Consider the following 54,143-nt stretch of genomic DNA (forward strand, 5'->3'; position numbering starts at 1 on the left):
AGGTGATGCAGGAGACCGGCGGCAGCGCCGACCCCGGCGAGGTGAACGGGCTGCTCCGCGAGGAGCTGGACGGGTAACCGCCGTGAGCGCCCGCAGCGAGGCTCCGGACCGATGAACGTCACCGTCGAGGTCGTCGGCGAGGGGACGGACGAGTACGACCTCCCCGACGACGCCACCTACGCCGACCTCATCCGCGAGGCGGGCTACCACCCGCAGGAGGCGTCGGCGCTCGTCGACGGCTCGCCGGTCCCTGGTGACCGCGTCGTCGACGCCGGATCGGTGAAGCTGCTTCGGCTTATAAAAGGCGGGTCGACGGACGACGGCGCGTGAGCGGGGAGCGCGACGCCGGCGACTCGACCGAGCTCGACCGCGACCCGCCCGACGGAGTCGCGATCGAGCCCGCGACGCCCGACGACCGGCTCGACGCGCTCCGCGTGCTCGACGCCGCGATGCTGGAGACGGACCCCGAAGTCGTCGACGCCGCGATCGACGCCGGCGACGCCCTCGTCGCCCGGTTTACACGGACGGGCGCGGTCGTCGGCGCGCTGGTCGCGACGCGGCCCGAGCCGGACCGACTCCACGTCGACGCCCTCGCCGTCCGGCGGTCGCGTCGCGGTCGCGGGATCGGCTCCGCGCTCGTCGCCGCGGCGGTGCGACGCGCCGAGCGCGACGCCGAGTCCACGGCCGTCACCGCGGGGTTCGACGCCGACCTGCGAGCCCTCTACGCGGGCCTCGGGTTCTCGGTCCGACCGGCCCGATACGAGGACGCTCTCGACCCCGGCGCCACCGACGCCGGCGCTCCCGACCCCGGCGCCTCCGACTCCGGTGCCTCCGACTCCGGCGCTGACCGCGTCGCGGAGGGCGACGCAGACCGTCTGTGGGGGCGGAGAGCGGCGGACAGAGCGACGGGAGGGGAGTCGCCGTGACCCCGACGCAAGCGGCGCGTCCGACTCGCGGCTGACTGAGCTTTTTCCATGTGGTACGCGTACACATACTTCCCTGTCGATGTCCTCTACAACCGGCTCTCACGACACTCTCGATGGTACCGACGGCGGGGCGGTAGACTCGGTCGACGGTCCCTGGCTTCGGTCGACCGCGTCCGCGGGCACCCGGCCGAAGAGCGAGCGCTATCCCGGCTGTCACCACCGCGTCCGCGTCGCCGCGCTCACGGCCGAGGTGGAAGCGCTCGAGGCGGAGGTCGAGGCGCTCGAACAGATCGTCGAGTCGAAGGAGCGACAGCGGCAGCAGCTGATCGACAACTACGAGACGATCGTCGCGGCCCGGTCTGAGGCCGACGACGCGGCCGACGCCGAGTCCGACGCGTCCGACGAGACCGAGAGGTGGCGACTGCGCGCCGCGGTCGCGTCGCGTCTCGAACGGGCGGCGGCGTGGGTGCGACGGTCGGACGAGTAGCCGGAGCAGTCGTCCGTCGGCGGGCCGCTCACCGATGTCCATTTCCGGAGCGACCCCGTCAGTCCGGGTATGAACGCCGATTCGCTCGCGATTTCGACAGACATTCACCCCCGAGCCGCGGTGAGAGACACATGAGTGGAAAAGACGACTACTACAACCGGTCGAAACAGCAGGGGTACCGGAGCCGCGCCTCCTACAAGCTGAAACAGCTCGACGAGGAGGCGGACCTCTTCGAGCGCGGCGACACCGTCGTCGACCTCGGCGCCGCGCCCGGCGGCTGGCTGCAGGTCGCCGCCGAGGAGGTGGGCGAGTCGGGGACCGTCATCGGCGTCGACCTCCAGCGTATCGACGACCTCGAGGAGCACGACGTGCAGACGCTCCGCGGCGACATGACCGAGGAGCGCACCCGCCACTACCTGCGCGAGGCGGTCGGCGAGCGCGGCGCGGACGTGGTTATCTCCGACATGGCGCCGAACATGACCGGCGAGTACGCGCTCGACCACGCCCGGTCGGTCCACCTCGCGCGGCAGGCGTTCGACGTGGCCGAGGAGCTGCTCGCGCCCGGCGGCGACTTCGTCGTGAAGGTGTTCCAGGGCGAGGACCTCGACGCCTTCCGCGAGGACGTTCGCGCGGAGTTCGAGTACCTCCGGACCGTCTCGCCGCCGGCCTCCCGCGACTCCTCCTCGGAGGTGTACCTCGTCGCCAAGGGACTGAACACCGCCCCCGTCGCGGCCGGTGACCGGATCGAGGTGACCGTCGAGGAGCGCGGCGACGAGGGCGACGGGATCGCGTACGTCGAGGGGTACTCGATCTTCGTCTCCGACGCCGACGTGGGCGAGACGGTGACCGTCGAGGTCGACGACGCCAAGCCGCGGTTCGGGTTCGCGACGCGCGTCGGCGGCGGCGAGAGCGACCGCGGCGACGAGTAGACAGCGGCGACGAGTAGACAGCGGCCGCGGCGACGAATTGACCGCGAGTGGAGGGCGACTTCCGGAGCCGTTATTACACGAGATAATTCGCGTCGAGCGGTTATATACCCCCGCCCGAAACGGGCGGCAAATGGATCGCAACGGCACGGGAGACCGATCGGACGAAGCGGAGACGTACCGAGAGAACGGAGCGCGGTCGAACGGTCGCGGATCGGACGGTCACGGATCGAACGGCCGTGGATCGAACCCGGAGGCGGCGCGGGCCGCGAACGGGGAGGCGGCGCGGGCCGCGAACGGGCAATCGACGCGAACCCCGAGCGACGACGCGCCGATCGAGGCGTTCAGCGAGGTCGCGGCGCGCCTCGCCGACGGCGACCTCGGAGCGCGCTTCCCGGAGGCGGCGGCGAGCGGGGACGCCGCCGCGCTCGCGAGGGATCTCAACGCGTTCGTCGAGGGGGTCGCCGAGACGCTGTCCGCGACGGAGGGGTTCGGCGACGAGGTCGCGGGGGCCTCCGAGCACGTGCGGTCGAACGTGGCGCGAGCGAAGGCGCAGAGCGACGACGTGTACGAGGCGGTCGACGGGATCGAGACGGCCGCGACCCGCCAGCGCGACGACATCGCGGAGGCGACCCGAGAGCTCCAGAGCGTCTCGGCCGCGACGGAGGAGGTCGCGGCGTCGGCGGAGGAGGTGGCGACGACCGCCGGGAACGTCGCCGAGCGCGCCGACGAGGGGAACGACGCCGCCGCGTCGGCGATCGAGGAGCTCCAGGTGGTCGACGAGCGGACCGAGACGGCGCTCGACCGCGTCGAGGAGCTGGAGGCTGAGGTCGCGGCGATCGAGGACGTCACCGACCTCATCCGCGACATCGCCGACGAGACGAACATCCTCGCGCTGAACGCCTCCATCGAGGCCGCGCGGGCGGGCGAGGCCGGCGCCGGGTTCGAGGTCGTCGCCGAGGAGGTCAAGAGCCTCGCCGAGGAGTCCCGCGACGCGACCGCCGAGATCGAGTCGTCGATCGGCTCGGTGCGCGACGAGACCGACGCGACCGTCGCGGAGATTACGGACATGCGCGATCGGGTCGGCGAGGGGATAGACACCGCCGAGAACGCCCTCGAGGCGTTCACTGACCTGACCGACGACATCGAGGAGACCACGAGCGGCGTCGAAGAGATTAGCGACGCGACCGACGACCAGGCGGCCGCGATCGAGGAGGCGGTCGACATGGTCGAGTCGGTCGGGGGCCTCGCGGACGACACCGCCGAGGACGCGGCCGAGGTGACGACGATCGCCCACACGCAGAAGACGTCGCTGACGGAGGTGGCCGCCGGCGCGTCGACGCTGAACGACCGAACCGGGGCGCTCGACGACCGGCTCGACGCCTACGACCTCGCCGGGAGCGCCGCGGGCGGCGACGACACGGTCGTCGAGTTCTGGCACGCGCTCGGGGGGCGCAAGGCGCGGCTGCTCGACGAGTTCGTCGACGAGTTCGAGGCGGCGACCGAGGGCGTCTCGATTCGGCCCTCCTCGAAGGGGAGCTACCGGGGCGTGTTCGACGCCACCCTCGCGGCGGCCGAGCGGGGCGAGCCCCCGGCGATCGCGCACCTCTACGAGATCGGCACCGAGCGCGCGCTCGACAGCGGGGCGTTCGCCCCGGTGGAGGACCTGCTCGCGGAGACGCAGCTCTCCCCCGACGACCTCCTCGACCCGGTCGCGAACTACTACCGGACCGACGGGCGGCTCCACTCGCTCCCCTTCAACGCCTCGACGCCGGTGCTCTACTACGACCGGGCGGCCTTCGAGCGCGCCGGGCTGAACCCGGACGACCCGCCGGCGACGTTCGCCGAGGTGCGGCACTGCGCCGAGCGGCTGGTCGAGCGCGGCGGCGTCGAGACCGGGATCACGTTCGCGAACTACTCGTGGTTCGTCGAGCAGTGGTTCGCCGAGGCGGGCCAGCCGCTCGTCGACGCCGAGAACGGGCGGGCGGGAGCGCCGACCGAGGCGTACTTCGACGCCGAGGCCGGCGAGCGGGTGTACGAGTGGATCGCCGACATGGCGGCCGACGGCCTCTATCACGACCCCGGTATCGAGGCCCGCGGGCAGGCGCGGGAGGCGTTCCACGAGGGGCGCGCCGGAATGCTGATCGGGTCGACCTCGGCGATGGTGGGCGTTCGCGAGGGCGCGTCGTTCCCGGTCGGAACGGGGTACTTCCCGGTGGCCGACGAGCGTCACGGGGTCGTCGTGGGGGGCGGCTCGCTGTGGGTCGCCGACCGGGCGTCGACCGCGCAGCAGCGGGCGGCCGCCGCGTTCCTCGGGTGGCTCGCCGCGCCGGAACAGCAGGCGCGGTGGCACCGGGAGACGGGATACTTTCCGGTCCACGAGGGGGCCGTCGACCGACTGGCGCGAGACGGCTGGTTCGACGAGAACCCCGGCTACCGGACGGCGATGGACCAGCTGCTGGACGCCGAGGAGTCGCCGGCCACGACCGGTGCCCGGATCGGTCCGTTCGACACCGTCCGGACGCTGGTCGCCGAGGCCTCCGTCGAGGCGCGGGAGTACGGGGTCGCGGAGGCGCTCGACAGGCTGACGGAAAGCGCGGAGCTCCAGCTCCGGTCGTACGCCGAGGGGACGGAAGCGGGATCTGACGCCCGGTAGACGGGAGCGAACCGAACGCGTTCAGGCCGCGCTGCCCCGCCGGACCCACTCGCGGAGCGTGAACCGGTCGAACGCGGTCTCGGCGGCAACGGTCCACTCGTTCGTGTCCCACGCCGGGTAGAACGTGTCGCCGTCGTAGCTCCCCGCCACGTGACTGAGCACCATCCGATCGAGGTGCGGCTGGAACAGCTCGTAGATCGTTCCGCCGCCGAGGACGTAGACGAGGTCGCCGTCGCTGCCGGCGGTATTGCCTCCGCCGGCGATCTCCTCGGCGCGTGCGATCGCCGACTCGACGCCGTCGGCGACGACCGCGGTCGGAACGTCGACCGAGTCGGCGCTCCGGCTCACCACGATCTGGCGGGAGCCGGGGAGGTCGTCGCGCATCGAGTCGAAAGTACGGCGGCCCAGGATGACGGGCGAGCCCGCGACGCGCTCCCGGTACTGTCGGACGTCGGCCTCGATATGGGGCCACGGCACCTCGCCGTCCCTGCCGATCGCTCGGTTCTCCGCGACCGCCGCGACGCTGACGAGTTGCACGGGGATCGTACGAGCGCGGGCGACAAAAAGCGGTCGGGCGTGAGGCGGGGACGACGAGAGGCGGAGCGACGAGAACAGCCGCGCTACTCCCCGAGCCCGAGGAGGTCGAACGGGTAGCCGTTGTCGTTGTCGTCGGCCTGCTCGTAGACGACGCGGGCGGTCGCCACGTCCTGGATCGCGAGGCCGGTGGAGTCGAAGACGGTGACGCCGTCGACGCCGGCGTCGTCGGCCCCTCCTGCACCGCTCCCGAATCCGGCACCGGTGCGTCCCGGGCGGTTACCGACGACGATCTCGCCGATCTCGCCGTAGATGTCCTCGTCGGTCAGCGTGCCCGCGGCGTAGGGGACGTTGATCTCGCCGGAGTGGGTGCACTGCTCGCGGTCGTCGATGACGATCGTCGCGTCCAAGAGGAGGTCGTCGGCGAGCTCGTGTTTCCCCTCGGCGTCCGCGCCCATCGCGTTGATGTGGGTGTGATCGCCCACGTCGTCGAGGCCGACGATCGGCTCCTCGACGGGGGTCACCGTCGAGAGCACGTCGCAGTGGCCGGCCTCCGATATCGAGCCCGCCCGCACGTCGAACCGGTCCTCGAACGCCGCGACGAAGTCGGCGACGCGCTCCTCGTCGAGGTCGCTGACCACGACCTCCTCGATATCGCGGACCTCAGCGATCGCCTCGAGTTGGGTGTACGACTGGACGCCGGCACCGACGATCCCGAGCGAGGTCGCGTCCGGGACCGCCAGCTCGTCAGTGGCGACCGCGGCGGCCGCGCCGGTGCGTTTCATCGTGAGCGTCGTGCCGTCGAGGACCGCCAGCGGGAACGCCGTCTCGGGGTCGGAGTAGATCATCGTCCCCATCACGGTCGGGAGGTCGTGGTCGGCGGGGTTGTCGGTGTGGACGTTCACCCACTTGATCCCGGCGGCGTCCCACCCGGCGTCCTCGGCGGTGTCCTCCGTGCGCACGTCGAGGTAGGCGGGCATCGAGCGGAAGTCGCCGTTGTACTCCGGGAGGTCGATGTACGATTTCGCGGGCATCTTGGCGTTCCCGCGCTCGTAGGCGGTGAAGGCGCCCCGAACCGCGTCGATGACGCGGTCCATGCGGGCGTTCTCGTCGACGTCGTCGGCGTTCAAAAGCAGCGTCTGCATGTCGCAAGCTTTGCCGGTGGGGTACTTCAAGCCTGTTGAATCGACGGCGGGCGTCGGGGAGACCGTGGAGTCGACTTCGGGTGCACGAGCGACGTGAGTTATCACGGTTCAAGGAGGACACCCGCGGTGTGGCCCGCGGGGCGGATCCGACGACGGAGAGACGCTCCGCGTTCACGCAGAGGATTCAACGACGCCACACCGTTCATCCGGGTCCCACACGCCGGCCCTCACGCTCGGAATCAGTCCTCGGCCCAGTAGTACAACTCCTCGCGCGGCGCGTCGCAGTTCGGACAGTTCGCCGGGAGCTCTTTGCCGATCTCGCCCATCTCGCCGCACTCCCAGCAACGCCACATCACGTAGGCGGTGCCGAACACGTCGCGGGCGTCCGTGAGCGTCAGCGGCTCCGTCCCAGACGGCGACGAGACGTAGAAGCCGTCGTCGTCGACCCCGCGGACCGTCCCGATCTGGTCACCGTCCTCGTCGTACACCGGTTGTCCGATGCTCACATCGGCGAATACGGGTTCTTCGGAGGCCATGCGCGATTGTACGACCCGATCCCTCATAAGTGTGGTAGGAGATAGCACGACGCGTCGTCGCGGACGTCGTGTCGGCGAGACACACCGGTAGCACCGATACTCGACGAAACTGGAAAACCCAATTTAAACGGGATGAAACGCGGACTCAGGCCACCGGCGTGCGCTCGACGACCGTGCCGTTCACGGTCGGGTACTGCTCGACGATTTCGCCCTCCGCCAAATCGCCGTCCTCGACCATCTCCTCGAGGAGCCACCACGCGACCTCGACGTGGTCCGACTTGACGGTGTAGAACTCCTCGGGCACGCCGAGCGCCTCGAAGCGGTCGGCGTCGGCGAACGCCTTCCCGTAGACGAGCGTGCCGTCGTCGGTCACCTCGTCGAACTCGCGCCGGATGTTCCTCGCCATCCGCTTGAGGCGGTTCCGGTGTTGGGCGGCGTCCTTGAACACGGACGTACAGAAGTACACCTTCTCGTGGCTCGCCATCTCGGAGACGATCGCGTCGTCCTTCGACCCCTCGACGGCGGACATGTGGCCCTCCTGCAGCTCGAAGCCCTCCTCCTGCATCCGCCGGTAGTTGCCGTCGGACATCTCGAACTCGTTGATGTTACAGAACTCGGCGGCGCCCTCGTCCAAAAAGTCCAGGAACTCCGGCTCCGCGCGGATGCCGGGAATCTCGAAGGCGGGCGTGAGCCCCTCCTCGCGGGCGATGTGGAGGATCTCCTCCCACTCGGTGCCGTGCATGTCGCCCCACATCTCGAGCGGCGGGTGGAAGCGGATCTCGTCGAGGCCGGCCTCCGACAGGCGGCGCATGTTCTCGCGACCGCCCGTGATCCCGGTGTAGAGGTGCGTGTGGTGGTCCTCGCCGAACTCGTCTTTCAGCAGCTCGAGGTACCGGCACGTCTTCGCCATCGCCTCCTGCGGCTCGCCGCCGGTGATCGAGGTGCCGAGCGCGCTCATGCGCTTGGCCTCCGCGATCACGTCCTCGTCGGACTCGACCTTCCGCTCGTTGGCGTACACGTCGGTGACGTTCTTCCGGTTCTCTCCGAGAGGGCAGTAGAAGCAGTCTCGCTGGTCGCAGTAGCCGTAGACGAACAGCACCATCTTCCCGCCCTTGGCGCACTGTTCACAGCCCTTGGAGATCATCTGTCCCCCTCTACCGGCTGCGGCCTCAAAAAGCGTCCGAACCACGCGTTTCCGGGGGATTCGTTGACACGGCGGTGTTCCACGGAGTTCCATATCGTTTCTATTTCCCGAAATAAACACAAAGTATGTACCTCCGCCCGTGTGACGACGGGTATGACCAGAGAGCCGACTGTCGACGAGACGGCCGACACCGACGCGTTCACCCGCCGCCGCGCGCTCGCCGCCGGCGGCGGGGTCGCGCTCGCCGGGCTCGCCGGCTGTACCGCGCTCGACGTCGCTACGGGGGGCCCCGCGGAGTTCGCCGCCGGCACCGCGACGGTCGCGGACGCGGCGCTCGACGAAAGCGGGTACGAACTCAACGAGCTCACCGAGAACACGCAGACTCGCGAGTTCGACGTCGCCGGTTCGACCCGCGAAGTGCGGGTGACGAGCACGATCGCCGAGTACGACAAGGCCGTCGAACTCTTCGGCGAGCGGTATCAGGCAGCGGTGTTCGCCGTGTTGACGACCCCGCGCGTCGAGGTGCTCGGGCAGGCGCTCAATCCCGTCGGGGAGCTCGACGACGAGGAACGCGCGCAGCTGATCGTGGACCGTTACGAGGGAGTCAGCGACCTCGAACGCAGCTCGGAGTACACGACCGATGTCCTCGGCACCGACGCATCGGTGACGGTGTATACGGCCGAAGGGGAGATCGGTGGCACCGGTGTGAGCGTCGCTCTCGAGTTCCACGTCTCCGAGGCGGTCGAGGCCGGCGACGACTACGTCATCCCGCTGGCCGCGTATCCGGAGGCGTTCGGGGACGGGGAGAACGTCCGCCGGATGTTGAACGGGATCGAACACGAACAGAACGACGAGGACTAACGGACAACGACGCTGCGGTCCGCGAATTCGTGGCCCGCTGCACAGAGCCGAAAACATATGCCGGCCCCTCGCGTAGCCCCGCACGATGCTGCTCGTCCTCTGCGTCGACCTCGACGACGACCTCGGCCGGAAGACGGGGATTCCCACGCCCGTCATCGGCGCCGACGAGGTCACCGAGGCCGCGGTCGCGCTCGCGACCGCCGACCCGGAGGACTCCGACGTGAACGTGCTCTTTCAGGGCGTCAACGTCTACGACGAACTGGCCGCCGGCGGCGAGTCGGTCGAGGTGGCGGCGGTCACCGGCGTCGACGGCTCCGACGTGCGGGCGAACCGCGCGGTGGGTCAAGAGGTCGACCGCGTGCTCGCCGAGCTGTCGACCGGCGAGGAGGTCTCGGCCGTCGTCATCACCGACGGCGCACAGGACGAGTCGGTCCTCCCGGTGATCCGCTCGCGGATGCCGATCGACGGGATGCGCCGCGTCGTCGTCCGACAGGCGCAGGACCTCGAATCGCTCTACTACACGATCAAGCAGGTGCTCGCGGACCCCGAGACCCGCGGCACGATCCTGGTGCCGCTCGGCGTGCTCCTCCTGATCTACCCGCTCGTCGTCGTCGCCAACCTGTTCAATATCGCCGGCGCGGCCGTCCTCGGGATCCTCTCCGGGATCCTCGGGCTCTACTCGCTGTTCCGCGGGCTCGGCCTCGAAGACACGGTCGACGGCGCGGCCGCGTCGGTTCGCAACGTGCTCTACACCGGGCGGGTGACGCTCGTCACCTACGTCGTCGCGCTCGCGCTGATCGTCGTGGGCGGGGTCCAGGGGATGGAAACCGTCGAGGTCGTCCGCGGCGTCCGCGGGGCGGGCATCACCGCCGGCGTCGCGCTCGCGGCGTTCGTCCACGGGTTCGTCCAGTGGCTCGCGGTCGCCGGGGTCACCTCCAGCCTCGGCCAGATCACCGACGAGTACCTCGCGGGTCGGTTCCGATGGCGGTACCTCAACGCGCCGTTTTACGTGCTCTCGATCGCCGTCGTGTTGTACGCGGTCTCCGGGTTCTTCCTCCCGGCCGCGCCGGGTGTGACCTCCCTCGAGCTCTCCGACCTCGCGATGGCGCTCGCGGCCGGGACGCTCACGGCGGTGTTGAGCACGCTCGCGTTCGCGGTCGCGGAGTCGCAGCTCCCGTCTGCGGATCCGACGTGAAAAGACGACAACGACGCTCGTCCCCCGTCGATCGCCTCCCGACCCGCTACCGCGGCGTCCACTCCTCGCAGGCGTCCATGTCGTCCATCAGCTCGTCGTGATGGGCGCAGTACGGCTCCATCCCCTGCTCAGTCCGGACGTAATCGAACTGCGCGCAGTTCCCGCAGTAGGTGTCCCCCGGGCCGTCGCGCGCGGCGGGCGAGACGCCGGGAGTGACCGGGCCGCCCGGTCCGGCCGGGGCGTCGGAGCCGTCCCCGTCGCCCGTCCCGTCGAGCGGGGACCGGATGTCGGTCGCGGTCGCCCCGCCGTCGCTCACGCCCGTGGCGCCCGTGGTGCCCGTTCGGGGGGCCTCCATGCCGCCGCCGGAGCCCGTCGCGTTCGACGATCCGGTCGACTGCGACCCGGAGCCGCTCCCCCGCTGTCTGTTCGTCTGCGTCTCGACCTCGCCGTCGGGGGTGCCTCCGAGGAGCCCGACGCCGCCGCCCCGGTTGAGCTCGGCGCGGTCGACCTCGATCACCTTCGTCTCCCCCTTGTGAGTCACCTCCATCGTGACGGTGCCGCCGGGGTCGTTCCGGGTCTTGAAGTTGGCGACCGCAACGAACACGCTCCACAGCGTCGTCGCCGCGCCGACGAAGTACAGCCCCGCGGTCGGCAGCGTGAGGTCAGTGAGCTCCGGGCGCGGGCCGCCGACCCAGTGGTACGGGTAGGCGTACGCGAACAGCGCGACGCCGAGACACATCACGGCGGCCCCGACGATCGCGGCGACGCGGGTGTTGCGGTCCGCCGGGAGCACGGTCATCACGCCGAGAAACACCAGGGGGACGCCCACGCCGCCGAGCACGCCGCCGAGCCGCCGCGCCTCGGCGGAGCTGTAGCCGCTCGGGAGGACGACCTCCGCGGCGACGAAGAGCCCGGCGACGAGCAGCAGCGTTCCGGCGACGAACGAGCCCACGCCGAGGTACAGCCGACGCGGGTCGACCTCGGAGCGTCCCCGCCCGCCGTACGCCTCCGAGAGACTGGTCATACGCGCCCTACGTCGTCCTCCCTGAAAACAGTATGTCAGACGTTCGCCCGCGGTGGGGGAGGGGACGAAGACGGGCCCGACCGGTCGCCCGGCTTCCCCTCTCAGATCAGCGCGTCGACATCGACGTGGGCGCCGAGCAGCTCCGCCATCCGCTCGACGGTGCGCGCGTCGCGGGTGCGCCCCCCGCGGACGACGCCCTCGGCCCGGTCGATCGTGGTGACTGTGTCGGTGTTCACCGCGAGGACGGGCTTGCCGGCGTCGGCCGCCTTGCCGAGCACGGCGCCGGAGGGGCGGTGGCCGCCGGTGAGGACGAGGCAGGCGACGCCGGAGGCCTCGAGCGCCGCGGTCTGGACGTCGGCGCGGTCGCCGCCGGTGATGACGGCGGCGTCGCGGGCCCGCCGGAAGTAGCGGAGCGCCTCGTCGCCCCCCATCGCGCCGACGAGGAAGCGCTCGACGAAGCCGTCGGTCGGGGCGTCGGTGAGCAGCTCCGCGCCGATCTCGTCGGCGAGCTCGCCGACGGTGACGCCGGCCAGCTCCTTCTCGGTGGGGATGGCGCCGAACACCGTGATCCCCTTCGACTCGAGGAACGGGATCCCGTCCTGGTCGAGCGACTCGAACGCGTCGTCGGAGACCTTGTTGAACACGACCCCAGCGAGCCGGTCGCCGAACGCGTCGGCGGCCGCGAGCACGTCGTCGAGGTCGTTCGGCGACTCGTACCCCGCGACGAGCACCACCCGCGCGCCGAGCAACTCGGCCACGTCCACGTCGGTCAGGTCGACGACGCCGCCCGTCGTCCAGCTGCCGCCGCCCTCGATGAACATCTGGTCGCGGTCGGCCGCGAGCTCCTCGTACTCCTCGCGGATCCGATCGCTCAGCGCGCCGGCGTCCTCGGTGCCGCGGATCGCGCCCTCGACGAACGTCGGCGAGTAGACGACGGGCTCCATCTGGTGCATCTCCGCGTCGAGACCGAGTACCTCGCGGGCGAGCATGGGGTCCTGATCGAGCGTCTTGCCGACGTTCGACTGGAGCCGCGTCCCCTTCGGCTTCATGTAGCCGACGCTGCGGTCGCGGTCGGCGGCGAGTCGCGCGAGCGCGACGGTGATCGCTGTCTTTCCGGCGCCTTCTCCGGTCGCGGTGACGAGTGTCGTGGGTGTGTCTGTCATGAGTCGAGTTTCTCCGGGTCAACCGTAAGTCTCACGTCGACGGCGGCGGCGTTCGTGCCGCCGTCGGCGTCGGGCAGTGCGACGAGCGGGTTGATGTCGAGCTCGAGGATGGCCGGGAAGTCGGTGACCAGCTGCGAGAGTCGGCCGATCGTCTCGATCACGGCGTCGACGTCGACCGGGTCGCGGCCGCGGGCGCCGCGCAGCAGCGGCGCCGACTGGATCTCCTCGGTCATCTCGCGGGCCTCCGGCTCGGAGACGGGCGCGACGCGGAAGGTGGTGTCCTCCATCACCTCCACGAAGATCCCGCCGAGCCCGAACATCAGGAGCGGGCCGAACTGCGGGTCGCGGTTCATGCCGACGATCGTCTCGACGCCGTCGTCCAGATCGACCATCTCCTGCACCTGCACGCCGAGCACGGTCGCGTCCGGCTGGTAGTTGCGCGCGCGGGTGATGAGGTCCTCGTAGGTGTCGACCACGTCCGCGTCCGAGACGCCGACGGCGACGCCGCCGATGTCGGACTTGTGGAGGATGTCCGGCGAGACGATCTTCATGACCACGTCGCCGTCGATCCCGGCGGCCACCTCGCTCGCGTCTCCGGGGCTGTCGACGATCTCGCCGGCGGGCGTGGGAATGCCGTACGCCTCGAGCAGCTCCATCGCCTCGACGCCGAGGCGGTTGTCGTCGCGGTCGCGCACCGTGCCGAGTATCTCGGCGGCGCGCTCGCGGTCGACGTCGAACGACATCGGGTCGGCGTACTCGCGAGCCTTGATGTCGCGGTACCGCGCGAGCGTCGCGAGGCTGTCGATCCCGCGGGCGGGGTCGAAGTAGCAGGGGATCCCCTTCGCCTGCAGCTGCTGTTTCGGCTCGCGGGTCCGGTCGCCGCCCATCAGGCAGGCGGCGACGGGCGCGTCCATCTCCTCGCTGACCGCCTCGATGGCGTCCGCGAGGTCCGCGAAGTCGATCGTCGCCGTCGGCGCGGCCAGCACGAGGGCGGCCCCGACGTTGTCGTCGGCGACGGTGATCTCCAGCGCCTCGCGGAACCGCTCCACGTCGGCGTCGCCGATCACGTCGACCGGGTTGTGGATGTTCGCCTCGTCGGGCATCGACTCGCGGAGCGCGTCGCTCGTCTCCGCGGTGAACGACGCCATGTCGAGGTCGGCGTCGCCGACCGCGTCGGTCGCCATCACGCCGGGGCCGCCGGCGTTGGTGACGATCGCGACGCTATCCGTGTCGGGGAGCGGCTGGCTGCCGAGGATGCCCGCCGAGTCGAACAGTTCGTCGACCGACTCAGCGCGGATGACGCCCGCCTGATCGAGGCCGGCCTCGTACGCCTTGTCGGAGCCGGCGAGGGTGCCGGTATGCGAGGAGGCGGCCTGCGCGCCGGCGCTGGTTCGCCCCGACTTCACGGCGACGATCGGGGTGTCCTGCGTCGTCTCGCGGGCGGCCTCGATGAACTCGCGGCCGTCCTCGATCCCCTCGAGGTAGCCGATGATCACGTCGGTCTCCTCGTCTGCGCCCCAGTGGTCGACGAAGTCGGTCTCGTCGAGGACGGCCTTGTTCCCCAGCGAGACCACGTCCTTGAAGCCGATCCCGTTGTCGTTGGCCCAGTCGAGGACCGCGGTGACGAACGCGCCGGACTGGCTCATGAAGGAGAGCCCGCCCGGGAGCGCGTTCTCCGGACCGAACGTCGCGTTCATGCCCGAGGGCGTCGACATGATCCCCAGGCTGTTGGGGCCGACGAGGTTGAGGTCGTACTCGTCGGCTATCTCCGCGAGGCGCCGCTCCCTCGCAGCCCCGTCCTCTCCCGTCTCGCCGAACCCGGCGGTGATCACGACGACGTTCCGGACGCCGGCCTCGCCGCACGCCTCGATCGCGTCCAGCACGATCGACGGCGGCACGACGACCACGGCGACGTCGGCGTCCGCGTCGGACACCTCGTCGACGCAGGGCGTCCCGAGCACCTCGTCGTAGTTCGGGTTGACGGGAACGGTGTCGCCGTCGAAGTCGTCGAGCAGATTCGACGTGACGGCGCGACCGACAGCTCCCTCTCGGGAGGTCGCGCCGACGACGGCGACCCGGTCCGGGTCGAACATCTCGTTGAGCGTACCCATCGGTACGTAACTATACGCACCGACGGTTTAAGATCGACGGGAGCGTTCTCATACCCTGAATATTAATGAACAACCGATCGGATCGACACCCCACTCGCTCGAGGACCGGCAGGGCGATCCCCCGATCGGTCCCGAATTCCGCCGCTTCGGCCGATCGCCCGATCGTCGCTCGGTCGCTCCCTCGTCTTTCCCCTCGCGCGCTTCGTCTTTGGTCGACTCGCCCTCGCGCGCCTCGTCGCTAATCCGTTCCCTCCGTCTCGTCTCCGTCCTCGCGCCGCTCCGGTTCCGCGGGAGCGGCGCCGTCCGTTCGCATCCGCGCGTCGGCTCCCCCGACTCCGCCCGTCTTCGGCCGGTTCGAGAGACTCGCCTCCCGGGAGCCGTCATCGCTCGGGTCGGTCTTCGCGTTCGGGACCGTGAGCGTCACGACGTTCCCGTCGGCGTGGGTGTCGAAGGTGAGGTCGCCGCCCGACCGGTTCGCGACCCAGTAGACGAGCCACAGGCCCATCCCCCCGGTGTGGCGGAGGTCGTCCATCTCCCACCGGTCGGTGATGACGTACCGCTCCTCGACCGGGATCGGCGGGCAGTTGTCGCGGATCGACACCTCGATCGCCTCGTCTGTCGCGCGCACGTCGATCCGAACTCGCGGCGTCGATTCCGCGTGTTCGAGGGCGTTCTCGACCAGCTCGGCGATCGCGTAGTCGAGCTCCGGATGCGTGAACGCCCTCGCGTTCGGCGGGTACGCGACCGACACCCGCGGGGGCGGCGATCCGCCGCCGTTCGCATTCTCGTCGGTCGTCTCTCCGCCCGCCGCCCACTCCGCGCTCTCCGTCTCGCCCGCCGGTTCGGCTGTCTTCGTACTCCGGTCGTCGACCGGCTCGCGGTAGCTGACGTCGAGCGGCTCGTCGCAGTCGTCGACGACCATCCCGAGCGCCTCTTCGACCACCGGCGCGACCTCGACCGCTCGGGGCGACCCGCGCTGTCGCAGCAGGTCGATCACGCCGCGCTGCTTCTCCGCTGTCGTCAGCAGGTCGGAGGCGATCCGGCGGATCGTCTCCGCGTGCTCCCGTACGTCCGCGCCGAGTTCGGCGAGCGCGAGGGGGTCGATCTGATCGCCTCCGGGAGCCGCGTCATCCCCCCGCGCTTCCGGATCGAACGCGTCCGCCGCGTCGACGGCGTCGGCGATACGCTCCGCGGTCCCGTCGACGATATTCATGTCGTTGCGGATCGTGTGTCGCAGGAGGTTGTCCATCACGGCGAGCTGCCGCTCGCGGCGGTACTCCTCGGTGACATCGCGAGCGAACCCGGCGACCGCGACGACCTCGCCGTTCTCTATCACGGGCTCACCGGGCACGCGGACCCACTTCGTGACGCCGTCGGCGGACCCCAGCCGGTAGTCGATCAGCGTCGACTCGCCGTTCGAGAGCCGGTTCATCGCCCGCTCGACGTACGAGCGGTCGTCGGGGTGGATCGCGTCGAGAAAGACCTCGGGTCGCCGTTCGAGCGCGTCAGCCGACACGCCGAAGACCGCTTCGACGGCGTCGTTGACGAACAGCAGCTCGTCCCACTCGGAAGAGAACATCCAGAACACGTCGGCGGACACCGACGCGATCGTCTCCAGTCGGCGCCGGGACTCGACCTCGGCCGTGATGTCCCGCGAAGTCAACACGTATCCGTCGATCCCCGTCTTCGCGGGCGGGTGCAGCGTCGTTCGGAGCCACACCCAGCCGCCGTCTGCCGTGCGGTACCGATACTCGAGCGATTCGTCGGGCACCGGCTCGCCGGAGGCGATCCGCGCGAAGGTCTCTCGGAGCCGCGCCTCGTCCTCGGGGTGAAGGAGCGCGAAGGCGTCCGTCCCGACGAGCTCGTCCGATCGAAACCCGAGCAGGTCGGTGACGGCCGCGTTGAGGTGCCGGAAGATCCCGTCGTCGTCGAGGACCGCGATCTTGTCTCCCGCGAGATCCAGAAGGACTTCGGGATCCGGCGACTCGGCCATACGGAACCGCTTCGCGAGCCGATTGATAAGACTGACCGCCCGATTATCACGCGAGAAATCTCTCGGAGTCGCGATCGGGCGGTCGCCGCAGTCAGGTGGTTATCGCAATTAGGCGGTCACCGCGGTCAGTCGACCGAGACGCGCGCTCAGTCGGCCGAGACGCTGGTGGTGTCGAACGCGGCGCTCACCGGGTCGCTCGCCGAGTCGTCGACGGTCAGCGTGACGCCGTCGTCGCCGAGCTCGATGGCGGCGTCGGTCGCGCCACGCGTGTACTCCGCCGCGTGGTCGCCGTCGGGGTCGAAGCGGACTCCCTCGACCAGCAAGGGAGTCTCGCTGAGCCGTTCGACCTTTCGGTAGGCGGTCGAGAGCGCGATGTCGCACGCGTCGGCCAGCTCGCTCGTCGTCATCGCCGTGTCGGCCGCCCCGAGGATCGCGCGGCAGTCGGGGTCCGCGAGTGCGTCGAACGTGTCGTCGAGCGTCTCGTCGCCTTCCGTCACGGTCGTCGGTCCGGTCGCCTGCAGCGCGTTTCGCTTCATGGATGTAGGTACCGCCTCCGCCCTCCCCAACACCGTCCCTGCATATGCGGGGTGTTTTATAAGCGCGAGCGGATCGGCGGGGGACGGCGGGGGACGGCAGGGGACGACGGGGGCGGCGGGGGACGGCGGGGGACGGCGGGAGGCGGCGGGAGGCGGCGGGGGCGGCGGGTGATTGACGTGCGAGGGCGAGGGCCGGCGTGCGAGGGAGGGCCGACGTGCGAGATTGACGAGCGACGACGCCGGCGAGCGGACGGCGTCAACGTTTTGCCCGGCGGCGGACACGAACGGACGCAGATGGGATCCGGAATCAGAGCGGAGGTCTCGCTCCCGACGGCGGCGCCCTCCCCGTTCGACGGCGTGGTCGACGGGTCGACGCCGATCTACAGCGTCGCGCGCAGCGCGTCGAACGACGACCCGGAGACGGTCGTCCTCGAGTTCATCGCCGACGCGGACCTCCCGGTCCCGAAGGGAGTCGAGGTCGTGTTCGACTACGGCGCCAAGGCCGCCTACCGGTTCGAGGCGCCCTGCGTCGAGGCGTCGCCGTTCTCGGTGCTCGACCGCCACGGCGTCCCCATCTCGGAGACCACGATCCGCGACGGGCGGCTGGTCGTCACCTTCCACGCGACCGACCTGCCGACGCTCCGTTCCGTGCTCGACGAGTTCCGGGAGTCCTGTCCCGACATGCAGGTGCTGCGACTGCTCCAGTCGTCGTCGACGCCCGAGGAGTCGGACCTGGTCACCGTCGACCGGAGCGAGCTGACGGAGCGCCAGCGCGAGGTGCTCACCGCCGCCTACGACGCCGGGTACTTCGACCACCCGAAGGGGGCAAACGCCGGCGAGGTCGCCGAGTCGCTCGGCATCGACCGGTCGACGTTCTCGGAGCACATGGCGGCCGCACAGCGGAAGCTGCTCTCGACGCTGCTCGACTGATCGGACGGGCCTCGTCGCTCGTCCCGTCGGAGCTCGGACTCCCGACCTGTCGGATTCCTGTCGATCAGGAATCCGATCCATTCTTCATGTGGGTTGGTGTCGTACTCGGAGCCATGACGAGTTCACAGACGCACACCTTCGTCTGTCAGGAGTGTCGCCGGTCGATCGAGGTGGACGGCGCGATGCGGGCGACGCTGCTCGAGACGGGCTGTGTCGTCTGCGGCGCGCCCGTCACCGAGAGCGATATCGCGGACCTGCAGACCGCGTAGCGGTCGGCGTCTCGTTCGCCCTTTCGCGCTCACGCGTCCAGTCCTCGGCGGCGTCCCCCGATACTGACGGCGCCCCTCGGTACCGACGGCGTCGCCGCCCCCTCACCCGGTCTCGTGTCCTTTATCCCCTCGTACGCAGAGAGGGATCGTATGGCGACGAGAAGCGAGGTCGAGATGTCCGACGCGGAGGTCGACGCGCTCCTGTCTCGACACGAGACCGGCGTGTTGTCCCTCGCGCGAGACGAGACCCCGTACGCGATTCCGATCTCGTACGGGTTCGACGAGGAGTCGCGGAACGCCTTCCTCCGGCTCGTGTCGACGCCCGACAGCGAGAAGCGGGAGTTCCTCGCGTCCGACCCGCAGGCCCGGATCGTGGTGTACGAGGAGGGCGGCGAGGGGGACCGCGAGGAGTACGCGAGCGTCGTCGGCGTCGGCACCCTCTACCGGGTCGACCTCGACGAGCTCACGCCCGAGACGATCGCGCAGTACGGCGAGACCCAACGGCCCCTGTTCGAGATCTGGGCCGACGGGAAAGCGGAGCTCGACATCGAGCTGTACCGGTTCGAGCCCGAGCGACTCACCGGCCGGACGGTCGTCGTCGACCGCGACGAGGAGTAGGGGTCACCGCTCTCTCGACCCGTCTTCCAGCTTCTCACGTCGGGTTTCGAACTCTTCGTCAGTGAGATCGCCGCGGGCGTACGCCAGCCGGAGCTCCTCCATCGCGGGATTGTGAGGCGTCTGCGTCTCGCTCGCGCGCCGGACGAGCAGATAGCCACCGCCGATGAGCACGAGGAGGGAGACGAGCGGAACGAGCATCCCGACGAGCGGCCACCACCCACCCGTAGTGCCGTACTGACCCATCATCCCTCCGTATCCCGTCGCTCCCCCGTATCCCATCATCCCGCCGAATCCCATACCCATCGTGAGCAAGGGGAGGAGGATGACCGCCCCGAGGATCAGGAGCAGTACCGTCGTCGTGTCTAGTCGATCCGACGAAGACATCGTAGATCAGGCCTCCGACGCGGGATCGAACTCGTCCGTAACGGCCGCCAACACCCGATCGAACCGCTCGGAGACCTCGGTCGCGATGGGGTCCAGCGCGTCGTTGTCGGCGATGCCAAGCAACTGATCCGGGTCGACCGCACTCACCACGATATCGCCGTCATCACTCTCGTAAACGATGACGTTGCACGGTAAGAGCGCGCCCAGTTCGATCTCCTCGGTCAACCCGTCGAACGCCAGCGGCGGGTTACACGCACCGAGGATCCGGTACTGACGGAACTCCTCGCCGAGTTTCTCTCTGAGCGTCGCCCGGATATCGATGTCGCTGAGGACACCGAACCCCTCGTCTTTGAGTGCGGCGGTCGTCGCGTCGACGACGTCGTCGAATCCACCGGTTACGGCAGTCTGTCTTGTATACTCCATGAACTACTATACCCCATCAACGGGGTTAACGGTTGGGTGCCTCACCGCCGGGCGTCGGGGGTGCGCATCGGCTGGAACCGCGACTGATCCGATCATTCGGACCGTTCGAACCGCTTTCGCCGCCGATCGAATTCGTCGTCCGAGAGCTCGCCGCGGGCATAGCGCTCGCGGAGAACCGACAGGGGCTGTTCATCGCTCCTGGCGGACCCGCGGTTGAGGAGCGCATCGAGGAGGTAGATCGGAACCGCGATGAGGAGCCCCATCCAGAGGAGTCCCCAGAGGCCCATCGCCCCACCGAAGAGTCCCCAGCCATCCATCATGCCGCCACCGTAGCTCCCGCCACCGTGGGCGGCGGCCGTTCCGGTCGTCGCGACCAGCAGCGGAACTGCGAATGCGGCGAGTCGACGGGCAGTGCGTCCGGCGTGTGCGGTGAGTCGTGTCATTGTCTCGCGTTGGGAAGTCGTGGTGTTCGTTCGGAACGATTCGACTCGGTCAGCGCGGTCAGCAGTGGCCTTGCCCGTACCCCCCGCCGTGTCCGTACGTACCACTCTGTCCGTACCCCCCGCCGTGTCCGTACGTACCACTCTGTCCGTACCCCCCGCCGTGTCCGTACGTACCACTCTGTCCGTACCCCTCGCCGTGTCCGTACGTACTACTCTGCCCACGCGTCCCGCTGCGGTCGTCGTCGTCAGCCATGTTGCGGGCCATCTCGTCGACGGTCACGCCCGCGTTCGACTCCATCCACTCGACGCCGTCGGGACCCATGTGCTCGGTCATCTGCGCTTCCATCCAGACCGCCCAGTCGTCGGCGGTCGCGTCAGACGGCGGGACGCCGTCAGCGGCCGAGACGCTGTCGCCGCTCGTCACATTACCGTGTGCGCTGACCGCGGGGGCGGCGAACGCGAGTCCGGCGAGCGCGAGCGCCACGAGCAGCCAGCCGCCGAGTTTGAAGTTTGTCATCGTGTTTCTCCTCGGTTGCTCGTACGACCCTCCCGGGGTTATCTTGATGGGTGTGAATCCAAACAGGAGAGCGTCCGAGACCGTTTATAGATTGATTTAAGCGTTTCTCAGGACGAAGATCGTTCATCCGGCCCGAATTCGCCGGATTCGGATGCGATGGGTCTCCCGAGAGGTAGCCGATACCGCGCGAACGACGGTGTGAACCGTCCGAAACGCTCGAACGCCCGTTTCACTCGACGTATCTCACGACGCGAGCCATCCCCGCGTCGAGATGGTACAGGTTGTGACAGTGGAACAACCACCGACCGGGGTTGTCGGCGTGGAAGTCGATCGTCACCTGCCCCCGGTGTCCGGGGACGAGAACCGTGTCCTTGATCGCGTCGCCGACTCGGAAGAAGTGGCCGTGAAGGTGCATCGGGTGAACGACCGGGCTCTGGTTGGTCATCCGGATCCGGACGTGTTCCCCGGATCGAATCTGGAGCGGGTCCGCGTTCGGGTAGGCCTGCCCGTCGATCGTCCACGTGTAGGACTGGCCTCTCCCGGGGGAGAGCGTCAGATCGAACGTTCGATCCGGATCGCCACTCGTCCCGTCGAGCGAGGAGACCGATCGCAACTCCCCGTACTGCAGTCGGGTACCGGCCGCCGCCGGGCGCTGCGGGGCTCCCCCGCCCGCTGCCTCGTACTCGATGACGGCCCTGGCCGGTGGTTCGTTCCCGTCGAGCGCGTCGGCCTGCACGGCCCACGTGCCCGGGTTCGTCGCCTCGACCACGACGTCGTAGCGCTCGCCGGCACCGAAGACGAAGGATTCCACGTCGACGGGGTCGACGGGGCGCCCGTCGGCGTGGGTCACCGTCATCTCGTGGCCGGCGATCCGGACACCGAAAAGCGTCGCGCTGGCGGCGTTCACGAACCGGAAGCGAATCCGCTCGCCCTCCGTTACGTCGAACCGCCGGGGGCTCTCAGGGAGTCGGCCGTTGATTAGGAGCCCCGCGTACGGCGGCCGAACGTCACTCATCATCCCGCCTCGTCCGCCCATGCCGCCACCGCCCCTCATTCCGCCACCGCCGACAACCCCCCCGTCCGAAGGGAGACTCGGATCCCCGGGGAGGTAATCGTCGACGACGACGACGTACTCGCGGTCGTACTCGACGTGCGGGTCACGCTCTTCGACGATCAGCGGTCCGAGCAACCCGCGGTCGAGCTGGAGGCCGGCGTGACTGTGATAAAAGTACGTTCCGGCGGGTTCGGCACGGAACTTGTACGTGAACGTCTCGCCGGGAGCGATCGGCTCTTGCGTTACGTTCGGCACTCCGTCGACCGGATTCGCGACCGGAACGCCGTGCCAGTGAACCGTCGTCTCCGCTTGCAGGTCGTTCGTCAGTTCGACGCTGAGCACGTCGCCCTCCCGAACGCGTAGCTCCGGACCCGGGAACTGTCCCTCGTACAGCCAGTTGGTCGCCGACGTCTCGGGGGCCGGTCGAACGGTCCCGGACGCCGCGGTGAGGCTGACGGTCGTATCCGGATCGGCCGTCACCGTCGGACGGGGGGCCACTTCACGACCCCCGCCAGCGCCGGTGCCCGGTAGCCGGCCGGCGCAGCCCGCGAGCGCGCCGAGGCCGGTCGCCCCCGTCAGCTGCAGGAGTCTGCGACGGGAGACCGGGCGCTGTGACCTAGGCGACATCGTCAGTCACCTCCAGTCCGCCGTCGAAGTCGCCTCGGTGCCGGCGGCGGTGTCGCAGCGCGGACGTACTCCCGTTTCCGACGGTCGGCTCGCTCTGCGGGTAGCGCTCGGCGGCTTCGCCTCCGGTCGGTTGTATAAACATGTGCCCGTCGTTCAGCCGCCGTTCAGTCGTCCGCGGCCGCGGCGTCGACCTCGCCTTCGTACAGCTCGCCGGCGCGCTCGCGCTCGGTGAGGTACTCGTCGACGTCGAGCGCGGCCTTCACGCCCATCCCGCCGGCGGTGGCCGCCTGTTGGTAGTGGAAGTCGACCACGTCGCCGGCGCCGAACAGCCCCTCGACGCCGGTCGCGGTCTGGTTCCCGCCGCGGCCGCCCTCGGTGATCAGGTAGCCGTCGTCGTCGAATTCGACGCCGGTCCCCTCCAGGAAGTCCGTGTTCGGCGTGTGGCCGATCGCGAAGAAGACCGCGCCCACGTCGAAGTCGTACTCCCTCACCTCGTCCGCGGTGGCGGGGTCGTCGAACTTCTCCTTCGGGTGGCCGTCCGGGTGCTCGACGAGCGTCACGTGGTCGACGCCGTCCTCGGGCGTGCCGTGGATCTCGGTGAGCTCGGTGTTGAGGAGGAGCTCGATCTCGCCGTCCTCGACCTTCTCCATCGTGCGGTCGATCCACACGTCCTCGGCGCGGAACTCCTCGCGGCGGTGCGCGATGTAGACGGTGTCCGCGAACTTCGTCAGGAAGTTCGCCTCCTCCATGGCCGCGTCGCCGCCGCCGACGACGAGCATGTCCTCGTCGCGGAAGAACGCGCCGTCGCAGGTCGCGCACGTCGAGAGCCCGTACCCCATCAGCTCGTCCTCGCCGGGGACGCCGAGGGTGCGGGCGCTGGCGCCCGAGGCGGCGATGAAGCCGTCGGCGGTGTAGACGTCGCCGTCGGAGAGCTCGACGCGGAAGTGGCCCGCGGGCTCTTTGGTGACGTCCACGATGACCCCGTTGCGGGTCTCGGCGCCGAACTTCGTCGCCTGCTCTTTCATGTTGTTGATCAGCTCCGGCCCGGAGATCCCCTCGGGGAAGCCGGGGTAGTTCTCCACGTCGGTGGTGAGCGTGAGCTGGCCGCCCGGCTCGTCGCCCTCGATGAGCAGGGGGTCGTTGTTCGACCGCGCGGCGTAGATGGCCGCGGAGAGTCCGGCGATTCCGGTGCCGGCGATGATCAGTCGACGGTGTTCGACGGTGTTGTCGGTCATACGTGCCAGTTCGCCGTCGCGAAGTATGTAGGTTGCGACCGTTGCGTCTCCGCTGCACGACCGGCGGACGGTCACTTATCACACGAGAGCGGACGGTCACTCATCACACGGGAGCGGACGCGATCTCCCGTCTCCCGTCGCCGCCGTCCTCAGTCTGTCGGGAACTCCGGCAGCCCCCCCGTCGGCTGCGAGGGGGCGTCGTCGAGCGCCTCGAAGAAGCGCCCGGCGACGAACGCCCCGACGACGTCCTCGAGCGACTCCGACTCCGACACCTCCTGGAGGATGCCGAGCGGGACCTGCGCGCCGGCCATGGTCGCGTGGCCGCCGGCGGAGCCGACCGGGTCGAGCGCGTCGCGGAGCAGCTCGCCCACGTCGAGGTCGGCGCCGCGGGAGCGCGCCGATCCGTAGATCACGCCGTCCGTGTAGCCGAACACGAACGTCACCGTGATCCCGTCCAGATCGAGGAGCCGCTCGGCCGCCTGCGCGAGGGCGTCGCGGTCCCCGATCTCGCCGACGCAGGAGGCGACGGTCGAACCGCGCACGTCCCGTCCCTCGATGGCGCGCGCGAGCACGCGGAGCGTCTCCGGGCTCACGCTCGGGCTCTCGACCCGTTCGAGCGTCGACTCGTCGGCGAACGCCGACAGCGACGCGGCCGCCTCGAAGTCCGGGATCGACGTCGATCGCGTGAAGTCCTTCGTGTCGATCCGGATCCCGTACAGGAGGGCGGTCGCGAGGTCCCGGTCGGGCTCGATCCCGAGCCGCGAGAGGTACTCCTCGATCAGCGTGCTCGTCGCGCCTGCGTCCGGCCGGATGTCGACGAACGCGCCGTCGACGGGCCCCCGCGGCGGGTGGTGGTCGACGACGATGTCGACCGGGTGGCCCTCGGGGAGGCTGTCGTTGATCCCGGCTCTCGAGTGGTCGACGAGCGCGACGCCGCCGTAGTCGTCGAGGTCGGTCTCGTCGAAGGTCCGCAGCGAGAGGTCGAGCAGGTTCACCATCGCGCGGTTCTCCTGGTGAGCGATCTCGCCGCCGTAACAGGCGTCCGCGGGGACCCCGATCGACTCGGCGACGCGGACCAGTCCGAGCGCGCTCGCGATGGCGTCGGGGTCGGGGTTGTCGTGCGCGACGACCAGCAGCGGGCCGGAGAGGTTCCGGAGCGTTTTCAACAGTCGGACCGGCTCCTCGTCGGCGTCGACGCCGGTCGCCTCGCGGACGCGCGAGACGACCGCCTCGACCGGGTCGACGACGCGGTCGGCGACCGCTTCCAGCGCCTCCTGCTGTGCCGCGGTCGGGTTCGTGCCGACGTGCGCGACGATCATCGCGTCCGGGTAGCGGCGCCGCGCGGCCTCCGCGGCGGCGACGTTCCGCTCCGGGTCGTCGCTCGCGACGAGCACGACCGCGGCGCTGTCGGGGTACGTCGCGGGGTCGGTCGGATCGGCCTCCACGGTGGCGACGTTGCGGTCGCGCAGGGTCGAGGCCCACCCGGTGTCGTCGGTGATCGCGACGAGCTCGCCGCGCGACTCGCGGGTGCGTTCGACGAGCGTGTTCCCGACCGCGCTACAGCCGAGCAGCAGACGCCGGGCCATACCGGCGCGACGGGGTCGCGACGCAAAACGCTGCCGTCATTCGTCGGGCCCGCCGGCCGCGTCCTCGCTGGCGCCTGTTCCCCCGCGCAGAGAGCCGTTCACCGCGGCGGCGACGTCGACGGCGGCGCGGTTCTCGGCGGCGTCGTGGACCCGAACGATGTCGGCGCCGCGATCGGCGGCCAGCGCGGTCGCGGCGACGGTGGCGTGCTCGCGGTCCTCCGGCCCTCGGTCGACCGCCCCGAACATCGACTTGTGCGAGTGGCCGATCAGCACCGGGCAGTCGAGCGCGTCGAACTCCCCGACGCGGTCGATCAGCTCGAACGCCTCGGCGGCCGACTTGCCGAAGCCGAGCCCCGGGTCGACGATCACCTTCTCGCGGTCGATCCCGGCGGTCTCGGCCAGCGCGAGCCGCTCGCGGAGCGCCGCGATCACGTCGTCGACGGCGTCGTCGTACTCGGGGTCGTTGGTCGGGTCGACGGGCGCCTCCAGGCTGTGCATCACCACGACCGGGCAGTCCGCGTCGGCGACGACCTCGCGCATCTCCGGGTCCGCCAGCCCGGTCACGTCGTTGATGACGTCCGCGCCGGCGTCGAGCGCGGCCGCCGCGACGGCCGGCTTTCGCGTGTCGACCGAAACCAGCACGTCGCCGTCGGCGACCGCCGGGACCGACCGGATCGCTTCCAGCGTCGGGACCACCCGGTCGATCTCCTCGTCGGCCGGCACGGGCTCGGCGCCCGGCCGCGTCGACTCGCCGCCCACGTCGACGATGTCGATCCCTGCCTCGACCATCCGTTCGACGCCCGCGACCGCGTCGTCGAGGCCCGCGTGTCGCCCGCCGTCGTGGAAGGAGTCCGGCGTGACGTTAAGGACGCCCATGACCGCGGTGCCGTCGGTCCAGGGGTAGCCGTCGGGAGCGGAGTCGTCGCCGCCGAGATCGTCGCCGTCGGGGCCGTCGCCGTCGGAATCGTCGAGCCCGATCCGATCGGCGATGTCGGCCGCGATCCCCGCGAATCCCTCGCCCTCGCGCTCGCGGAGCCGGGCGAGCAGCTCGCGGTACTCAGCCACCGTCCCCGCGAGCGTGACGGGCACGCGCTCGCCGCCCGGGACGCGACCCACGCCGGCGCCGAGGCCGCCGATCGCGGCATCGCCGCCGACTTCGCGGAGGGCGGCCGCGAGGCGCTCCGCGCGGTCGCCGCGGAGCCGGAGGGAGAGGACGCGGTGGTCGATCCCGTCGGCGCGGGTCGCGGCCGCGTCGGGAGGGACCCCGCCCGTGTCGAGCGCGCGGACCGCGTTCGCGGCCGGGTCGTTCCCGCCACCGGCCGACCGCGGCGTCACGGTCCGCAGACGCGCCGCGCGCGCCTCCGCGACCGCGAACAGGGAGCCGACGAGCAGCACGCAGTCGTCGGGGGCGGCGCGCTCGACCGCGGTCTCGAGGGCGGCGGCCACGTCCTCGCCGGCGGTCACGTCGTCGACGCCCGCGGCCCGGAGCGCGGCGGCCAACACTTCAGGGTCCTCCGCGCGATCGAGGTCCGGGCGGCAGGTGACCGCGGAGGCGGCGTCGGGGAGCGCGCTCGCGGCGCTCGCGTGGTCCTTGTCGTGCATCGCGCCGTACACGAGGTGGAGGTCGTCGTAGTCGTACTCGGCGAGGGTCCCCGCGAGGGTCCGGCAGGCCGCCGGGTTGTGCGCGCCGTCGAGCACCGTCAGCGGGGCCGTGTCGACCACCTCGAACCGGCCGGGCCACGTCGCCCGCGCGAGGCCGTCGCGGACCGCGGCGTCGGGAAGGGGATCGGCGCCAACCGCACCCGCGGTGCGCCGGGCGAGCGCGACCGCGATCCCCGCGTTCGTCGCTTGGTGATCGCCGACGAGGGGGATCCGGTACGTCGCGTCGACCTCGCCGGTCAGCGTCACCTCGGCGTCGGTGGGGCTCACGCGGCCCTCGTACGCGACGGAGAGGGTCGGGTCCGTCTCGCCGTCGGCGTTCTCCTCCGTGTCGACGCCCTCACCCGCGCCCGCGACCGTCGCGACCGGGGCGCCGGCGTCGCCGGCGACCTCCCGGACGACCGACAGGGCCTCGCCCTCGCAGGCGGTGACGAGGGGGGCGCCGGCGCTCGCGATCCGGGCCTTGGTGCGGGCGATCTCCGCGATCGTGTCGCCGAGGACCGCGGTGTGTTCGAGGGAGACGTTGGTGACCGCGGTCGCGACGGGGTCGACCGCGCTGGTGGCGTCGTACTCGCCGCCGAGCCCGACCTCCAGAACGGCCACGTCGACCTCGCGGCGCGCGAAGTCGCGGATCGCCATCGCCGTCACGACCTCGAAGAAGGTGAGGGGCTCGCCGGTCGCGGCGCGTTCGACGAGCCACGGCTTCACCTCCGCGACGAAGTCGGCGATCGCCGCTTCGGTCATCGCGAGCCCGTCTACCCGGATCCGCTCGGCGAGCGCGGAGAGGTGCGGGGAGGTGTAGAGGCCGACGGAGAGCCCGGCCTCGCGCAGGACCGACTCGGTCATGCGCGCGGTGCTGCCCTTCCCGTTCGAGCCGGCGACCTGCACGAACGACACGTCCTCCTCGGGGTTGCCGAGCCGGTCGAGCAGGGCCGCCACGCGCTCGGTCCCCGGCTTCACCGAGAAACGGCGGAGGTCGAAGAGGAACGCCGCCGCCTCGTGGTAGTGCATACGCCGTGGGTCGGCTCGCCGTCGCTTAGGCGTAACGGAGGAACGGCGTCTCGGCGGTTCGACCGTCGCCCCCGACGGTCCCGTCACCGCCCGGAAGAGCAACCCTTACGCGCGCGGCACCCCGAGCCATTCGCATGAACGAGACTGCGGCCGCGTCGGCGTCCGCGGCCGAAGACGGAGAGCCCGACCGCGGCGCCGCCGACTCGGCCGGTCCCGCGGACGCGACCGATCCCGACCCGGTCGTCGTCGGCGAGGGCGTCCGCAAGTCGTACGGCGAGGTCGTCGCGCTCGACGGCGTCGAGATCCGGGTCGAGCCCGGCGAGGTGTTCGGGCTGATCGGCCCCAACGGCGCGGGGAAGACGACGCTCGTCCGCGCGCTGACGGGGACGACCGAGGCCGAGGGCGACCTGCGGGTGTTCGGCGTCCCGCCGCGCGAGGTGGACCCGCAGCGGATCGGGCTGCTCCCGCAGTCGTTCGACCCGCCGGAGCGGCTCACGGCGGTCGAGCTGGTCGACTACTACGGCGGGCTGTACGACGCGGCCCGCGACACCGATCCCGTCCTGCGGGACGTGGGGATGGCCGACGACGCCGACGCGTGGTACGAGACGCTCTCGGGCGGGCAACAGCGCCGGACCTGCGTCGCGACCGCCATCGTCAACGACCCCGACCTCCTCTTCCTCGACGAGCCGACCACGGGGATCGACCCGGCCGGCCGGCGGTCGATCCACCGGCTGATCGAGCGGCTCGCGGGCGACGGCACGACTGTCTTCCTCACGAGCCACGCGATGGATGAAGTGGAACGGCTCGCCGACCGCGTCGCGCTCCTCCGGGACGGCGCGGTCGTCGCCGTCGGCGCTCCCGACGAGCTGATCGCCGAACACGGGGGCGAGCCGAGCCTGGCTGTCGCGCTCGACGGTCCCGCCGACGAGGCGGCTGTCGAGGCGGTCCAGGAGGCGCTCTCAGACGGAGCGGCGGAAGAAGACGCGCCCGGGGTCGAGTCCACCCCCGAGGGCCTCCGGATCGGGGGCGTCCGACCCGAGGAGATCGGCGACGCCGTCGACGCGCTCGACGCGGCCGGGGTCGCCTTCGAGTCGCTCGCGTGGTCCGAGCCCTCGCTGGAGGACGTGTACCTCCGGCTCACGGGCGAGGAGTACTCGCCGCGGTCGGAGGCGGGGTCGGGGTCGGGGACGTTCGATGAGACCGCACCGGACGGAGGCGACCGATGAGCCGCTTCGGCCGGATCGCGACCGAGGCGAGCGCGGCGTCGAGATCGTTCCTCCGGCGGCGGACGGCGGTGTTCTTCACCTTCTTTTTCCCCGTCATCCTCGTGCTGATCTTCGGCGCGCTGGTCCAGACGCAGCCGACCGGGGGCGGGCTGTTCGCGGAGCCCGCCGGCTACTACATCCCCGGCTACCTCGCCGTCGTCGTCCTCTTCACGCCGCTGTCGCGGGTCGGCTCCGAGATCGCTCGCCACCGCGACGGCGGGCGGTTCGAGAAGCTGGCGACGACGCCGCTCTCCCGCGGCGAGTGGCTGCTCGCGCACACCTTAGTCAACGTCGCGATCATCGGCGCGGCGAGCCTGCTCATCCTCGGCCTCGTCCTGGTCGTGACCGACGCGGAACCGGTGGTCTCGCCCGCGCTCGCGGCGCTGCCGGTCTTCGTCGCCGTCGCCGTCGCGCTCTTCTGCGGGCTCGGGGCACTGCTCGGCGCGCTCGCGGACTCGCAGGACGGCGTGATCGCCGCGAGCAACACGGTCGCGCTCCCCCTGCTGTTCCTCTCCGAGACGTTCGTCTCGCCCTCGCTGCTGCCGGAGTGGTTCCTCCCGGCTGTCGCGGCCTCGCCGCTGACGTACTTCGCGCGCGGGACGCGGTCGATCGTCTACGAGCCGGGGCCGTGGGTCGGCGATCTGGCGGTGCTCTCGGTCCTCGCCGTCGCGTTCCTCGCGCTGGGGGCGTACGCGGTCCCGCGGACGGATTGAGGGGCGAGACGGCGGGAGGATCGAGGGGCGAGACGGCGGGAGGATCGAGGGGCGAGACGGCGGGAGGATCGAGGGGCGAGACGGCGGGAGAAACGACCCGGAAGCCGGTCATTTATATCGCCAGACGCCGTTCCCGACAACGAGGGGGAAAGCGTTGCTCACCGTTCAATTCACCTGCTCCGACTGCATGCAGACCATCGAGGTCAACGACGAGATGCGGGAGACGATCCTCGACACCGGCTGCCCGGTCTGTACGACCGCGGCCAGCGAGGACGACTTCGACGCCGAGTAGCGACTGTACTGTCGATATGCGGGTGAGTTTGTACTCGATCGTTTATATGTGATCGACAGCTCTGCGGTGACCACCTCCAAAGCCCCAGCCGCTTTCTTATAAATCGCTGACATCGGGGCGACGACGAAAACCTCCAAAGCCCCAGCCGCGAGGCGGGCGCACGCTCGCTGCGCGCTTCAGTCGCTCGCGCTGCTCGCTCCTTCTAGTGCTTACGTCGCCTGCGCCCGCCTCGCGGCTGCCCCTTTGAGTCCCACCCGACCGCAACCGCACACCGCCTCACACCTCCCCAGCCTCGTCAGTCGCCCTCCGCGTTGCTCCGGGCGACTGACTTCCCTCGTGCGGGCTGCTCGCGCCCTGATGGGCGCTCGCAGGCGCACGCCACCGCACCGCAAGTCGTTTATAACTATTCGTCTGCGTTCATGACAGAATCTCGACCTCGTACCCGTCGGCTTCGAGGGCGTCGACGATGTCGGCGGCGTGTTCGGCGTCGTCGGTCTCTAATTCGAGTTCCAGTTCGGCGGCGTTGACGGCCACGTCCCGCGACGTGCGGTCGTGGTGGACCGCGTACACGTTCGCGCCGGTGCGGGCGACGATGCTGGAGACGCGCTCTAGCTCTCCGGGACGGTCCTTCAGGTCGATCGTGATCTTGAGGTATCGACCCATCTGGACCAGTCCGCGCCGGATCACGGTCCCGAGCCGGTTGAGGTCGATGTTGCCGCCGCAGAGCGCGGCGACGATCGTCTCGTCGTCGTCGTATTTAAACGCGTCCGAGAGGACGGCCGCGAGCGCGACCGCGCCGGCGCCCTCGACGAGCGTCTTCGAGCGCTCCAAGAGGAGGGTGAGCGCGAGGGCGATCTCGCGGTCGTCGACCGTGACGACCTCGTCGACGTACGCCGACATCACCTCGAGGGTCTGCTCGCCGACCGACCGAGTGGCGATCCCGTCGGCGATCGTGTCGACGCTGTCGATCTCGTGGACCTCACCTTTTTTTAGCGACTCGCCCGCGGAGGCCGCGCCCTCGGCCTGCACGCCGACGACCCGCACGTCCGGGAGCTGTTCTTTGATCGCGACCGCGACGCCCGAGATGAGCCCGCCGCCGCCGATCGGGACGACGACCGTGTCGAGGTCGGGGCAGTCGTCGACGATCTCGAGGCCGAGCGTCCCCTGCCCGGCCATCACCACGGGATCGTCGAACGCGTGGACGTAGGTCCGGCCCTCCTCGCGCTCGAGCCGGTGCGCGTACGCCTGCGCCTCGTCGTAGTCGACGCCCTCCAGCCGGACGCTGGCGCCGTATCCTCGGGTGGCCTTCACCTTCGAGACGGGCGCGAACTTCGGCATCACGACGGTGGCGTCGACGCCCGCGCGGTCGGCCGCGAGCGCGACGCCCTGCGCGTGGTTGCCCGCGCTCGCGGTGACCACGCCGGCCTCGCGCTCGGCGTCCGAGAGCGTGGCGATCCGGTTCATCGCCCCGCGGATCTTGAACGCCCCGGTGCGCTGGAAGTTCTCCAGCTTGAGGTGCACGTCCGCACCGCTCATCTCGGAGAAGGTCCGCGACCGCTCCAAGGGCGTGTGCCGGGCGGCGTCGCCGACGCGCTCGCGCGCCTCGCGAACGTCGGAGAGGGTGATCATACCCGGAAATCGCCGCGCCGGCCGCTAATCGGTTCCGGTCCGTGTCGCCGTCGGACGAGCCGATGCTCGACGGAAAGCGGGTCGGAGCCAGATTGGAACCGAATCGGAGCCGGATCGGAACCGGATCGGAACCAGATCGGAGCCGAATTGGAACCGGGTCGAGACCAAGTCGAGACCGAGCCGCGGGCTCGTCGTCTGTGAAAGGGGGGAATGCACGCGTGTGACGTGCAAGTGAAGCGAGACGGGCCGAATACAAAAAGGTGGGGCTAGCGGAGCGAAAGTGAAACCGCCAGACTGCACCGCCGTCATCCCTCCGTCAGACGGGTCTCAGGGGGTGAGCCGCACCCGAACGTCCGCCCGTTCGAGATACCGGTCGACCCGCGCTGCGAATCCGCGATCGTCGTCGCCCTCGTCGCCCACGTCGCCGGTGCCGCCCTCGTCGCCCTCGCCCGGCCACGCCGCGTCCGCGTCGAGCCGGTCGGGGTCGCCGACGTACACCGCCGCCTCGTCGGGGTGGCCGTCGGGCGCGTCGAGCGGAACCGCCACCCGCCGGTACAACCCCGTCTCGACGCCCTCGTACTCGTCGAGGGCGTCCGACTCCTCGGTCCGGAGGAGCCGACCGGCCGTCTCACCGCCCGGCGCGAGCGTCGGGTAGCGCCCCTCGACGAGGTGGAGTCCGAACAGCGTCGCCGGTCCGACGTACACGTACGAGTCGAGCACCTCGGCGACCCGGTCGGGTTCGGTGAGCGTTCCGTACACGAAGACGTCCATACTGCGTGTGCGTCGTTCGCACGCTTCAACGTTCGGGCGGCGGATTCGCGCCCGAGGCGTGAGCGGACTGCAGCCGGAGGGGGCCGCCGGCTCCGATACGGTGAAAGCCCGCCCGTTCCTCCCGGGTGATACATGGAGCTCTCGCGGCTGCGGCGCGTCTGGACGCGGGTGTTCTCGCTCGCGTGGCCGGTCATGGCCGAGCAGACGTTCCGCACCGCGATGCGGACGACCGACATCCTCGTCACCGCGCTGTTCTCGCCGGCGGCCGTGGTCGCGATCGGGCTCGCGGACCTCTACGCCCGATTCCCCCTCCGGTTCGGGCTCGGGCTCGGGGGCGGCGCGATCGCGCTCTCCTCGCAGGACACCGGTGCGGGCGCGACCGACACGCGCGACGAGGCGGTGACGCAGGCGATCCTCTTCGGCGCGGTCGCGGGGATCCCCTTCGTGTTCGTCGGCCTCTTCTTCGGCGAGTACGCGATCGGCGTGTTCGGACGGCTCGTCGGCGAGCGGACCTCCCCGGAGGTCGTCGCCCTCGGGTCGACGTACCTCGCGATCGTCTTCGCGACGGCCCCCGCTCGCCACGTCGCCCTGGTCGCCGCTCGCGCGCTACAGGGAACCGGCGACGCCCGCACCCCGATGTACGTCAACGTCGCCGCCAACTCCGTCAACATCGCGGGCTCGATCGCCCTCGGGCTCGGCCTGTTCGGCCTCCCGCGGCTGGAGGTCGTCGGCGTCGGCCTCGCGACCGCCGGCGCCAACGTGCTCACGGCCGGGCTCCTCTGTCTCGCCATCTGGGGCCAGTGGACCGAGGCGTCGTTCGCGCGCCCCCGCGACCTCACGATCGCGAGCCAGCTCCTCCGGGTGAGCGCCCCGCGCGTGCTCGAAGGGTTCGGCTCGGAGTTCGCCGAGTTCCCGTTCAACGCGCTACTCCTCGGCTTCGGCGAGCCGGTCAACGCGGGGTTCCAGATCGGGCGGCGGGTGTACCAGCAGGTGACGGGTCCGCTCTCCCGCGGGTACAACGTCGCCGCCTCGGTGCTGGTCGGCCAGTCGCTCGGCGCCGGCGACCCGGGCGAGGCCCGGTTCCACGGGTGGGCCGTCGCCGGGCTCGGCGTGCTCACGGTCGGCTCGATCGGCCTCGCCCTCGTCGCGCTCGCGCCCCGGCTGGTACCGGTCTTCACCGACGACGGGCCCACGATCGCGTACGCCGTCGACTTCGCTCGGGTCTACGGCCTCGCCGGCGCGGGGCTGGTGTGCTTCTCCGCGCTCTCCGGCGCGCTGCAGGGGGCCAGCGAGACACGAGTCCCGCTCGTCGCCCGCGTCTCCGGGATGTTCGTCCTCTTCCTCGGAGCCTCGTGGGTGCTCGGGCGGACAGCCGGGTTCGGTCCGCAGGGGGCCTACGTCGGCGTGTTCCTCGCGTACATGTGGATGGCGCTCGTCGTCGCCGCCGGCTTCCGCCACTCGGGGTGGGCCGACCGCGCCGCCGGGATGATGGCCGAGCGAGGAAGCGGCGGCCCCGTCACCGGCTCGACGCCGGACGAGCCACCGGACCGCGTCTCGTAGCGAACGCCGGAGCCACTCGGCTTTTAAGTATCAGACCGCCGAAACGGTCGGCATGGACCTGTCATCCGCCCTCTCCGCCACCGCGTCGACCCTCCGGCGGCGCCCCGCCGACCTGCTCCCGTTTTACCTCCTCGGCACGGCCGTCCCCGTCATCGCCCGGATGGGCCTCTTCGTCGCGCTCGCCGGGACGTACCTCCACTACGAGCTGACCGGGCAGCTCGACGCCGCGCGCCGAGCGCTCGCCGAACTCGACCTGACGCCGCCCGACACGCAAAACCCCGAGGCGCTTGAGGCGTGGGCCGAGAGCGTGGTTCCCGCGCTCGAACCCCTCGCGTCGCCGACCGCGCTTCTCCTCCTGACCGCCGGGACGGCCGTGTCGGTTCTCTTGGCGGTCCTGACGTACGCCGCGGTCTCCGCCGGACAGATGTCGGCGGTCGCCGGTCGGGTTCGCGGCGGCCGCGGGCTCACCGCCGGAATCGCCGGCGTTCGGGGTCGCTGGCTCACGTTCCTCGGGCTCTACGTCGCCGAGTTGCTGCTGTGGATCGGGGTGTCGCTGCTCGCCAGTCTCGCGATCGGCGGCGCGTTCTTGGTCAACCCCTTCTTCGGAGCCGCGGCCGCGCTCCTCTCGCTGCTCGTCGGACTGGTCGTCCTGCTCCTCGTCCGCGCGGTGTTCGCGTTCGCGCCGGCCGCGGTCGTCGTCGACGAGACGGGCGTGGTCGGCGCCGTCGAGGGGGCGGGCGGGTTCATCCGGTCGAACCCCGTCGACGCCCTCGCGTACCTCGTCGTCGCCGTCGGCGTGCTCGTGGCCATCTCCTCGGCCGCGTCGGCGCTCGCGTTCCTCGGCGGCGGGGCCGCCGTCGCGCTCGCCAGCGCGGTCGTCGCCGCTCCGGCGCTCGACCTGCTCAAGACCGTCCTGTACGGCGACCACCGCGGCGCGGTCGCTCCCGTCGATCCGGTCGACGCTCGGCTCCGCGACCAGTTCGTCGGGGGCGTCCGCCGCGGCTGGCGTGAGATGACCGCATTCGTCCGGCGAACGCCCGGACTGCACGCGATCGCGATCCTCGTCGGCGTCGGGTTCGGCGCGGTCGGCTGGCTCGCCGTCGACCCCTTCGTTGGTACGATCACCACGTCGATCGAGTCGCGGCTGGTCGGCCACCTCCCGCCGGCGGCCGCGCTCAACTTCTTCGGCAACAACTGGTCGGTCGCGATCGCGACCTCGTTCGGCGGCGTCGCGCTCGTGCTCCCCGCGCTCTCGTCGATCGCGTTCAACGGGGTCGCGCTCGGCGCTACCGCCGCGTTAGAGCAGAACCTCGCCGCGCTGCTCGCGTTCGTCGCCCCGCACGGGATCCTCGAGATCCCCGCGCTGTTCGTCTCCGGCGCGCTCGGAATCCACCTGGGGGCCGTCTCGTGGCGGGCGTTCCGCGGCCGCCTGTCCCGCGAGGCGTTCGCGGACGCGCTCGAAGACGCGTTCTGGGTGCTGATGGGCGTCGGGGTGCTGATCGCGGTCGCCGCGGTCATCGAGGGGTTCGTGAGCCCGTACTACTGGCGGCCGTTCCTCTAGACCTCGACTCCTCGGGGTCGTCACCGTCGTTTCGCTCCTCCTCACCGACTCCCGCCCGTACGTTCAAGTCGCTCCGTCTCGAATCCTGACCTGTATGACGCGACGCGATCCCTTCACCGAGATAGAGGACCTGCTCGAACGGATGGGACGGGAGTTCGAGGAGCTCGGCGGCACGCTCGACACGCCGGGGTCCGGCGCCCCGACCCTTCCGGGCGCCCGCGACGTCGACGTCGACGTCATCGAGGACGACGAGACGATCACGGTGCTCGCGGACCTCCCCGGCTTCGACGCCGACGAGATCGAGGTCGAGCTCCGCGACGAGACCCTCTCGATCGCGGCCACCCGCGAGGAGACCCGGGACGCCGAGACGACCGTCGACGGGGACGAAGGTCCCACGAACGCCGTCGCCGACGCCGACGGCGACGACGCGGACGACACGGGCGACGACTCCGAGGCCGGAGACGACGCGGGCGTTCGCTACCACCGCCACGAGCGCCGTCGCCGCGCGGTGTCTCGGCGGGTTCCGATCCCCGAGCCCGTCGAACGCGACGGCGCGACCGCCTCGTACGACGACGGCGTCCTCACCGTCACCCTTCCCAAGCGGTCGTCGTCGGACGGCGCCGGCCACAGCATCGACGTGTCGTGACGCGACCGGCCGAGAACGGACCTCGGCGCCGCCGCCGGCGTGAGACCCCTCGGAGCCCCTGACGCGAGCTAGCAGCTATCCTGTCGTCTTTAATACCACAGAAGACGTCTGTAAGGGTGAGTATCATGAACCGAACCAACCCCTTCGACGAAATCGAGCAGTTCTTCGGCCGCACCCCCTTCGGCGGCGACCGCGCGTGGGGGCGAGACCTCCGGACCACCGACATCGACGTGGCCGAGTACGACGACGAGTTCGTCGTCATGGCCGACCTCCCGGGATACGACCGCGAGGACATCGATGTGCGGGCGGCGGAGGGTCGGCTCACGATCACCGCCGAGCGCGACGCGGAGCGCGAGGACGGTGAGCACGACGACGCGGACCGACGGTACCTCCGACGCGAGCGCCGCCACGAGTCGATCACCCGGTCCGTCGACCTCCCGGGACCCGTCGCCGACGAGGACGCGAGCGCGACGTACCGCCACGGCGTGCTCACGGTCACGCTTCCGAAGGTCGCCGACGATGCGGACGACGACCACCGGATCGACGTGGCCTAGGACCGACTCCGGTTTTCTCCCCGCCGTTTTTGACTCTCGCCGACAGCTTCTCCACGCGTCGCGTGGTACGCGAACGCATGGACGACGCCGATCGCGACGCGACCCCCAGCGACGACGCGGCCCGCCGCGAGCTCGTCGACGGGCTCCGCCGCCGGCTCGACGTCGACGAGCGGACGCTCGCGGCGATCGAGGCGGTCCCGCGGCACCTGTTCGTCCCGGAGCGTCACCGGTCGCGCGCCTACGCGGACCGGCCGCTCCCGATCGGCCACGATCAGACGATCAGCGCGCCGCACATGGTCGCGCTCATGACTGACCTGCTCGATGTCGAACCGGGAGACAGGGTCTTCGAGGTCGGTACGGGCTGTGGCTACCACGCCGCGGTCGTCGCCGAAATCGTCGGCGCGCGGAACGTCTACAGCGTCGAGTACGTCCCGGATCTGGCCGAGGCGGCCCGCGATCGGCTCCACCGGCTCGGGTACGACGTGACCGTCCGCGCCGGCGACGGACGGACGGCGTTCCCCGACGAGCCCCCCTTCGACGCCGCCTACCTGACCTGCGCGCCGACGGGTGGCACCCCGGACTCGATCGTCGACCGCGTGCGGACGGGCGGTCGCGTCGTCGCGCCGGTCGGCCGCGCCGGCGGACAGCGGCTCGTCCGCCTGACGGTGACGGAGGGAGCGGTCGACCGCGAAGACCACGGCGGCGTCCGGTTCGTTCCGATGCAGTGACGGGCGGTACGGCACGGAGCGACGCGATCGCGAACGAGCGCTTTTAGAGGACCGAGCACCGAGTTCGACCATGGACGAGGCGTCGATTCGGGCCGACATGATCGAGGGGCTCGAACACCAGATCGGCGAGACGCTGGACGCGCCCGTGCTGGCTGCGCTCCAGCGCGTCTCACGGGACCCGTTCGTCGACGACGCCTCGACGACCGGGGCCGGGACCGGTCAGGGAGCCGGGGGCGGCGGGAACGGGGACCGGTCGCTCGCGCCTGCGACGGTCGTGCGGTTGATCTCCGCGCTCGACGCCGACGAGGGCGACGAGGTGCTCGTCGTGGGGGCAGGCGTCGGCTACTCGGTCGCGCTGCTCGCCGAGATCGTCGGTGCGAGACACGTCCACGCGGTCGACATCGACCGCGAGGCGGTCGCGCTCGCCCGCTCGAACCTCTCGACGGCCGGCTACGACGCCGTCCTCGTCGACCGGCGCGACGGTGCGAACGGGTTGCCCGAGTACGCACCGTACGACCGGATACTCCTCGAGGCAGGGGTCGTCGAGCCGCCGCGCGCGCTCCGCGAGCAGTTGGCCGAGAGCGGCCGGATCGTCTACCCCCGTGGGACCGCGGTCCAGACGATCGCCGCGATCGAACCCGATCCCGAGGGGGCAACGTCCGACGACGCAGCGGACGACGACGCGCCGACCGGCTTCCGAACGGTCGAAACGGTCGGTCCGGCGCGGCTCCAGCCGATGCTCGTCGACGGCGAGCAACGCGGCGTCGAGCGGAACCGAACGCGCCGCGAGGACGCCGAACGCGCCGAGCAAGGGCACTTCGCGCGGCACGGCTGGGAACAGGACTGGATCGACTGGGACGACCGTCTCTAACTACTCCGCGACCACCAGCACCTCCGTGTTCCCGCGCTCGTCGACGTAGTCGCCCTCCGCCGGCGGTTTCACCTCGACGGTGAGGGTCCCGTCCGGCTGGTTCGGACCGAGCTCCGGGTCGACGTCGACGGTCGCAGTTCCGTCCGAGCCTGTCGTCGCAGTGGCGACGCCGTCGATCTGTGCCGACCCGCTGCGAACGATCACCGTCGCGTCCGAGACGCGGGAGCCGTCCGGATCGAGGACGGCGATGTCGATCGACTGCTCGCCCGGCGTCGTCACCTCCGGCTCCGGCTGCGCGTCGAGCTCCGTCGCGGCCAGCCCGTCGATGTCACCGATCATCCCCATCATCACGCTGAGGCTCGCGACGCCGACGACGAGGGCGATGACCAGCCTGACCGGCAGGCCCTCGATGGCCCGACGGTCCGAGCGAAAGGATCGGTCGTTCGCGGTGCGTCCGTCCCGTTTCGAGTGGGGCATACCGTCGGTGCCCGCGGTATCACTGATAAAGGGTCGGACGCACCGCTCGGGAGAGGGGCCGACTCGTCGGTCGATCGGAGGCCGTCGCCCGATCGGAGGCCGTCGCCCGAGCGGAATCTCGCGTCCGCGTTCGTCCCGGCCTTTTTGTACGATACCGGGGACACCGCGGCTATGTACGTGCTCGGACGCGATTCCGATTCGGACGACGGAAGCGGTTCGGACGACGGAAGCGGTTCGGACGGCGGAGGCGGTTCGGACGACGGAGGCGGCCAACCCGGATCGAACGGTGACGGCGACGGCGTGCGACCCCCCACCGTCCGGCTCGGGTCGTTCCTCGCGCGCGACGGCGGCAGCGCTGGGGCCGAGGTCGGCCTCGACGCCGACGGCCCGCACGCCGGCGTCGTCTTCGGCAAGCGGGGAACCGGGAAGTCGTACACGCTCGGCGTTCTCGCGGAGGGACTCGCGGCGGCCCGCGGCGTCGCGCCGGTCGTCGTCGACCCGATGGGCGTCTTCGACGGGCTCCGGGCCGCCGGCGGACGGGTCGTCGAACCGCGAGTCCGTCCGGCGGCGATACCCCCCGAGGCGTGGCCGGACCTGCTCGGCCTCGATCCGGCGAGCGGACCCGGGAGTCTGGTGTGGCGCGCCGTCGCCGACGCCCTCGACGCCTCCGACACTGCCGCGGCCCGGGAGGACTCGGAGAGGTCGGGCGATTCGCCCTCCATCGCGGCGCTCCGCGAGCGCGTCACCGACGCGGACGCGCCCGCCGCCGACCGCCGCGCGGCGGCGAACCACCTGCGGCTCGCGGCGTCGTGGGACGTGTTCGACGCGGACGCGTCGCCGGTCGCCCGACTCGCCGGCGACGGGGCGCCGACCGTGCTCGATCTCGCCGGAACTCCGGAAGCGGCCGCAGCGGCAGTCGTGAGGGCCGTCGGTCGCGGCCTCTACGACGCCCGGATCGACGGCGACCTCGGTCGACTCCCGTGGCTGCTCGTCGACGAGGCTCACACCTTTTTCGGCGGCGTCGCCGACCCCGCGCTCCGGACGCTGCTGACTCGCGGCCGCGCGCCCGGCGTCTCGCTCGTCTGCGCGACGCAGCGTCCCGGCGCGCTGCCGAGCGTCGCCGTCTCGCAGTCGGACCTACTTGTGGCCCACCGGCTCACCGCCGAGCGCGACCTCGATCGCCTCGCCGAGGCGGAGGCGACCTACCTCTCCGGCGACCTCGCGTCGCGGCTCCCGACCGAGACCGGCGAGGCGATGGTCGTCGACGACGCGACGGAGACGGCGCACACCGTTCGGGTTCGGGAGCGACGGACTCCGCACGGCGGCGGGAGTCCGCGAGCGAGCGGGACGGCGGCAGCCACGGACGGCGGCGCGAAGTCCGAAGACCCAAGATAGCCGCCCTCGACGGCCCGGTATGGAACGGACGCCGCTCGGGTTCCTCCTCGTCGCGCTCGGCGGGTTCGTCGGCGCCGTCACCAGATACGGGATCGACGTCGCCGTCGGCGACGTGACCGGAGCCGGAACGCTCCTCGCGAACGTCCTCGGCTCCTTCACGCTCGGGCTGCTGCTCACGCGCACCGCGCGCCACCGGACGCGGCTGTTCGTCGGCACCGGCGCGCTCTCCTCGTTCACCACCTACAGCACCTTCGTCGGCGACGCCGTGACGCTCGGAACGACGGTCGGCGCCGCGTACGTCGCGGCGAGCTACGCCGCCGGCTTCGCGGCCGCCGCGGCCGGGCTGTTCGTCGGGGGACGACTGTGACCGACCCCCTGCTCGCGGCCGCTCTCGTCGGTCTCGGCGGCTCGGTCGGTGCCGTGGGGCGGCACGCGGTCGGCCTCCGCATCGAGGGGCGACGCTCCGTCCTGACCGTCAACGCGCTCGGGAGCCTCGCGCTCGGCGCCCTCCTCGCCGCACCGATCGGCTCGGAAGCGACGCTCCTCGCCGCCGTCGGGTTCTGCGGCGCCTTCACGACGTTCTCCTCGTTCGCCGTCGAGACGGTTTCGACCGCGGCCGACGGAGAGGGCCGAATCGCGGCCGGATTCGCGGCCGCGAACCTGGCCGCCGCGCTGCTCGCGTTCCTCGGCGGCGCGGCGGTCGTCGGCGCGCTCGCCTGATCGCGGCTCGAGGGAACGACAGGTACAGGCGGGTCCGGACCGTAGCCTCTCGCGTGACCGACGACGCCGAAGATCGGGCCGACGCCGACGGGTCCGCAGTCGACCCCGCGTCTCCCAACGTTCCGCCCAACGACCGCGACGGCCCCGACGCGCCGGTCGATTTCGGCGACCTCACGCTCCCGCAACGCGCGTTCGTCGCGGCCGTCCAGAACCCGACCCGAGGGGTCGTGATCGCCGGCCTGCTCGCGTTCGCGTTCTCGTTTTACGTCGCCTTCTGGCTGGTCTTCCCGCGGGTCGCGGCCTTCATGTCGGCTATCGGCGCCGTCCTGATCGGACTCGTCGCGCTCGTGTACCTCGTCTCGGGGCGGCTGTCCCGGTAGGTCTCCACCAAGTCCCGTTCCTCGCGTCCCGCTACGCGACTCACGGATGCGGCTCGTAGAACTCTCTGAGCGGCACCCCGAACGCGGGCGCGAGCGTCGCCACCGCGTCGCCGATCAATACGTCGCGTTCGGCGAACTCCCGCTCCACCTGCGCGCCGAGCGCGACGTCGCCGGCCGCGCCGCTCTCGAGGTACTCGCGGACCGTCGTGAACTCCCGCTCACGCTCGACGACGTACCGGTCGCCGTCGATGAACGGGCCGTACGTCTCCGGGTCGACGTCGTCGGCGTACGACTCGTAGAAGCTCGCCGCGTGTTTCCGCACCGCGACCGGCGGCCCCTCGTGGCGCGTGACGGCCGGCCGCTCCGCGACCTCCAACTCGGCGTACAGCGCCGCGCGTCCGGAGTCGCCCCCGTCGCTTTCCGGACCCTCCCCGTCGGTCATCGCCCGGGCGCGCAGCACGTCGAAGCCCCGGTCGTTCAGCCCTCGCACGATCCCGTCGAGCGAGCGCCGGAGCTGCGGCCACAGCTGGTCGTCGACCAGGTCGGGCGCGTCGAACACGACCGCCACCGGGGTCGTTTCCCGTCGGTCGAGGTGGTCGCGAACGTCGGCGGAGTCGAGCGGGGTCGGCTCAGTCGGTTCGAACAGCCCCTCGCTCGGCGCCGCGAGCAGTTCGCGGGCGTAGTGCTGGAACCGGGCGAGGTTCGCGGCCGAGAGGACGGCCGCGACGTTCCGCGTCGAGTCGGTCGGGTCGACCACGACGAGCGGGTCGTCGAAGGTCCGCTCGGCGTGCCCCTCGGGATCGAACTCCATCGGGGGGTGCCAGCTCCGCGCTGACTCCACGAGCGGGACGAACCCGCCGAGTTCCAAGACGAGCAGCTCGGTCAGGTACCCCGAGAACCCCTCGGTGCGGAGGTCGCTCCCGTACGCGCCGATCCCCTTCAGAAACGCCTTCGCGAGCACCACGTCGTCGGCGAGGCCCTCGTCCAGCCGCGCGGAGAGGTACGCGTCGTGGAACGGGGTCCGGTCGACGGCGGAGACGAGGTCGCCGGCGGTCGCCACGTCGTGACAGGGGACCAGGTCCACGTCGAACCCCTCGAAAGAGCCTTTCACGTAGGGGTGTTCCGCGTACTCCTCGTGGCCGTCCGGGAGGACGGCGTGCCCGACGGCGAGCCCGTACTCCTCCAGTTGTTCGCGGTCGAGGTCGGCGTCGAACCGCACGAACAGATCGATGTCGCGGTCGCCGGAGACCCACGTGCCGCGGGCGGTCGACCCCACCTGCACCACGTCGGCGTCGACCGGGAGGTCGGCGATCGCCTCGCGCGTCCGGTCGGCCAGCTCGGCGGCGACCGTTCGCAGGCGGTCGCGCTCCGCGGGCTCGGGCACGACCCGGTCGCGAACGCGCGACAGCACCGCCTCGAGATCGTCCATGGGAGCGGCTTCTCGCGGTCCGGCCGAAAACGTGTCGGTCACGGGGCGAGCGGCACGCTCCGGGAGTCGATCGGGCGACGGCGGGCCGGCAGAATCGGGGTGCGGTAACCGATCGCACTCGAGTCGGGCGGAAACGAAAGCCCTATCAAAACGAGTCGAGTATCTGGAGTTGAGCCGAAGTAGCTCAGTTGGTAGAGCGCCTCGCTGTTACGACGATCGGCGGATTTCCCCCCGAACGTCACAGTCACGAGGCGGTCCCAGGTTCGAGTCCTGGCTTCGGCGCTTCCTTCGCGCGACGCTAATCGCGACCATGCCTTTTGTACGATATCGACGTAGAAGTTCGTATGTCGCGCTCCGAACAGTACGACCGACTCGATGAGCCACAGAAACGTGGTCAGGCAACCGAAGCGATCGTCACGGGCGAACTGATCGCTCGTGATGTCTCCGTGCTCAGACCGGCATACGATAACGAGCCATATGACCTCGTAGCTGAGGTGGACGGAGGCTTCTACCGACTTCAGGTCAAAACTGCGTACGATGGCAAACGCGATGGCGCCGTGGTATTCCGGACCCGAAGCGTCCGGACAAAAAGTGAGGGGTACGAGCGGGAAGGATACGATGGCAAGATCGATTACTTCGCAGTGTACAACGTCGGAGAAGAGGAAATATATCTCGTCCCGATCGAGGACACCGGAGCGACAACGACTTCTATCCGATACGAACCCGCCGCAAACAATAACCGGGAGAATGTGAACTGGCACACGGAGTATCGGCTCGACACTGTCCTCTCTCATCTCCGATCGGGGTAATGCGGTAATCTAAAGAGTACCCCTCGTATAACACAGACCGACGCGGGCCTTTAGCTTAGTCTGGCTCAAAGCCCTCCGCTCATAACGGAGTGATCGCCGGTTCAAATCCGGCAAGGCCCATCTCTACTTCAACAGCCCGACCAGTCCGTTCACGTCCTCGACGACCGCGTCCGCTCCGTGTTCGGCGAACTTCCGTCGCCCTTCCTCGCCGGTCAGGCCGCCGGTGAGGACGCCGATGCCGTAGTAGACGCGGCTCGCGTCCTCGTCGTCGGCGTTGCGCGCGGTCCGCACGTCGTCGAGGGTGTCGCCGGCGAAGGCGACGCGCTCGGCGTCGAACCGCTCCGCGAGTTCGACGAGCGCTCGCGGGTGTGGCTTCCCCTCCTCCCAGTCGTCCATCGTGAACCGTCGGTCCTCGGGCACGTCGAGGCCGACGCGCTCCAAGGCGATCTCCGCCTCGGCGGCGGGCCGCCCCGTCAGCACGCCCACGTCGAACCGGTCGGTGAGGTCGGCGATCGTCGCCGGCTCGACGAGGGTCGGCTCGTCGTGGATGTATCCCGGCGCCGACAGCGGGGGCTCGCCGCCCTCCAGCTCGCGGTACAGCTCCTCGCCGAGGTACAGCGCCTGAAACGTCTCGCGGAGCCGCTCGGTGTCCCACTGGTCTCGCACCCGCGCCTGCGCGACGCGGGGGAGGTCGCCGACGACCTCCTTCGCGGCGTCGAGCCCGCCGCCGCCCTCCGCGACTCGGTCGGTGAACGTCTCCACGTCCATTCCGAGCCCCTCGCGGCGGGCCAGCACGTAGAGGGCGGCCGCGTCCGTCAGCTCCCAGTCGTTGTTGAATCCGCCGGCGTCCTTGAACGACTGGACGGCGTCGCGATCGATCGTCTTGTCACACACCCGTTCGACCGACTCGATGATCGCCCGCCGGTAGGAGTCCGCCACGTCGACCAACACCCCGTCGATATCGAGGACCACTGCGTCGACCTGCATACCCGTACGCCGGCAGGAGCGGGAAAGAACGTTCGGGTTCTCGCCGAACTGGCCGCCTCTGGGTCCCGTCGCCTCACTCGGGGCCGGACGACCGCCCTCCACGCCCGTCGTCCCGAGCGACGTATAGCGAACTCCCTCCGACGGAGCGGCGCCGGACCGGGACGACCGGCTCCTCGAACCCGAGGGTTGTGAACGCGCAGGCGGCGTCGAGGCGGTCTGCGAGCACGACGGTCGGTCGCTGGAGTTCGGCCGGGAGGTTACACGCGTACACTGCGTCGACCGCGCCCCCTCCGTCGGCGTCGACGAGCGGGGCGATCTCGCCCTCGCCCGCCCCTTTCGCGAGCGCGAGCACGTCTCCCCGTCGGACGCGGAGCGAGCCCTCGACTCCCTCGTCTGCGGTCTCGCGCGCGGCCGCCAGCGCTCGCTCTCCGGGATCGATGTCGACGGCGACGACGCGGCGTCCCCGCTCGGCCAGCGCCCGTGCGACCGCCGGACGGTCGCCGACGCCGACTTCCACGAGGTGGCCGTACTCCGCGAGTTCGTCGACCAGCGCGCGACGCGAGGGTGAGACCACGGCGCGGGCTTTATGATTGCGGCGGTCATAAGCCGTTCCATGCTCGTGGATATCGTCCCAGTCGGGGAGGTCACCCCCCGCGTGAAACGCGAGGCCTCCGCCGCGCTCCGTTCGGTATACGACTGCGACGTGACCGTCCACGACGATCAGCCGATCCCCGAGACGGCGTACGACGAGGGCCGCGAACAGTACCGCGCCGAGGACCTCATCGAGACCGTCGGCCGCGTCGGCGGCGGCGAGAAGAACATCGGGATCACCCCGCGCGACCTCTACTACCGCCGCCGGAACTACGTCTTCGGGCTCGCGTACCTCAACGGCAACGGCTCCGTGATCTCGACGCACCGACTCCGAACCTCCTCCGACGGAGGGGTCTCCACCAAGCCCGCGGTCGACGTGTTCGCCGACCGCGTCCGGAAGGAGGTCGTCCACGAGATCGGCCACACGCTCGGCTTGGAGCACTGCGACAACAGCAAGTGCGTCATGTCCTTCTCGCCGACCGTCCGGGAGGTCGACGTGAAAGAGGAGAACCTCTGTGGCTCCTGTTCGCGGCTCATTCGGTAGGGATCCCGTCAGCCGTGGCGTCCCGCCGACCGGGACGACTCGTTTCCGCCGGTAGACGTAAACCGTATCCTGTCCAAGGACGACGCATGGCCGCAAAGCCGGAGTACCGCGACCGCCCGGACGTCGAGGTCGCGCTGCTGGACGCGCTGGTCGACCGCGGCGACGAGGGGATGACGGTGCTGGAGCTTCGCGCGGCCGTCGACGCCGACATCGACGCCGTCGAGGAGGCGCTGTCGGCGCTGAAGGCGGACTCGCTCATCACCGTCGAGAGCGAGGAACGGGTGCGCGTGTACCCGCACGACCGCGTCGTCCCCGACCCCGACGAGGGGATCGACGACGGCCCGGGGACCCTCGTCGACGCCGTCCGCGACCGACTCGGACTGTAGCGACACCGCGCGTTCGAGAGGCCCGCGCGGGAGCGACCGCCCGCACCGAAGCCAGCGACCTTTTGCCGCTCCCCCGACTTCTTACCGGTATGACTCTCGTCTCCGACACTCACGGCGCCCACGGCGCGGCGTACCGCGACCGCGGCGGCCGCCGGGTGGTCGACCACTACGGGAAGCCCGAGCGCGTCGGCAAGGCGGTCCGGAACGTCGTCGGCGCGATCGAGATGGGGTACGGCGTGCTCGCCGTCACGGGCGACGACCGCGTCGAGTTCGTCGATAACGCCGTCTCGAACCGGATCCCGGACGAGGACGGACAGGGCGTGTACGCGCTCCTGCTCGATCCGCAGGGCGGCATCGAGACGGACATGTACGTGTACAACGCGAACGAGCGCCTCCTCGTCTTCCTCCCGCCTGAGCGCGCCGAGGCGGTCGCCGAGGACTGGACCGGCAAGGTGTTCATCCAGGACGTGGCGATCGACGACATCTCCGACGAGCTCGCCGTCTTCGGCGTCCACGGCCCCAAGTCGACCGAGAAGATCGCCTCGGTGCTCGGCGGGCCGGGCGCGCCCGAGAAGCCGCTCTCCTTCGTCCGCGGGTCGATGGTCGACGCCGGCGTCACGGTGATCGCGAGCGACGCGCCCCTCGGCGAGGAGGGGTACGAGGTCGTCTGCGCCGCCGCGGACGCCGAGGAGGTGCTCGACACCCTGCTCAACCGGGGGCTCAACGCGGCCCCGTTCGGCTACCGGACGTGGGACGCGCTCTCCGCCGAGGCCGGCACGCCCCTCTTCGAGTACGAGCTCGAGGGGACGGTCCCGAACGTCCTTGGGCTCCGCAACGCCCTCGACTTCGAGAAGGGGTGTTACGTCGGACAGGAGGTCGTCTCCCGGGTCGAGAACCAGGGGCAGCCGAGCCGACGGCTCGTCGGGCTCGATCTCGACGGCCTCGCCGACGCGACCGCCGAGATCGACGGCGACGCCGACCCGGAGGGGTACGACGAGGTCCTTCCCGCTCCCGGCGCGGCCGTCTTCGACGGCGACGAGGCGGTCGGCGAGGTGACCCGCGCGGCGGTCGGTCCCGCCGCCGGCGACCCGATCGCGCTGGCGTTCGTCCGGTTCGACGCCGATCTCGCCGACCCCACCGTGCGCGTCGACGGCGAGGAGGTCGCGGCGACACGCGCCGACCTCCCGTTCCCCTCCGTCGAGGGGAGCGCTCGGTCTGCCCGGCTGCCGACGTACCCGAGCGACGAGTAATCGTCGCTGTCGCGGTCGCTGTTGCGGTCGGCGGCGCAGCGCGGGTAACTGGGACTTCGGCGGCGTTCGGCGTCGAATCGGCATCGACGATGTATCAGCTATCGGTCCCGCCTCCGTCCGCGTCTCGGTCCAGCCACGAGGTCGCGAGCGACTCGAACGGCCCGGAGTACTGCATCAGCGTCGTCCCGAGGATCGCCATCACGAGCACGTAGCCGACCGCGAACGCGTTGATCGTCTGCGCGACCGCCGGATCGAACGCGCCGGCCTCGCCCGCGGTCACCGCGACCGTCGCGATGATCAGCGAGAACTCCCCGCGGGTGGTCATCCCGAGCGCGACGCGGGTCGACCGGCGGGTGTCCAGGTCGAACGCGCGCCCGGCGAGGAAGCCGGTGACGAGCTTCGTCGGCGTCGTCACGACCACCGCGAGCGCGATCAGCCCCGCCACCCCGCCGAACAGTAGCGGGTCGGTGACGAGCCCGATCCAGAAGAAGAACACCGCCGCGAACGTGTCGCGGACCGGTTCGAGCAGCGTCTCGATCTCGTGGGTGTGCTCCGTCGAGGCGAACGCCATCCCGACGAAGAAGGCCGCGACCGCCTCGCTGACGCCGAGCGCGAGCGCGCCGCCCGCGACCAACACCACGGCCGCGATCGATCGGAGCGCGACGAACTCCCGGTTGGTCGTCTCGACGAGCCGGGAGAACGCGGGCGTGCCGAACCACACGAGAGCCAAGAGGGCGAGGATGAACGCGATCGCGATCCCGACGTCGACGGCGGCCGCGCTCACGTCGCCGCCGCCGAGCGCGATCGCGGACGCGACCGCGAGGTACACCGCGATGAACAGGTCCTCGTAGACGAGGGTGCCGAGCAGCGGCTCTGCCTCGTCGTTGGCGATCCAGCCGAGGTCGATGAGTGACTTCGTGATCACCGCCGACGAGGAGATGTACACGATGCCGGCGATCAAAAACGCCGGGAGGAACGCGCCGAAGACGAGCCACCCGAGGACGAGCCCGACCCCGAAGTTCGCGAGGTCGATCGTCCCGGCGGTGCCGATCTGCGTCCGTCGGGCGAGCAGCCGGTCGAGGTTGAACTCCAGCCCGAGGAAAAACAGGAGGAAGACGATCCCGAGCTCCGCACCGAGCGCGATGAACTCCGTCTCGGGGACGTAGGCGGTTCCGAAGACCGGCAGCGTGACCCGACCGAGCACGAACTCACCGAGGACCATCCCCGCGACGATATAAAAGGGGATCACGGACTGGCCGAGGCGGTCCGCGAGCGCGCCGGCGACCGCGACCGCGGCGAACATGACGCCGACGTCGAGCAGCGCCACTACCGGTCACCTCCGAGACGACCGGCCGACGCGGTCGAGTCGGTCGAGTCGGTGGCGTCTGACCGGCCGCTCATCCGGTGAGGATCTCCTCGAACGCCTCGCAGTCCTCCGGCGTCCCGACCCCGATCAGCGTGTCGCCCTCGCGCAGCGTTGTCTCGGCGCCGGGGCTGTCGATCACCTCGTCGTCGCGCTGGATCGCGACGACGGCGAGCCCCGTTCGATTCCCGATGTCGGCGCTCTCCAGCGTCTCGCCGACGAGCGGGGAGCCCGGGGGGAGCTCGTACCACTCGAGGAGGATGCCGCCCGGCAGCGTCGTTTCCTGGGTGTCCGGCTCGACCGGCTGGAAGTACGCCCCCTCGACGATCGATCCGATCGTCCGGGCGAGGTCGTCGCCGAACTCGAACACCTTCTCGGAGTCGGCGCTCGGGTCGGGGCGGCGGAACACCTCGCGTTTCCCGGTGTTGTGGATGACGACCACCATCTCGCCGTCGTCGAGTTCGATCTCGAACTTCTTCCCGACGCCCGGGAGGTCGGACTCCTTGATCGGCATACCGGAGGTAAACGGGGCCACGATATTAGTACTGTAGCTCGGCGGAGCGCCCTCGGTTCGAAGCGCTACCGTCCGACGGGCGTCTGCCGCGCACCAAACGCTAAGTACGCCGGGTCCGAGGGGACGGACATGTGGCGCTCCCGGAAGAGCCGGGACCGGCGGACGGTGATCTGCATCGCGTGCGGCGACTCCGTGCTGCGGGAGGACGCGCGCGAGTACGACAAGGAGGGTGACCGCTGGAACCGGCGCGACAAGGAGTTCGAGTACCTCTGTACCGACTGCGACGACGAGATCTGTCACCGGCCCCGCGACGGGCTCGAGTCGCTGATCACCTCCATCGAGTCGGACGGGCTCTCCCGCGAGGAGTTCCTCGGCCGCTACGCCGACGCCGTCGCCGACGCCGGCGAGTCGGCCGAGCGCTCCGAACGCGATCGGTAACCCGACCGACACGCCTTCCTGCTCCCGTTCGAAACCGGATCGACGCATGCCCCTCCGCTCGACGCCTCCCGCCTCCCCCGCCCCGCTCCAGACCGCGATCGATCCCCTCCCGACCCTGATCGGCGTCGCCGCGCTGCTCGTCGGCCTCGCGTTCCTCGCCCACGGCGGCCGGGGCTCGCTCGACGCGCTCCGCGTCGCCCGCGCGACCGCGACCGACCCCCGGTCGCTGCAGGCCGGCGACCGGCGGGTGCGGATAACCGGGGTCGCAGACACCGCGACGGCCGCTCACGGCGGATCCGCCGGTGACGAAGATCGGACCGAGACGCTCCCCGCTCCGTTCACCGACGAGCCGTGCCTCTGTTGTACCTACGACGTGTCGGAATACCGCAGCCAGGGGAAGGGCCGGTCGTGGGTGTCGATCGACTCCGGCGAGGCGGGGGTCCCGTTCCGCGTCGTCGTCGACGGCGTCGGGGTCCGCGTCGATCCCGCGGTCGCCGACTTCGCGTTCGGCGTCGACGAGGACATCGAGGTCGCGGCCGACGAGACGCCGCCCGAGCGCGTCCGCCGGTTCACGGACGCGGTGGCGGCGGTCGACAAGTCGGAGACGGGGTGGAAGCTCGGCCCGCTCACCGTCGGAAACGACCCCGAGCGCCGGTACCGCCAGCGCGTCCTCCGCCCCGGCGACGACGTGACGGTCGTCGGCGACGCGACCGCCTTCCCCGACGCCCCGGTCGGCGAGGTGAAAGCGCGGATCGCCGGCGGATCCCCGTTCGTCGTCGGCGACGCGAGCGCGCGGCGGACCGCGCTCCGGCTGGTCGGTCGATCGGCGGTCCCGGTCGTTCTCGGGCTCGTCTCGTTGACGGTCGCGGCGGTCGCGCTCTCGCCGGTCCTCGGTGTCATCACAGGCGCGGTCGCCGGGTGATCCGGCGGACGCCGGCGACGGCCCGCTTCCGGCCGGACGTCGCTCCCTCTCCGCCCCGACAGGCCTTTCTAACGGACCCGCGTTAGTCTCCGTATGTCAGACGACGAGCCGAAACCGGGGTCAGCGGAGGACCAGGGTCCCGTGACGATCACGCCGGAACTGGCCGACCGCCTCGACGAGAAGCGGACGGAGCTGTTCGAGGAGTTCGAGATCCGCGACGAGTTCCCGAGCGAGGTCCTCCGCGAGGCCGAGGCCCGGACCGAGGACGTGTACGAGGAGATCGAGGCCGAGATCGACGAGCGGGAGGACCTCCGCGAGCTGACAACGTGGACCACCGACCCGATCGACGCGCAGGACTTCGACGACGCCATCTCGATCGAGCGGGAGGAGGGCGCCTACCGGCTGTGGGTCCACATCGCCGACGTGACCCACTACGTCACCCCCGACACCGCGATGTGGGAGGAGGCGGTCCAGCGGGCCAACACCGTCTACCTGCCCGACTACACGATCCACATGCTCCCGCCGGTGCTCGCGGAGACCGTCTGCTCGCTCGTCCCGAACGAGGACCGGCTCGCGCACACCGTCGAGATGGAGATCGACGACGAGACGCTCTCGTTTGAGGATATCGAGATTTATAAATCCGTCATCAACTCCGACGAGCGGCTCACCTACAAGGAATGCGAAAACCGGCTTGAGGACCCGTCGCTCCCGCTCGGCGAGGAGAACGAGCTGGCCTTCGAGCTCGCCGACCGGATGCACGAGCAGCGTAAGGAGGACGGCTCGCTCGTGTTGAACCCCCGCCGCGACCGCGCGCACACCATCATCGAGGAGTCGATGCTGAAGGCGAACAAGGCGGTGACGCACACGCTGATGTGGGACCGCGGCGTCGAGGCGATGTACCGCGTCCACCCGCAGCCGACCCCCGACCAGTGGAACCAAGCTTTAAAAGAGATCCAGGAGCTCGACTCCGTCTCCATCCCCGGCGACGCGTGGGGCGACGACCCCCGCAAGGCGGTCAACGCCGCCCTCGAGGAGTCGCCCGGCCGACAGCTCAACAAGATCCAGCGGGCCGTGCTGAAGGTGATGCCGCGCGCGAAGTACATGAACGACCCGTTCGGCGGTCACCACGCGCTCAACTTCGACATCTACGGCCACTTCACCTCGCCCATCCGTCGGCTCTCGGACACGATCAACCACTGGATCGTCCACGAGAACGACGTGCCGGAGAACCTCATCGAACTCTGCGACCACGCCAGCGATAAGCAGAAAGACGGCGAGACCGCCGAGCGGCTTTATAAACAGTTCCTCCAGGAGGTCGGACTCGATCCCCACGCCGTCAACAACCGCGGCGTCGAGATCGTCGAGGACCCCGACGAAGCGAAGCACTCGGTGTAAATCGGCGACGTTCGTCGCTTTTGCCCCCTCTCAGGACCGCACCTCGCCGACTTCGGAGACGGTCGCGGCCCCGCACGCCGGACTGGCTATATCCCCGCCGTGTACAGCAGCAGCACGACGGCGACGAGCGAGACGAGCAGGATCCACCCGACCATGATAATCCCCATCTGACGGTGCGTGAGGTTCTGGCCCTCAAGAATTTCGGAGATGCCCATACGACGCCAAACTGACTCGGAGTATAAAAGCGGTCTGGGTCGCGGGACGGCGTGTCCCCTCACTCGACCACACCCGTGTTTCCGTCGCCAGACGGCGAAGTGATGACGCGACCGCCGCTTTCACTCGGATCGCGGATCTTCTTCGTTTCGCTTTTGTTGGTTTGAAACGACACAGACAGCTCTCCTTCTCGCCGCCTGGGTTCCTTCGGAGAAACGAATAAAATGAATGGACTCGCGGGGATTTGAACCCCGGGCCTCTTCCTTGCGAAGGAAGCGATCTGCCGCTGATCTACGAGCCCGCACCCGAAACCAATCGCCGTTCGTATTTGTACCTTACCTTTCGGCGAGCCGCACGCGGGTGGTTCCCACTCCGTGCTGCGTTCGCACCCGCCCCTCACTCGTTCCGCCCGCTCAACGGCGTCACAGCTCGCGACGACGACCGCCGATACCGACGGGGTTAGGTATCGCGACGCACGAGGATCACTTGACTGCGAGGGAATCCGATCGACGGAGTCCACTGCAAACCCAATTAACGTTTCTGGAATGCATCTCACTTCCGTTACTCTTTTGCGTGCGGACGGCCCAGATCGGAGTATGGCAGAAGCGACGTCGACGGCGGACCCCGACCCGGCCGCGATTGCGGCCCTGAAACACGTCGGGCTCGTCGGCGGCCTGACCGAGACGAAGGTGTCGTGTGCGGCGCTCGGCGACCGGCTCGACGCCTCGACGCAGACCGCCTCTCGGCGGCTCCAGACGCTCGAATCGGCGGGGTACATCGAGCGCGACGTGGTCGGCGACGGCCAGTGGGTGCGCGTCACCGACGCGGGCGAGGCGGCCCTCCGCGCCGAGTACGCCGACTACCGCCGCCTGTTCGAGACCGACGTGGAGCTCGTGCTCCGCGGCGCGGTCACCGGCGGAATGGGCGAGGGGCGCCACTACATCACCCTGCCCGGCTACGCCGACCAGTTCCGGTCGCGACTGGGCTACGAGCCGTTCCCGGGCACGCTCAACGTCGACCTGAGCGAGGAGAGCGTCCGCCGGCGCGGCGAGATGGCCGGCATCGACGCGGTTCCGATCGACGCGTGGGAGGGAGAGGACCGCACCTACGGCGCGGCCTCGTGTTACGGCGTCACGCTCGTCGCGGGCGACGAGCGCTACGAGGAGGTCCACGCGATCGTCCCGGACCGCACCCACCACGACGACGACCAGCTCGAGCTGATCGCCCCCGAGCGGCTCCGCGACGCGCTCAACCTCGACGACGGCGACGGAATCGAGGTCCGCGTGGCCGCCACGAGCCGGGCGGACGCGCCCGAGGGCGAGGCGGAGACGGAGACGGAGGTCGCCTGATGCGCGCCGACGCCGACGCCGAGGGTGACGCCGACGCCGCCGGGTCCGCGCCGGACGCGGCGGTCGACCCGGTCGAGCGCGCCCTCGACGCGTTCCGCGCGGGCGACCCGGTCTGCGTCCACGACTTCGCGGACCGCGAGGGCGAGACGGACATCGTCTACCCGGCCGGCGCCGTCGACGAGGCCGCCGTCGCCCACATGCGCAACGACGCGGGCGGGCTGATCTGCGTCGCGGTCGCGGACCACGTCGCCGACGCGTTCGGGCTCCCGTTCCTCGCGGACGCGCTCGACCACCCCGCGGTCGACGACGACCCCGAGTACGACGACCGCTCCTCGTTCTCGCTGCCCGTGAACCACCGCGAGACGTTCACCGGGATCACCGACGAGGACCGCGCGCTG

Annotated in this window: 60 protein-coding genes and 3 tRNA genes (1 of these 63 running past the window's edge); 35 read left to right on the forward strand and 28 right to left on the reverse strand. The window is 70.4% G+C overall.

Annotated features, from left to right (window positions below):
• Positions 1-111 precede the first annotated feature (111 nt).
• The 5 genes from samp2 to C469_RS06560 all read left to right on the forward strand — a co-directional run bounded on the left by samp2 (position 112) and on the right by C469_RS06560 (position 4,995).
• Positions 112-330, forward strand: a complete 219-nt coding sequence (samp2, locus tag C469_RS06540) for a ubiquitin-like small modifier protein SAMP2 (RefSeq protein WP_008004952.1) — start codon at positions 112-114, stop codon at positions 328-330.
• A complete protein-coding gene (locus tag C469_RS06545; RefSeq protein WP_008004954.1) occupies positions 327-926 on the forward strand; it encodes a GNAT family N-acetyltransferase in 600 nt (199 codons plus the stop codon). Before samp2 ends, C469_RS06545 begins: the two co-directional genes overlap by 4 nt.
• Before the next feature lie 79 nt (positions 927-1,005).
• A complete protein-coding gene (locus C469_RS06550) occupies positions 1,006-1,413 on the forward strand; it encodes a hypothetical protein (RefSeq protein ID WP_008004956.1) in 408 nt (135 codons plus the stop codon).
• 131 nt (positions 1,414-1,544) lie between these two features.
• Positions 1,545-2,342 (forward strand): 23S rRNA (uridine(2552)-2'-O)-methyltransferase, encoded by a 798-nt coding sequence (locus C469_RS06555; protein WP_008004957.1) that lies wholly within the window; start codon positions 1,545-1,547, stop codon positions 2,340-2,342.
• 130 nt (positions 2,343-2,472) lie between these two features.
• Positions 2,473-4,995, forward strand: coding sequence for a methyl-accepting chemotaxis protein (locus tag C469_RS06560; RefSeq protein ID WP_008004959.1), 2,523 nt, complete (start codon positions 2,473-2,475; stop codon positions 4,993-4,995).
• Positions 4,996-5,016: 21 nt separating this feature from the next.
• Here the strand turns inward: C469_RS06560 and C469_RS06565 are convergent, their stop codons facing one another.
• From C469_RS06565 to C469_RS06580, 4 genes are all read right to left on the reverse strand, one after another.
• Positions 5,017-5,532 (reverse strand): dihydrofolate reductase, encoded by a 516-nt coding sequence (locus tag C469_RS06565; protein ID WP_008004961.1) that lies wholly within the window; start codon positions 5,530-5,532, stop codon positions 5,017-5,019.
• Between the two features lie 83 nt (positions 5,533-5,615).
• Positions 5,616-6,674: an alanine dehydrogenase gene (locus tag C469_RS06570; RefSeq protein ID WP_008004963.1), complete on the reverse strand. Its 1,059-nt coding sequence runs from the start codon at positions 6,672-6,674 to the stop codon at positions 5,616-5,618.
• Positions 6,675-6,913: 239 nt separating this feature from the next.
• Positions 6,914-7,210, reverse strand: a complete 297-nt coding sequence (locus tag C469_RS06575) for a DUF7130 family rubredoxin-like protein (protein ID WP_008004965.1) — start codon at positions 7,208-7,210, stop codon at positions 6,914-6,916.
• A 145-nt stretch (positions 7,211-7,355) separates the two neighbouring features.
• A complete protein-coding gene (locus C469_RS06580; protein ID WP_008004967.1) occupies positions 7,356-8,354 on the reverse strand; it encodes a radical SAM protein in 999 nt (332 codons plus the stop codon).
• A gap of 153 nt (positions 8,355-8,507) precedes the next feature.
• Here C469_RS06580 and C469_RS06585 point away from each other — a divergent pair, with 153 nt between their 5' ends.
• Both C469_RS06585 and C469_RS06590 read left to right on the forward strand, forming a co-directional pair.
• Positions 8,508-9,215 carry a DUF6517 family protein gene (locus C469_RS06585; RefSeq protein ID WP_008004969.1) on the forward strand — a complete coding sequence of 236 codons (708 nt, stop codon included), beginning with the start codon at positions 8,508-8,510 and terminating at the stop codon, positions 9,213-9,215.
• Between the two features lie 85 nt (positions 9,216-9,300).
• Positions 9,301-10,410 carry a DUF373 family protein gene (locus C469_RS06590; RefSeq protein WP_008004970.1) on the forward strand — a complete coding sequence of 370 codons (1,110 nt, stop codon included), beginning with the start codon at positions 9,301-9,303 and terminating at the stop codon, positions 10,408-10,410.
• A 46-nt stretch (positions 10,411-10,456) separates the two neighbouring features.
• On the opposite strand, the gene C469_RS06595 is transcribed toward C469_RS06590, so the two are convergent.
• The 5 genes from C469_RS06595 to C469_RS06615 all read right to left on the reverse strand — a co-directional run bounded on the left by C469_RS06595 (position 10,457) and on the right by C469_RS06615 (position 17,237).
• On the reverse strand, positions 10,457-11,434 hold the full coding sequence (locus C469_RS06595; RefSeq protein WP_008004971.1) for a DUF7139 domain-containing protein: 978 nt from the start codon (positions 11,432-11,434) through the stop codon (positions 10,457-10,459).
• Positions 11,435-11,535: 101 nt separating this feature from the next.
• Entirely contained in the window at positions 11,536-12,597 is a 1,062-nt protein-coding gene (locus C469_RS06600) for a phosphotransacetylase family protein (protein WP_008004972.1), read from the reverse strand.
• Complete coding sequence (locus tag C469_RS06605; RefSeq protein WP_008004973.1) at positions 12,594-14,708, reverse strand: acetate--CoA ligase family protein; 2,115 nt, start codon at positions 14,706-14,708, stop codon at positions 12,594-12,596. Before C469_RS06605 ends, C469_RS06600 begins: the two co-directional genes overlap by 4 nt.
• Before the next feature lie 238 nt (positions 14,709-14,946).
• The gene (locus tag C469_RS06610; RefSeq protein WP_008004974.1) at positions 14,947-16,701 is read right to left on the reverse strand and encodes a PAS domain S-box protein; all 1,755 of its coding nucleotides are present in this window, start codon (positions 16,699-16,701) and stop codon (positions 14,947-14,949) included.
• Positions 16,702-16,847: 146 nt separating this feature from the next.
• The gene (locus C469_RS06615) at positions 16,848-17,237 is read right to left on the reverse strand and encodes a winged helix-turn-helix domain-containing protein (protein ID WP_008004975.1); all 390 of its coding nucleotides are present in this window, start codon (positions 17,235-17,237) and stop codon (positions 16,848-16,850) included.
• Between C469_RS06615 and C469_RS17015 the strand changes: the two genes are divergently transcribed.
• The 4 genes from C469_RS17015 to C469_RS06625 all read left to right on the forward strand — a co-directional run bounded on the left by C469_RS17015 (position 17,236) and on the right by C469_RS06625 (position 19,054).
• Positions 17,236-17,409 carry a hypothetical protein gene (locus C469_RS17015; protein ID WP_160163060.1) on the forward strand — a complete coding sequence of 58 codons (174 nt, stop codon included), beginning with the start codon at positions 17,236-17,238 and terminating at the stop codon, positions 17,407-17,409. The genes C469_RS06615 and C469_RS17015 overlap by 2 nt on opposite strands.
• Positions 17,410-17,531: 122 nt before the next feature.
• Positions 17,532-18,167, forward strand: coding sequence for a helix-turn-helix domain-containing protein (locus C469_RS06620; RefSeq protein ID WP_008004976.1), 636 nt, complete (start codon positions 17,532-17,534; stop codon positions 18,165-18,167).
• Positions 18,168-18,280: 113 nt separating this feature from the next.
• On the forward strand, positions 18,281-18,436 hold the full coding sequence (locus C469_RS17150; protein ID WP_008004977.1) for a DUF7560 family zinc ribbon protein: 156 nt from the start codon (positions 18,281-18,283) through the stop codon (positions 18,434-18,436).
• Positions 18,437-18,586: 150 nt separating this feature from the next.
• Positions 18,587-19,054, forward strand: a complete 468-nt coding sequence (locus C469_RS06625; RefSeq protein ID WP_008004978.1) for a pyridoxamine 5'-phosphate oxidase family protein — start codon at positions 18,587-18,589, stop codon at positions 19,052-19,054.
• Positions 19,055-19,057: 3 nt separating this feature from the next.
• On the opposite strand, the gene C469_RS06630 is transcribed toward C469_RS06625, so the two are convergent.
• The 9 genes from C469_RS06630 to folP all read right to left on the reverse strand — a co-directional run bounded on the left by C469_RS06630 (position 19,058) and on the right by folP (position 27,993).
• The gene (locus C469_RS06630) at positions 19,058-19,438 is read right to left on the reverse strand and encodes an SHOCT domain-containing protein (RefSeq protein WP_008004979.1); all 381 of its coding nucleotides are present in this window, start codon (positions 19,436-19,438) and stop codon (positions 19,058-19,060) included.
• A 6-nt stretch (positions 19,439-19,444) separates the two neighbouring features.
• Positions 19,445-19,861 (reverse strand): DUF302 domain-containing protein, encoded by a 417-nt coding sequence (locus tag C469_RS06635; protein WP_008004980.1) that lies wholly within the window; start codon positions 19,859-19,861, stop codon positions 19,445-19,447.
• 92 nt (positions 19,862-19,953) lie between these two features.
• A complete protein-coding gene (locus C469_RS06640; protein WP_049911101.1) occupies positions 19,954-20,304 on the reverse strand; it encodes an SHOCT domain-containing protein in 351 nt (116 codons plus the stop codon).
• A 58-nt stretch (positions 20,305-20,362) separates the two neighbouring features.
• A complete protein-coding gene (locus C469_RS06645; RefSeq protein ID WP_008004982.1) occupies positions 20,363-20,821 on the reverse strand; it encodes a hypothetical protein in 459 nt (152 codons plus the stop codon).
• Positions 20,822-21,050: 229 nt separating this feature from the next.
• Entirely contained in the window at positions 21,051-22,502 is a 1,452-nt protein-coding gene (locus C469_RS06650) for a multicopper oxidase family protein (protein WP_049911102.1), read from the reverse strand.
• Entirely contained in the window at positions 22,492-22,644 is a 153-nt protein-coding gene (locus C469_RS17020) for a hypothetical protein (RefSeq protein ID WP_160163061.1), read from the reverse strand. Before C469_RS17020 ends, C469_RS06650 begins: the two co-directional genes overlap by 11 nt.
• Before the next feature lie 22 nt (positions 22,645-22,666).
• Entirely contained in the window at positions 22,667-23,737 is a 1,071-nt protein-coding gene (locus tag C469_RS06655; RefSeq protein WP_008004986.1) for an NAD(P)/FAD-dependent oxidoreductase, read from the reverse strand.
• A gap of 149 nt (positions 23,738-23,886) precedes the next feature.
• Complete coding sequence (locus tag C469_RS06660) at positions 23,887-25,323, reverse strand: DHH family phosphoesterase (RefSeq protein ID WP_008004988.1); 1,437 nt, start codon at positions 25,321-25,323, stop codon at positions 23,887-23,889.
• 36 nt (positions 25,324-25,359) lie between these two features.
• Positions 25,360-27,993 (reverse strand): dihydropteroate synthase, encoded by a 2,634-nt coding sequence (gene folP / locus C469_RS06665; protein WP_008004990.1) that lies wholly within the window; start codon positions 27,991-27,993, stop codon positions 25,360-25,362.
• Between the two features lie 134 nt (positions 27,994-28,127).
• Between folP and C469_RS06670 the strand changes: the two genes are divergently transcribed.
• The 3 genes from C469_RS06670 (at position 28,128) to C469_RS17025 (ending at position 30,263) form a co-directional block, all read left to right on the forward strand.
• Positions 28,128-29,219 (forward strand): ABC transporter ATP-binding protein, encoded by a 1,092-nt coding sequence (locus C469_RS06670; RefSeq protein WP_008004992.1) that lies wholly within the window; start codon positions 28,128-28,130, stop codon positions 29,217-29,219.
• On the forward strand, positions 29,216-29,971 hold the full coding sequence (locus C469_RS06675; protein ID WP_008004993.1) for an ABC transporter permease: 756 nt from the start codon (positions 29,216-29,218) through the stop codon (positions 29,969-29,971). Before C469_RS06670 ends, C469_RS06675 begins: the two co-directional genes overlap by 4 nt.
• Before the next feature lie 154 nt (positions 29,972-30,125).
• Positions 30,126-30,263: a DUF7560 family zinc ribbon protein gene (locus C469_RS17025; RefSeq protein WP_160163062.1), complete on the forward strand. Its 138-nt coding sequence runs from the start codon at positions 30,126-30,128 to the stop codon at positions 30,261-30,263.
• A gap of 417 nt (positions 30,264-30,680) precedes the next feature.
• Here C469_RS17025 and ilvA read toward each other — a convergent pair whose 3' ends face one another.
• Together ilvA and C469_RS06685 are read right to left on the reverse strand one after the other, a co-directional pair.
• On the reverse strand, positions 30,681-31,892 hold the full coding sequence (ilvA, locus tag C469_RS06680) for a threonine ammonia-lyase (RefSeq protein WP_008004997.1): 1,212 nt from the start codon (positions 31,890-31,892) through the stop codon (positions 30,681-30,683).
• Between the two features lie 327 nt (positions 31,893-32,219).
• The gene (locus C469_RS06685; RefSeq protein ID WP_008004999.1) at positions 32,220-32,663 is read right to left on the reverse strand and encodes a gamma-glutamylcyclotransferase family protein; all 444 of its coding nucleotides are present in this window, start codon (positions 32,661-32,663) and stop codon (positions 32,220-32,222) included.
• Between the two features lie 132 nt (positions 32,664-32,795).
• On the opposite strand from C469_RS06685, the gene C469_RS06690 reads away from it, so the two are divergent.
• The 6 genes from C469_RS06690 to C469_RS06715 all read left to right on the forward strand — a co-directional run bounded on the left by C469_RS06690 (position 32,796) and on the right by C469_RS06715 (position 38,583).
• Positions 32,796-34,223 (forward strand): MATE family efflux transporter, encoded by a 1,428-nt coding sequence (locus C469_RS06690; RefSeq protein WP_008005000.1) that lies wholly within the window; start codon positions 32,796-32,798, stop codon positions 34,221-34,223.
• Between the two features lie 52 nt (positions 34,224-34,275).
• Positions 34,276-35,784, forward strand: coding sequence for a stage II sporulation protein M (locus tag C469_RS06695; protein WP_008005003.1), 1,509 nt, complete (start codon positions 34,276-34,278; stop codon positions 35,782-35,784).
• Between the two features lie 94 nt (positions 35,785-35,878).
• Positions 35,879-36,430 carry an Hsp20/alpha crystallin family protein gene (locus tag C469_RS06700; protein WP_008005006.1) on the forward strand — a complete coding sequence of 184 codons (552 nt, stop codon included), beginning with the start codon at positions 35,879-35,881 and terminating at the stop codon, positions 36,428-36,430.
• Positions 36,431-36,555: 125 nt separating this feature from the next.
• Positions 36,556-36,984, forward strand: a complete 429-nt coding sequence (locus tag C469_RS06705) for an Hsp20/alpha crystallin family protein (protein WP_008005008.1) — start codon at positions 36,556-36,558, stop codon at positions 36,982-36,984.
• Positions 36,985-37,061: 77 nt separating this feature from the next.
• Positions 37,062-37,712 carry a protein-L-isoaspartate(D-aspartate) O-methyltransferase gene (locus tag C469_RS06710; RefSeq protein WP_008005009.1) on the forward strand — a complete coding sequence of 217 codons (651 nt, stop codon included), beginning with the start codon at positions 37,062-37,064 and terminating at the stop codon, positions 37,710-37,712.
• A 70-nt stretch (positions 37,713-37,782) separates the two neighbouring features.
• Positions 37,783-38,583 carry a protein-L-isoaspartate O-methyltransferase family protein gene (locus C469_RS06715; protein WP_008005011.1) on the forward strand — a complete coding sequence of 267 codons (801 nt, stop codon included), beginning with the start codon at positions 37,783-37,785 and terminating at the stop codon, positions 38,581-38,583.
• Here C469_RS06715 and C469_RS06720 read toward each other — a convergent pair whose 3' ends face one another.
• Positions 38,584-39,060 (reverse strand): DUF7382 domain-containing protein, encoded by a 477-nt coding sequence (locus tag C469_RS06720; RefSeq protein WP_008005013.1) that lies wholly within the window; start codon positions 39,058-39,060, stop codon positions 38,584-38,586. It lies immediately after the preceding gene.
• Between the two features lie 171 nt (positions 39,061-39,231).
• On the opposite strand from C469_RS06720, the gene C469_RS06725 reads away from it, so the two are divergent.
• The 4 genes from C469_RS06725 to C469_RS06740 are packed head-to-tail and all read left to right on the forward strand — an operon-like array spanning position 39,232 to position 41,555.
• Positions 39,232-40,455, forward strand: a complete 1,224-nt coding sequence (locus C469_RS06725) for an ATP-binding protein (RefSeq protein ID WP_008005015.1) — start codon at positions 39,232-39,234, stop codon at positions 40,453-40,455.
• Between the two features lie 19 nt (positions 40,456-40,474).
• On the forward strand, positions 40,475-40,822 hold the full coding sequence (locus C469_RS06730; RefSeq protein WP_008005017.1) for a fluoride efflux transporter FluC: 348 nt from the start codon (positions 40,475-40,477) through the stop codon (positions 40,820-40,822).
• Positions 40,819-41,175 (forward strand): fluoride efflux transporter FluC, encoded by a 357-nt coding sequence (locus C469_RS06735; protein ID WP_008005019.1) that lies wholly within the window; start codon positions 40,819-40,821, stop codon positions 41,173-41,175. Before C469_RS06730 ends, C469_RS06735 begins: the two co-directional genes overlap by 4 nt.
• Before the next feature lie 53 nt (positions 41,176-41,228).
• On the forward strand, positions 41,229-41,555 hold the full coding sequence (locus C469_RS06740; RefSeq protein ID WP_008005021.1) for a hypothetical protein: 327 nt from the start codon (positions 41,229-41,231) through the stop codon (positions 41,553-41,555).
• Between the two features lie 40 nt (positions 41,556-41,595).
• Here the strand turns inward: C469_RS06740 and cca are convergent, their stop codons facing one another.
• The gene (gene cca / locus C469_RS06745) at positions 41,596-42,984 is read right to left on the reverse strand and encodes a CCA tRNA nucleotidyltransferase (protein WP_008005023.1); all 1,389 of its coding nucleotides are present in this window, start codon (positions 42,982-42,984) and stop codon (positions 41,596-41,598) included.
• Between the two features lie 173 nt (positions 42,985-43,157).
• Here cca and C469_RS06750 point away from each other — a divergent pair.
• The 3 genes from C469_RS06750 to C469_RS06760 all read left to right on the forward strand — a co-directional run bounded on the left by C469_RS06750 (position 43,158) and on the right by C469_RS06760 (position 43,913).
• Positions 43,158-43,266: transfer RNA gene (locus C469_RS06750), tRNA-Asn, on the forward strand.
• A gap of 62 nt (positions 43,267-43,328) precedes the next feature.
• A complete protein-coding gene (locus tag C469_RS06755) occupies positions 43,329-43,793 on the forward strand; it encodes a group I intron-associated PD-(D/E)XK endonuclease (protein WP_008005025.1) in 465 nt (154 codons plus the stop codon).
• Positions 43,794-43,837: 44 nt separating this feature from the next.
• A tRNA-Ile gene (locus C469_RS06760) sits at positions 43,838-43,913 on the forward strand.
• Between the two features lie 3 nt (positions 43,914-43,916).
• Here C469_RS06760 and C469_RS06765 read toward each other — a convergent pair.
• Both C469_RS06765 and C469_RS06770 read right to left on the reverse strand, forming a co-directional pair.
• Positions 43,917-44,780 (reverse strand): TIGR01548 family HAD-type hydrolase, encoded by an 864-nt coding sequence (locus tag C469_RS06765; protein WP_008005027.1) that lies wholly within the window; start codon positions 44,778-44,780, stop codon positions 43,917-43,919.
• A 73-nt stretch (positions 44,781-44,853) separates the two neighbouring features.
• Entirely contained in the window at positions 44,854-45,354 is a 501-nt protein-coding gene (locus tag C469_RS06770) for a UPF0146 family protein (protein WP_008005028.1), read from the reverse strand.
• A gap of 39 nt (positions 45,355-45,393) precedes the next feature.
• On the opposite strand from C469_RS06770, the gene C469_RS06775 reads away from it, so the two are divergent.
• From C469_RS06775 to ygfZ, 3 genes are all read left to right on the forward strand, one after another.
• On the forward strand, positions 45,394-45,915 hold the full coding sequence (locus C469_RS06775) for an archaemetzincin family Zn-dependent metalloprotease (protein ID WP_008005030.1): 522 nt from the start codon (positions 45,394-45,396) through the stop codon (positions 45,913-45,915).
• An 86-nt stretch (positions 45,916-46,001) separates the two neighbouring features.
• Positions 46,002-46,301, forward strand: a complete 300-nt coding sequence (locus C469_RS06780; protein ID WP_008005032.1) for a DUF6432 family protein — start codon at positions 46,002-46,004, stop codon at positions 46,299-46,301.
• Between the two features lie 89 nt (positions 46,302-46,390).
• Positions 46,391-47,551, forward strand: a complete 1,161-nt coding sequence (gene ygfZ, locus C469_RS06785) for a CAF17-like 4Fe-4S cluster assembly/insertion protein YgfZ (protein ID WP_008005034.1) — start codon at positions 46,391-46,393, stop codon at positions 47,549-47,551.
• 94 nt (positions 47,552-47,645) lie between these two features.
• Here the strand turns inward: ygfZ and C469_RS06790 are convergent, their stop codons facing one another.
• Positions 47,646-48,878 (reverse strand): cation:proton antiporter, encoded by a 1,233-nt coding sequence (locus C469_RS06790; protein WP_008005035.1) that lies wholly within the window; start codon positions 48,876-48,878, stop codon positions 47,646-47,648.
• A gap of 70 nt (positions 48,879-48,948) precedes the next feature.
• Positions 48,949-49,428, reverse strand: a complete 480-nt coding sequence (locus tag C469_RS06795) for a cation:proton antiporter regulatory subunit (RefSeq protein ID WP_008005036.1) — start codon at positions 49,426-49,428, stop codon at positions 48,949-48,951.
• Between the two features lie 129 nt (positions 49,429-49,557).
• Here C469_RS06795 and C469_RS06800 point away from each other — a divergent pair, with 129 nt between their 5' ends.
• The 3 genes from C469_RS06800 to C469_RS06810 all read left to right on the forward strand — a co-directional run bounded on the left by C469_RS06800 (position 49,558) and on the right by C469_RS06810 (position 52,183).
• The gene (locus tag C469_RS06800; protein WP_008005037.1) at positions 49,558-49,866 is read left to right on the forward strand and encodes a DUF7562 family protein; all 309 of its coding nucleotides are present in this window, start codon (positions 49,558-49,560) and stop codon (positions 49,864-49,866) included.
• Positions 49,867-49,912: 46 nt separating this feature from the next.
• Positions 49,913-50,788: a hypothetical protein gene (locus C469_RS06805; RefSeq protein ID WP_008005038.1), complete on the forward strand. Its 876-nt coding sequence runs from the start codon at positions 49,913-49,915 to the stop codon at positions 50,786-50,788.
• Positions 50,789-50,881: 93 nt separating this feature from the next.
• A complete protein-coding gene (locus tag C469_RS06810; protein ID WP_008005039.1) occupies positions 50,882-52,183 on the forward strand; it encodes a ribonuclease catalytic domain-containing protein in 1,302 nt (433 codons plus the stop codon).
• 86 nt (positions 52,184-52,269) lie between these two features.
• On the opposite strand, the gene C469_RS17610 is transcribed toward C469_RS06810, so the two are convergent.
• Positions 52,270-52,398: a hypothetical protein gene (locus C469_RS17610; RefSeq protein ID WP_008005040.1), complete on the reverse strand. Its 129-nt coding sequence runs from the start codon at positions 52,396-52,398 to the stop codon at positions 52,270-52,272.
• A 227-nt stretch (positions 52,399-52,625) separates the two neighbouring features.
• A tRNA-Ala gene (locus tag C469_RS06815) sits at positions 52,626-52,697 on the reverse strand.
• Between the two features lie 295 nt (positions 52,698-52,992).
• Here C469_RS06815 and C469_RS06820 point away from each other — a divergent pair.
• Together C469_RS06820 and ribB are read left to right on the forward strand one after the other, a co-directional pair.
• Complete coding sequence (locus C469_RS06820) at positions 52,993-53,745, forward strand: DUF120 domain-containing protein (protein ID WP_008005041.1); 753 nt, start codon at positions 52,993-52,995, stop codon at positions 53,743-53,745.
• Positions 53,745-54,143, forward strand: the 5' portion of a protein-coding gene (ribB, locus tag C469_RS06825; protein WP_008005042.1) for a 3,4-dihydroxy-2-butanone-4-phosphate synthase. 327 nt of this gene lie beyond the right edge of the window; only the first 399 of its 726 coding nucleotides appear in the window; it begins with the start codon at positions 53,745-53,747; its stop codon lies beyond the right edge, outside the window. Before C469_RS06820 ends, ribB begins: the two co-directional genes overlap by 1 nt.

Origin of the sequence: Halorubrum lipolyticum DSM 21995 (genome assembly GCF_000337375.1) — an archaeon.
Classification (GTDB): Archaea; Halobacteriota; Halobacteria; order Halobacteriales; family Haloferacaceae; genus Halorubrum; species Halorubrum lipolyticum.

Bases quoted from the DNA above. Each gene is read 5' to 3' on its own strand.
- C469_RS06670 (WP_008004992.1), top strand. From the start codon at position 28,128: ATGAACGAGACTGCGGCCGCGTCGGCGTCCGCGGCCGAAGACGGAGAG.
- C469_RS06660 (WP_008004988.1), bottom strand. From the start codon at position 25,323: ATGGCCCGGCGTCTGCTGCTCGGCTGTAGCGCGGTCGGGAACACGCTC.
- C469_RS06630 (WP_008004979.1), bottom strand. From the start codon at position 19,438: ATGTCTTCGTCGGATCGACTAGACACGACGACGGTACTGCTCCTGATC.
- C469_RS06605 (WP_008004973.1), bottom strand. From the start codon at position 14,708: ATGGGTACGCTCAACGAGATGTTCGACCCGGACCGGGTCGCCGTCGTC.
- ilvA (WP_008004997.1), bottom strand. From the start codon at position 31,892: ATGATCACCCTCTCCGACGTTCGCGAGGCGCGCGAGCGCGTCGGCGAC.
- C469_RS06640 (WP_049911101.1), bottom strand. From the start codon at position 20,304: ATGACACGACTCACCGCACACGCCGGACGCACTGCCCGTCGACTCGCC.
- C469_RS06795 (WP_008005036.1), bottom strand. From the start codon at position 49,428: ATGCCGATCAAGGAGTCCGACCTCCCGGGCGTCGGGAAGAAGTTCGAG.
- samp2 (WP_008004952.1), top strand. From the start codon at position 112: ATGAACGTCACCGTCGAGGTCGTCGGCGAGGGGACGGACGAGTACGAC.
- C469_RS06675 (WP_008004993.1), top strand. From the start codon at position 29,216: ATGAGCCGCTTCGGCCGGATCGCGACCGAGGCGAGCGCGGCGTCGAGA.
- C469_RS06615 (WP_008004975.1), bottom strand. From the start codon at position 17,237: ATGAAGCGAAACGCGCTGCAGGCGACCGGACCGACGACCGTGACGGAA.
- C469_RS06550 (WP_008004956.1), top strand. From the start codon at position 1,006: ATGTCCTCTACAACCGGCTCTCACGACACTCTCGATGGTACCGACGGC.
- C469_RS06645 (WP_008004982.1), bottom strand. From the start codon at position 20,821: ATGACAAACTTCAAACTCGGCGGCTGGCTGCTCGTGGCGCTCGCGCTC.
- C469_RS06555 (WP_008004957.1), top strand. From the start codon at position 1,545: ATGAGTGGAAAAGACGACTACTACAACCGGTCGAAACAGCAGGGGTAC.
- C469_RS06730 (WP_008005017.1), top strand. From the start codon at position 40,475: ATGGAACGGACGCCGCTCGGGTTCCTCCTCGTCGCGCTCGGCGGGTTC.
- C469_RS06805 (WP_008005038.1), top strand. From the start codon at position 49,913: ATGCCCCTCCGCTCGACGCCTCCCGCCTCCCCCGCCCCGCTCCAGACC.
- C469_RS06690 (WP_008005000.1), top strand. From the start codon at position 32,796: ATGGAGCTCTCGCGGCTGCGGCGCGTCTGGACGCGGGTGTTCTCGCTC.
- C469_RS06725 (WP_008005015.1), top strand. From the start codon at position 39,232: ATGTACGTGCTCGGACGCGATTCCGATTCGGACGACGGAAGCGGTTCG.
- C469_RS06625 (WP_008004978.1), top strand. From the start codon at position 18,587: ATGGCGACGAGAAGCGAGGTCGAGATGTCCGACGCGGAGGTCGACGCG.
- cca (WP_008005023.1), bottom strand. From the start codon at position 42,984: ATGGACGATCTCGAGGCGGTGCTGTCGCGCGTTCGCGACCGGGTCGTG.
- C469_RS06595 (WP_008004971.1), bottom strand. From the start codon at position 11,434: ATGACCAGTCTCTCGGAGGCGTACGGCGGGCGGGGACGCTCCGAGGTC.
- C469_RS06610 (WP_008004974.1), bottom strand. From the start codon at position 16,701: ATGGCCGAGTCGCCGGATCCCGAAGTCCTTCTGGATCTCGCGGGAGAC.
- C469_RS06685 (WP_008004999.1), bottom strand. From the start codon at position 32,663: ATGGACGTCTTCGTGTACGGAACGCTCACCGAACCCGACCGGGTCGCC.
- C469_RS06710 (WP_008005009.1), top strand. From the start codon at position 37,062: ATGGACGACGCCGATCGCGACGCGACCCCCAGCGACGACGCGGCCCGC.
- C469_RS06755 (WP_008005025.1), top strand. From the start codon at position 43,329: ATGTCGCGCTCCGAACAGTACGACCGACTCGATGAGCCACAGAAACGT.
- C469_RS06715 (WP_008005011.1), top strand. From the start codon at position 37,783: ATGGACGAGGCGTCGATTCGGGCCGACATGATCGAGGGGCTCGAACAC.
- C469_RS06775 (WP_008005030.1), top strand. From the start codon at position 45,394: ATGCTCGTGGATATCGTCCCAGTCGGGGAGGTCACCCCCCGCGTGAAA.
- C469_RS06695 (WP_008005003.1), top strand. From the start codon at position 34,276: ATGGACCTGTCATCCGCCCTCTCCGCCACCGCGTCGACCCTCCGGCGG.
- C469_RS06765 (WP_008005027.1), bottom strand. From the start codon at position 44,780: ATGCAGGTCGACGCAGTGGTCCTCGATATCGACGGGGTGTTGGTCGAC.
- C469_RS06650 (WP_049911102.1), bottom strand. From the start codon at position 22,502: ATGTCGCCTAGGTCACAGCGCCCGGTCTCCCGTCGCAGACTCCTGCAG.
- C469_RS17015 (WP_160163060.1), top strand. From the start codon at position 17,236: ATGGATGTAGGTACCGCCTCCGCCCTCCCCAACACCGTCCCTGCATAT.
- C469_RS06600 (WP_008004972.1), bottom strand. From the start codon at position 12,597: ATGACAGACACACCCACGACACTCGTCACCGCGACCGGAGAAGGCGCC.
- folP (WP_008004990.1), bottom strand. From the start codon at position 27,993: ATGCACTACCACGAGGCGGCGGCGTTCCTCTTCGACCTCCGCCGTTTC.
- C469_RS17150 (WP_008004977.1), top strand. From the start codon at position 18,281: ATGACGAGTTCACAGACGCACACCTTCGTCTGTCAGGAGTGTCGCCGG.
- C469_RS06655 (WP_008004986.1), bottom strand. From the start codon at position 23,737: ATGACCGACAACACCGTCGAACACCGTCGACTGATCATCGCCGGCACC.
- C469_RS06810 (WP_008005039.1), top strand. From the start codon at position 50,882: ATGTCAGACGACGAGCCGAAACCGGGGTCAGCGGAGGACCAGGGTCCC.
- C469_RS06580 (WP_008004967.1), bottom strand. From the start codon at position 8,354: ATGATCTCCAAGGGCTGTGAACAGTGCGCCAAGGGCGGGAAGATGGTG.
- C469_RS06570 (WP_008004963.1), bottom strand. From the start codon at position 6,674: ATGCAGACGCTGCTTTTGAACGCCGACGACGTCGACGAGAACGCCCGC.
- C469_RS06620 (WP_008004976.1), top strand. From the start codon at position 17,532: ATGGGATCCGGAATCAGAGCGGAGGTCTCGCTCCCGACGGCGGCGCCC.
- C469_RS06635 (WP_008004980.1), bottom strand. From the start codon at position 19,861: ATGGAGTATACAAGACAGACTGCCGTAACCGGTGGATTCGACGACGTC.
- C469_RS06585 (WP_008004969.1), top strand. From the start codon at position 8,508: ATGACCAGAGAGCCGACTGTCGACGAGACGGCCGACACCGACGCGTTC.
- C469_RS06700 (WP_008005006.1), top strand. From the start codon at position 35,879: ATGACGCGACGCGATCCCTTCACCGAGATAGAGGACCTGCTCGAACGG.
- C469_RS06590 (WP_008004970.1), top strand. From the start codon at position 9,301: ATGCTGCTCGTCCTCTGCGTCGACCTCGACGACGACCTCGGCCGGAAG.
- C469_RS06800 (WP_008005037.1), top strand. From the start codon at position 49,558: ATGTGGCGCTCCCGGAAGAGCCGGGACCGGCGGACGGTGATCTGCATC.
- C469_RS06780 (WP_008005032.1), top strand. From the start codon at position 46,002: ATGGCCGCAAAGCCGGAGTACCGCGACCGCCCGGACGTCGAGGTCGCG.
- ygfZ (WP_008005034.1), top strand. From the start codon at position 46,391: ATGACTCTCGTCTCCGACACTCACGGCGCCCACGGCGCGGCGTACCGC.
- C469_RS06560 (WP_008004959.1), top strand. From the start codon at position 2,473: ATGGATCGCAACGGCACGGGAGACCGATCGGACGAAGCGGAGACGTAC.
- C469_RS06575 (WP_008004965.1), bottom strand. From the start codon at position 7,210: ATGGCCTCCGAAGAACCCGTATTCGCCGATGTGAGCATCGGACAACCG.
- C469_RS06720 (WP_008005013.1), bottom strand. From the start codon at position 39,060: ATGCCCCACTCGAAACGGGACGGACGCACCGCGAACGACCGATCCTTT.
- C469_RS17020 (WP_160163061.1), bottom strand. From the start codon at position 22,644: ATGTTTATACAACCGACCGGAGGCGAAGCCGCCGAGCGCTACCCGCAG.
- C469_RS17610 (WP_008005040.1), bottom strand. From the start codon at position 52,398: ATGGGCATCTCCGAAATTCTTGAGGGCCAGAACCTCACGCACCGTCAG.
- C469_RS06820 (WP_008005041.1), top strand. From the start codon at position 52,993: ATGGCAGAAGCGACGTCGACGGCGGACCCCGACCCGGCCGCGATTGCG.
- C469_RS06705 (WP_008005008.1), top strand. From the start codon at position 36,556: ATGAACCGAACCAACCCCTTCGACGAAATCGAGCAGTTCTTCGGCCGC.